Below are 57,671 nucleotides of genomic sequence, written 5' to 3'. Positions count from 1 at the left end.
GCGGGCCTGCCGCGTCGGCCAGAAGCCGACCTCCAGGGAAGTCTTGCCGATCAGATCGTCGCGCGACCAGCCGAAATTGCGTTCGTAGCTGGCATTGATTTCCAGGAAGCGGCCGTCGTCGGCCGCCGAGATTGAGGCGGCCAGCGGGCAGGAGTCGAAGGCCTTGGCGAATTTTTCCTCCGAACGCTCGAGCTCGACGCCGGCCAGCTTGCGCTGCGTGATGTCGGTATAAACCCAGATCGACGGCGCATCGAGCACCGCCCCAGGATTGAGCGGACAGCCCGACTGAATGACCCAGATACGCGAACCGTCGCGCCGGAACATCTCGGTCTCGAAACTGGTGAAACCCTTGCTGGCCAGCTGGGCATAGGCTTCCCTGCCAACGTCGGCGAAGTGCGCCTGCGAACCGTAGAAATTCTCCGTCGTCTGCCCTTCCAGTTCGTCCGGGCTGGCATAGCCGAACATGTCGGCAATGTGCTGGTTGCACTTGAGGATGCGCCGGTTGCACAACATCAGGATGCCGACCCGGGCGTGATCGAAGATCAGGCGCTGTTCCTGCAACAGTTCGTGCAGCCGGCGCTCCTTGTAGCGCCGCGTCGACAGGTCGCTCCAGACGCAGAGGATAACCGTGCGCCCCTGGAAATTGACGCAGGACAGCGTCACCTCGGCCAGGAAATCGCTGCCGTCGGCCCGCCGGTGCAGCCACTCGAAACAATGGAAACCGCGCTCCTGGACGAGGGTCAGGATGTGCTCGGCCTTGGCGAAGGAGTCTTGACCATCGGGCTGGTCGGGTGGCGACAGCGCCGACGGATGCAGGTTGAGCAGTACCTCGCGGCTCGGGTAGCCGAGGGTTTCCACCGCCGCCCCATTGCAGTCGACAAAGCAATTGGCCTCGATCATCAAGGCCGGATCGGGGGAAGATTCGAAAATCTTCCGGAACCAGTTCATTTCGTCGGAGACTGAAGTCATTCGGGCAGCGGGCTGTCCATCGATAGGAGCTTTCGTAGTCGCAATAATAACCACACCAAAATTGTGCTTATATCACTGGATAGCCGCGGACAGCTATATCGAAAGTCAAATTTAGTGCTCGGATGGCGAAAGAAATGCATACGCCGTGGCAATTTCGGGGAAATCGGCGAAAATCCGGACGATGATCCCGGCCACCGATTTCGACCTCCGCCCCTGCAATACCCTCGCCCTGCCCGGCAGGGCAGCCCGCTACCTCAAGATCTCTGCAGCGGACGAGCTGGCCGCCCCCGACCTGGCGCGGGACAGGCGCTTCATTCTTGGCGGCGGCAGCAACCTCGTGCTGACCGGCGACTTCGACGGCCTCGTCCTGCACATGGCCATTTTCGGAAAACACCTGCTCAAGGAGGACGCCGAGGCCTTCTACATCGAGGCCGGGGCTGGCGAGAACTGGCACGAATTCGTCCAATGGACCTTGCGCCAAGGCTGGCCAGGGCTGGAAAACCTGTCCCTGATTCCCGGCACGGTGGGCGCCGCGCCGATCCAGAATATCGGTGCCTACGGCCTTGAGGTCGGCGAGTGTTTCCAGGCGCTGACGGCCTGGGATTTCGAAAAACAGGCGTTTTTTCAGATTGACCGTAGCGCTTGCCGTTTCGCCTACCGCGACAGCCTGTTCAAGCAGGAGGGCTGGCATCTGAGCGGGCGCATGGCGATCACGTCGGTCGTTTTCCGGCTGCCCAAGAAGTGGATGCCCAACCTGCGCTACGCCGACGTTTCGCAGGAACTCGCTGCGCAGCACATTGCCACACCGACGCCGCAGAACATTGCCGACGCCATCGTCGCCGTGCGCCAGCGCAAGCTGCCGGATCCGGCGCGCATTCCCAATGCCGGCAGTTTTTTCCACAACCCGGTGGTGACCAAGGTGCAGGCCGAGGCGCTCAAGGCCGCTCACCCGACCCTGCCCAGCTACCCGCAACCCGATGGCCGGGTCAAGCTGGCCGCCGGCTGGCTCATCGAGCAGGCTGGCTGGAGAGGGAAGAATCTCGGGCCGGTCGGCATGTACGAAAAACAGGCGCTGGTCCTGGTCAATCGCGGCGGGGCGACCGGAGCCGACGTGCGGCGCACGATGGCTGCGGTGCAGGCCGACGTGGCGGCGCGTTTCGCCGTTGCCCTTACTCCCGAGCCGATTTTTCTGTAACGAACAGGCAGGCGGCGATGCCGGTGGCGACGGCGTCGGCCATGCGCGCCTGGCGTTCGGGATCGAGCAGTTCCAGTTCCTCGTCGCGATGCTTGATCACCCCTGCTTCGAACAGCACGGCGGGCAGCGTGGTGCGGTACAGAACAACCAGATTATCGTAATACCAGACGCCGTTTTGGGCATCGGCCGCCACATGCTTGCGCGCGTGCCAGGTCGACGGCTCGAAACCAGCCCGCCGCAGCATGGCGCCGATGGCCGACGCGCAGCGCAAGCTGGTCGGCGGATCTGGATTGTGCGCCGAGACGAAAATACCGTAGCCGCGTTTGACCTCGGTATAGCGTTGCGGCTTGCCGTCCCACTCCCAGTCGAGCAGCCACTGTTCGCTGATCGAATCGTGATGGATGGAAATGAAGAAATCGCTGCCCCGGGCGGCCTTGGGACGGGCGGCGAGGCTGCCGATCTGGCCGTCGAAATTGACCTCCTTGACGTCCAGATCACGCTCGCGCAGCGCCGTCACCACCCGGCCGGCGAAATCCCGGTTGAAGGCGAATTCGGGCCGGCCGCGGGCGCTGATCGCCCCGCTGTCGAGTCCGCCGTGGCCGACATCGACGGCCACCACGGCCGGCGCCGCCCCGGCGATACCGGCGGCAAAATAAAACCCGAGCAGTGAGACATATTTCATGAGCGAATTATCGCGGCAAATTAACATGGCGACCTTACCCTCCCCCATGGCGGCTAACAGCTAATAACTAGCAACTAACTAATATCGACCAAACACCATGCCCGAACTGACCGTCTTCTCCGCCACTACCCCGCCCCCGGTCCACGACCATCCCCGCCCGGACCGGCTGGTCAAGGGCAATCCGCTGCGCACCACCTGGGAGCATTTCCTGAGTGCCAACGGCGACCTGTCGGCCGGCATCTGGGCGTGCGAACCCGGGGCGTGGGATATCGCCTTCGCCCCCGGCAAGGATGAATTCTTCTGCGTCATCGAGGGCCGCATACGCATCATCAGCGCTTCCGGCCAGGCCGCCGAATTCGGTCCCGGCGATGCCTGCATCATTCCGGCCGGCTTCACCGGCAGCTTCGAAGTGCTCGAGGCGGTGCGCAAACACTACGTGCTCGTGGAACGCGGCTGATGAATTGCGCTATAGTTTCCCGGCCAAACAGGGGAAGGGAATGACCGTAGAGACAAGCCATCCGCGAGGCACCAGCGCTCACATGCCGGATCTGAACTGGAGCCAGGTGCGGGAAACGGTACTGATGCTCGAACTGTCCGCCGTACAGATCGAAGCCGCGATGAAGGACAGCGACAGCTCGGTCGACGTGCTGACCGATTCCTTCACGACCATGGCCAACTACATGCGGATGATTTCCGACACCATCGGCACCCTGCCCGACCACGGTGAAGTCGGCGTCGCCAAGCAGAACCTGAGCGGCGTTTCCGAACACGTTTCGCGCATGATGCACCAGGCCATCATCGCCTTCCAGTTCTACGACAAGCTGGTCCAGCGCCTCGGCCACGTCGGCCTCAGCCTGGGCGAGCTGAGCGAGCTGGTTGGCGATCCGCAGCGCCTGTTCAGCCCCGGCGAATGGGTCAACCTTCAGCATCGGATCAAGTCCAAGTATTCGACCCGCGAGGAAATCGCCATGTTCAATGCCGTCATGCAGGGCGTGCCGGTGCAGCATGCGGTCGACAAGTTCATGGCCGAGATGGATGGGAAAAGTGATGATATCGAATTCTTCTAGGCTTCGCCGCCCGCCTTCCGCCAACGCCTGGCCGCAGCCCCTACCGACCTCAAGCTGGAGATAGCCCCATGACCGACGCCACGGAACTACCGAATCTGCCGGGCATCGATACGGCCGACGGCATGAGACGCATGATGAACAAGGCCGGCCTGTACGAAAAGGTCCTGCGCGACTTCCACGCCCGCTTCATCGACGAACCGCAAGCCATCCGCGCCGCCATCACCGGCGGCGATCTGGTCGCTGCCGAACGTCACGCCCACAGCGCCAAGGGCTTGGCCGGTACCATCGGCGCCCCCGGCCTGCAGGACGCTGCCCGGGCGCTGGAAATGGCCTTGCACGACGGCGATGCCGCGCCTGAACAATTCCTGCTTCACTTCGAACGCGAACTGCAGCAGGTTCTCGACAGCATCGCCAACGGCTTCGGCATCGGCCGGGCCGGCTGATCCGGCGCCGAGACGGCGCACCATCCGCTTCAGAAATCGGCCGCCGCCTCCCACACGATATTGGCCTTGGCGCCGCCCTTGGCCGTCCGTTCCAGCATGTCGATCAGCGGCCAGGCGCGCTGGCCCAGCGCAACGACCGGCTCCTTCTTCTTGCCGTCGGCATCGGGTTCGTCGTCCACCGGTGGAGCCTCGGCCCGGCTTGCCGCATCGCGCAAGGTCCGGGCGGCAGCCAACATCTCGTCGGGCAGGAAAGCCCCCTTGGCCGTCGTGTCCTTGCCCAGGACCTGGAGCAGACTCCGGGCGGCATCGGCGAACATCATAATTTCCCCGGTTTCACTGGAGATAAAGCGAACGAGCATCGTTTTTCCTTTCGCATCTTTTTCCCGTTGTCACACAGACCGGCCTTCATGCAAAATGAACCGACGGGAGACAACATCATGACAACACATCTTACCGCCAATCCCTGGGACACCGGGACTGACGAACTGGAGCGCTACGCCCTCGAGGAATGCGTCAAGCGGCAGCGTGTGGACCATCGCGTCTCCGTCCTCATCATTTCCGACAAGCACTGCGAGATGGCACCCAAACTCGCCAACCTCGGCGCCCAGGTGCTGATCGTCGACCACCCGGCCTACCAGCAGGAAATCGAAGGCCGCATCCTGGCTTCCGGTCGACGCGACGAAATTTCCTTTGTCGCCTGGGAGCTGGACGCATTGCCTGAGGTATTTCCCGGTCAGCCCTACGATATGATCGTGATGCGCCGGGGTCTGTGCGGCAAGCCCTACGAACAGGCCCGCCAGATCGTCCGCCGGCTTCTGCTGCAGTTGCGCATCGGCGGCAAGCTGTATGTCTCGGTGCTCGGCCTGCACTCCGAACTCGGCGAGAATTATGCCGGCGGCAATGTCCTGATCGAACAGCGTTTCGCACCGCTCGCCGCGCCGTTGGCCGAGAAATATGGAATCCGGCAGCCGGTCTGCCTGTACACCGAACGTAACCTGTTCATGCTGCTGCTCGACGCCGGCGCCAGCGTGCTGCGCACCCTGACCACCACCTACGGCAACGTCAAGGGTATTGCCGTCCGCGTCTGATGCGTCTGGGCATCGACCTCGGCGGCACCAAGATCGAAATCGCCGCGCTGGCCGACGACGGCCGGGAACTGCTGCGCCGGCGCATCGCCACGCCGCAGGGCGACTACCTGGCAACGGTGATGGCCGTCGCCGGCCTGGTCGAAGCGGCCGAGGACGAACTCGGACAGCGCGGCAGCGTCGGCATCGGCATCCCCGGGGCCGAAGCGCGCCACAGTGGCCTGATCAAGAACGCCAACTCGACCTGCCTGATCGGCCAGCCCTTGCGCCGCGACCTGCAGGCCCTGCTCCAGCGTGAAGTCCGCCTGGCCAATGACGCCAACTGCTTCGCGCTGTCCGAAGCCATCGACGGCAGCGGCCGCGATGCCGAGGTCCTCTTCGGCGTCATTCTCGGCACCGGCGTCGGCGGCGGCATCGTCGTCCGGCAAAACGTGCTGGTCGGGGCCAATGCCATTGCCGGCGAATGGGGGCATAACCCCCTGCCCGGCCTGCGTGCCGACGACCAGCCGATGCCCGCCTGCTATTGCGGCCGCCACGGCTGCGTCGAAACCTACCTGTCCGGCCCGGGCCTCGCCGCCGACCATGCCCGCCATACCGGCGAGGCGCTGCACGCCGCCAGCATCGAAGCGCGCGCAGCACAAGGCGACAGTGCCTGCGAAGCCACGCTGCAGCGTTACGAGGATCGCCTCGGACGGGCGCTGGCCGGGGTAATCAACATCCTCGACCCGGACGTCATCGTGCTCGGTGGCGGCCTGTCCAACATGCAGCGCCTGTACCGCAACCTGCCCGAACGCTGCGCCCCCTACGTTTTTTCCGATACCGTCGCCACCCGCTTCCTGCCGCCAATGCACGGCGACTCGTCGGGCGTGCGCGGCGCGGCCTGGCTGTGGGATTGAGCCGGCCGATCGACAACATTGCAGGCTACGGGTATTCCAGCGCTTACTTTTGACGCCCGTGATGGCAAAATCGGCATGACCATGGCAACTATTTCCCTTTTTATCGGCGGCATTCGGCCGCTGCCCGAATCCGGTCGCCCGACCGGCATGTATAAACAACCGGCCAGTGGCCCGTTGCAGCTCGGTCACGAAGGCTTCGTCGGCGACCAGCAAGCCGACCGCCGGGTGCATGGCGGCCCCGACAAGGCGGTCCATCTCTTTCCCGCCGCGCACTACGCCAAGCTCGCCGCCCGCTTTCAGGACGCAGCGCCACAGCTGGTGGTCGGCAGCATAGGCGAGAACATTTCGACCCCCGACTTGGATGAAAGCGTCGTCCGGCTCGGCGACATCTGGCGTCTCGGCACCGCCCGCCTGCAGCTCTGCCAACCGCGCAATCCGTGCTGGAAGATAGACGAACGCTACGGCTGCGACGGCATAGCGCAATTCATCGCCGAACAGCGGCTGACCGGCTGGTACTGGCGTGTGCTGACCCCCGGCACGGTCAATCTGGACGACGAACTGCTGCTCGAACAGAGCGACCCTACCGCCTATACGCTGGCCGAGGCCATGCTGTGCTGGCAGGAACACCGCCCGCCGCTGGCCGACCTGGAAAAGCTGGCCGCCTCGCCCGGGATAGCCGACAACTGGCGGGAGAAAATCGTCAAGCGGCTGGATTGGCTGCGCCAGCATGCCAACGAGGCACCACCCGCGGTCAAGACCTTCCACACCAAACCGGAGCAGCCGTGAGTTATGCCCCGCCCCCGGCCGGCTGGCTCAGGCTGTTCCTGCCTTTTGCGGCCGGCTACTTCCTGTCCTACCTGTTCCGCACCGTCAATGCCGTCATCGGGCCGGTGCTGGCGCGCGAACTGGACCTCCCTGACAATGCCCTCGGCCTGCTGACCAGCACCTATTTCCTCGCCTTCGCCGCCGCCCAGCTGCCGCTCGGCATGCTGCTCGACCGCTACGGCCCGCGCCGGGTCGAGTCCGCGCTGCTGCTGGTGGCCGGTAGCGGCGTCGCCATCTTTGCGCTGTCCGATACGCTGGGCGGCCTGGCCATCGGCCGCGCCCTGATCGGCCTCGGCGTTTCGGCCTGCCTGATGGCCTCGTTCAAGGCCTTTGCGCTGTGGTTCCCGCCCGAACGGCAGGCATCGCTGACCGGCTGGATGATGGCGTCCGGCGGCCTCGGCGCCCTCGCCGCGTCCAAGCCGCTGGAATTCGCCATCGGCTTCACCAGTTGGCGCGTCATCGCCCTCGGCCTGGCCGTTGCCACCGTGCTGGTCGCCGCCCTCATCTGGTGGCGCGTACCCGATGCGCATGGCGACCACAAGCGCGCCGGTTTCGCCGAGCAGCTGGCCGGCGTCCGCGAGGTATTCTCGAGCCGCCATTTCTGGCGCTACGCGCCGATGGGCCTGCTGATGACCGGCGGTTTCATGGCCGTGCAGGGCCTGTGGGCGTCGCGCTGGATGATGGTGCAGGAAGACATGGAGCGCTCCGCCGTCGCGCTCCGCCTGACCTGGATCAGCGGCGCCATGCTGGCCGGCTTCCTGGTCATGGGATTCTTCGCCACCCGGCTGGTGCACCGCGGCGTCAAGCTGGAACACGTCTATCGCGGCGCGATGTCCGCCGCCCTCGGCAGTTTCGCCCTGATCGGCCTGTTCCCCGGCGTCGCCGGCGACCTGCTGTGGCCGCTGCTCGGCATCTGCTTCTCGCTGTCCAACATTTCCTATTCGCTGGTCGCCCAGGCCTTCCCGACGGCGCTGTCGGGACGCGCCAACACGGCGCTGAACCTGATGGTCTTCGTCGGCGCCTTCGGCCTGCAGTGGGGCATCGGCGGCTTCGTCGACGGCCTGCAGGCGCAAGGCTGGACGACCGCGGCGGCTTACCGGGCCGCCTTTCTCTCACTGCTAGGCGCTCAGGCGCTGGCCCTCGTCTGGTTCTGGCTTCCCGCCCGTCGGTCCTGACACAGCGAGGTCGACCTGCTGCAGATGGCCGACCTCACCCGCTTCCGTCAGGTAGATGCCGGCAGCACGTATCTCGCCGAGCAAGGTGTTGTCGTCGGTCTTGAGCGAGAACGGGGCCTCGACCGCACCGGTGTACAGGGCGCCGACGCCGCGCTGGGCCAATGACTGGAAGCCATCGCCCGACCACACGGCGAGGCGCTTGAAGGCGGCGTCGTTTTCGTCTATCCAGCCATTGTGGTTGTCATCGAGTTTGGCCAGGTCGGCAAAACCGTTGCCACTGGCGACGCCGAACAGTTCGCGGCCATCATCGGCCTTGCCGTTGCCATTGCGGTCGAAGACCAGGAAGCCGCTGCCCTGACCGAAGCCCGGGATTTCCTCGGCCTTGCCGTCAGCGTCGAGATCGAAATTGATACGGCTGGCCGACAACTCAGCCGACTTGCCGTCGAAACTGATCATCAGCGGATCTTTCAGGGCGATGGTAGCGCTGTCGTCGAAGCTGGACTTGCTCTGGTAATCGCGCTTCAGGTTCAGCGAGTAATCGAACTGAATCTGCCGCCCGTCCTCGGTCTGCACGCAGCCCTTCCCGCAGACGTTGGTGCGTTCCGATTCGCTAACCGTCTGCACGACATGGCTGCTCCACGTCATTTCCCGCTCGCGGCTGACCGGTGTCTGCTGCTCCGGCAGAGCGTCGACAGCGGCAAAGTTTTCCTTGCATTTCTTGCCGTCGAGGGCGGCGAGAATGGCATCGACCAGCGACTGCAGCAACTTTTCCACCCGCTTGCGGGCCTCGCCGGCATCATCGTTGGTGGGCTGCGCCAGGCTGTTGAAAACCTGCCGAAAGCTGCTCGTACTGGTCGCTTCGGTCAAGCGCTCATAGCGCTCGTCGTGGCTGGCCGACAGTTGGACGCTCGAATCCTGGATTTTCATGATGCGCTCCTTGCGATGGGTGGGTAAGCCTCATTGCAAGGGGCGTGCCGGTCAGAACTCCAGCGGGTCGACCTCGATATGCCAGCGCAGGCGCGATGGGGCCTTGAGGCTTTCGATAGCTTCCCGCCAGCGTGGCAGGAAGGCCTGCAGGGCGGGCCGGGAATGCGATTCGGCGAGCAACTGGCCGCGCTCCAGATTGGCCAGGCGGGCCATTTTCATCGGCACCGGGTCGTAGATCAGGACGCTGTCGTGCTCACCAATGACCGGCAGGGCAGCCGCCGCCTTCAGGAAGACGATGGCATCGGCCATTTCCGGCGCTTCGGCGCGCAGCATGGCCTGGAAGGCATAGGGCGGGAAACCGGCCTGCTCGCGTTCCTGGAGCTGCCCAGCAGCGAAGCCGGGATAGTCGTGAGCGACCAGCGACGCGAACAGCGGGTGATCCGGGTATTGCGTCTGGATCAGCACCTCGCCCTTCAGCTCGGCCCGCCCGGCGCGGCCGGCGACCTGCATCAGCTGCGCGAACAGCCGTTCCGGTGCCCGCCAGTCGGCGGCAAACAGGGCCGAATCGGCGCCCAGCACGCCGACCAGGGTCAGCTTGGGGAAATCGTGCCCCTTGGCCAGCATCTGCGTGCCGACCAGGATATCGGCCTCGCCGCCATGGATGCGTTCGAGCACCGCCTCCCACTGCTTGCGGCTCTTCACCGAGTCGCGGTCGACGCGCAGGATGCGCGCCTCCGGAAACTGCTCGTGCAGCCAGGTCTCCAGCCGCTGCGTGCCGCGTCCGAAGGGATGGATGTCCTGATTGCCGCAGGTCGGGCAGGCTTTCGGGATATGGTGCTCGAAGCCGCAGTGGTGGCAGCGCAGGCGGCGATCGGCCAGATGCAGCACCAGGTTGGCGGCGCAGCGCTTGCAGCGCGACACCCAGCCGCAGGCCGGACACGCCAGCACCGGCGCATAGCCGCGGCGATTGAGAAAGACCAGGCTTTGTTCGCCGCGCTCCAGCCGGGCCTGGATGGCGGCGACCAGCGGCGCGCTGACGCCTTCGGTAAGCACCATGCGCCGGGTATCGAGCAGCTTGACGGTCGGCAGGGTGGCCTCGGGATTGGCCCGTTCGCGCAGGGTCAGCATCCGGTAGCGTTTCGTCTGCGCATTGGCCCACGACTCCAGCGACGGCGTCGCCGAGCCGAGCACCACCGGGATCTTCAGCTGGTTGGCGCGGAATACCGCGACGTCGCGCGCCGAGTAGCGCATGCCGTCCTGCTGCTTGAACGAGGCGTCGTGCTCCTCATCGACGACGATCAGGCCGAGCCGCGGCAGGGGCGTGAAAATGGCCAGCCGGGTGCCGAGCACAATGCTCGCTTCACCGGAAAAAGCCGCCCGCCAGTTGCGCTCACGCGCCGCCTCGGCCAGTTCGCTGTGCAGCGACACCACGCCGCAGTCCGGGAAACGGGCGCGAACCCGGCCTTCGAGCTGCGGCGTCAGGTTGATTTCCGGCACCAGCAACAGGACCTGCCGGCCGGCGGCCAGCGTCTTGGCGATCAGGCGCAGATAGACCTCGGTCTTGCCGCTGCCGGTCACCCCGTGCAGCAGGTGGGCTGCAAAGCCGGCGGCCGGATCGACCGCCGCAACGGCCACTGCCTGTTCGCCGGTCAGCTCCGGAGGAGGAAGCGCGGCGGGCAGCTTGGCGGCCCGGCCATTGCGCCGGTCCGGCGGATCGAGGCGCTTGAGGCCGGCCGGCAGCGCCTGCATGACCACCTCGCCGAAAGCGGCCTGGTAGTAAGTGCTGGCGAACTCGCACAGGCCGAAGAAATCGCGCGGAAGGGGCGGCAGATCGTCGAGGATCTCACCGGCGGCCTTGAGCTGGTCGACCGGCCAGTCGCTGGCATCGGCCACGTCGACGATCACCCCGAGCTTTTCGCCGCGCCCGAACGGCACCCGGACGCGGCGGCCGACATCCGCCGGCGTGGCCGACTCGGCGACATAGTCGAAGAGTCGATGCAGCGGCAAATCGAGGGCAACGCGCAATACGGGCATCGTTTCAGCGGCCGAAGCCGTCATTTCTCCGAAAAAACAGGCTTGATCGCGACCAAATCGACGGCTTTTGGAGTTGTCCACAAAAGCTGTGGATAACTTTGTGAATTACTTCCGGCGCTTGGCGCCAGGTAACGGTCCGGTAAGGATTACGTCACTCTGCCGAAATATTGGGCAGACGGCAAAACGCTTTAAATTCAAACTCTTGAACAAACACACACCTGTCAAGGGTTTTTGCGGACATTTTTTTCACAGGCGGCAAAACTCTGTGCATAAGTCAAGCCTTGCCGCCTTCTTATGGCATTACTTACGTAATAGCCGGCTATGGGCATGCACCGTTTCAACGAGGGCCGTCACGCTCTCCGGCGGCGTGAACTGGGAGATGCCGTGGCCCAGGTTGAAGACATGGCCGGTATTGCCCGATCCGTAGCTGTCGAGCACCTTCTTCGCTTCTGCAGCAACGATTTCCGGCTGGGCGAACAGGACGTTGGGATCGAGGTTGCCTTGCAGGGCAACCTTGTCGCCGACGCGGCGGCGCGCTTCACCGATGTCGATGGTCCAGTCAAGACCGACCGCGTCACAGCCGATGGCAGCGATCTTCTCCAGCCACAGGCCGCCGTTCTTGGTGAACACGATGCTCGGAATGCGCTGGCCATCCTTGTCCTTCTTCAGGCCAGCGACGATACGCTGCATGTACTGCAGCGAAAATTCCTCATAGGCCGCGTTGGACAATGAACCGCCCCAGGTGTCGAAAATCATCACGGCCTGGGCGCCGGAATCGATCTGGGCGTTCAGGTAGGAAATCACCGAATCGGCGGTCACCGACAGGATGCGGTGCAGCAGGTCCGGGCGGTTGTAGAGCATGCCCTTGATGTGGCGGAAGTCGCTGGAGCCCTGCCCTTCGACCATGTAGCAGGCCAGGGTGTAGGGGCTGCCGGAGAAGCCGATCAGCGGCACCGAGTTGTCCAGGGCGCGGCGGATCTCCGACACGGCGTCCATCACGTAGCCGAGGTGTTCGTAGGGGTCCGGCGCGGTCAGGTTGTTGATCGCCCATTCCTCGCGCAGCGGGCGCTCGAACTTCGGACCCTCGCCTTCGGCGAAGTAGAGGCCGAGGCCCATGGCGTCCGGCACGGTCAGGATGTCGGAGAACAGGATGGCGGCGTCAAGGTCGTAGCGGGCCAGCGGCTGCAGCGTGACTTCGCAGGCCAGCGACGGCGTCTTGCACAGGTTCAGGAAGTTGCCGGCCCGTTTGCGGGTTTCGCAGTACTCGGGCAGGTAGCGGCCCGCCTGGCGCATCAGCCACAGCGGGGTGTATTCGGTCGGCTCCTTGAGAAGGGCGCGCAGGAAGGTATCGTTCTTGGGTCGGCTCACGTCGGACTCCGCCAGAAAATCGGAAAAGCGGCATTATCCGCCTTTCCCCGCTCGCGGTCACTTGCGCTGAATCAGGAAAAATCGGCGGGCCGCCGGATTCCCGCCTGGAAAGACGGCTTCCCGGCCCTTTCGTTCCTGTCCGGCCGGCCGTTTACTCCTCGCCGCGCTTGCCGAGCTTGACGTCCAGCTGCTTGAGCTTGCGGTAGAGGTGGGTGCGCTCCAGCCCCGAGCGTTCGGCCAGCTTGGTCATGTTGCCGCCCTCGAGGCGCAGATGATGCTCGAAATACAGCTTCTCGAACGCATCGCGGGCCTCGCGCAGCGGCTGATCGAACAGCGGCAGCAGGGACTGCATTTCCGGCTTGTCGCCGCCCTCCTGCGGCATGACCCGCAGCACGTCCTCAGCGCTGATTTCCTCATCCAGCGCGGTCAGCGCCAGATTGCGCACCAGGGCATAGAGGTCGCTCCAGCTCGATTCCGGCTGCCGCTTCCAGGGCAGGGTGCGCAGCGTATTGAGCGCCGCCGTGGAAAAACGGCGCAGCGGCACTTCGCTGCGTTCGACGAAATTGGTCAGCAACAGGCCGGCGATTTCCGGCAGCTCGTCGCCATGGCCGGCCAGCGAGGGCATGGCCACCCACACTTCGCTGATCCGGGCCAGCAGCTTGCTGTCCCAGCCGGCTTCGGCCAGCGTCGGCAGCGGCGTGACGGTGGCGGCGACCAGTTGCAGATTCAGCTTTTCCAGCCGGTCGACGGCGAAGGCCAGGTTCATCTGCTGCATCTTGCCGAGCACCGCCAGATCGGGCACGAACAGGATGCCGCCGGTGATCTTTTCCAGCATTTCCTGGGTCAGCGCGCTGCTCACTTCCGACAGGTCGAGCCACGGCGCCCGCGGCGGCTGCAGCGTGCGGGCGCAGATTTCCGCCATCCCGCCATGGGCACCCTTGACGAGCAGGACCGGTGCCTTGGCCGCGGCCTGTTCGAGGCGCCGCTTGAATTCCTTGACGAAGGCCGAGCGGGTGAAGGATTCCAGCGTCAGGGCCGGACGAGCCAGCGGCTTGTCGTGCTTGAGCGCCTTCTGCACGGTGGACAGCAGCTTCTGCAGGGCAATCGGCTTTTCCAGAAAATCGAAGGCACCGAAGCGGGTGGCTTCGACCGCCGTGTCGATGGTGCCGTGCCCCGACATCATGACCACCGGCATGTTGAGATGCCCGGCGGCGTGCCATTCCTTGAGCAGCGAAATGCCGTCCGTGTCCGGCATCCAGATATCGAGGAGGACCAGATCGGGGCGCAATTCGTTGCGAATCTGCCGGGCCGCGGTCGCGTTTTCCGCCAGCCGGACGTCGTAACCCTCGTCGATCAGGATTTCGGACAGCAGTTCGCGGATACCCACTTCGTCGTCAACGACCAGAATAATGGCCATTTTTGCCTTCCTCCTCTTTCACCAGGGGCAGGCGGATATCGATCCGCGCACCGCCCTCCGGTGCATTGCTGATTTCGATGCTGCCCTGGTGTTCGTCGACGATCTTCCTGACGATGGGCAGGCCCAGGCCGGTTCCCCGCGCCTTGGTGGTGACATAGGGTTCGAAGATGCGCGGCAACAGCTCGACCGGGAAACCCGGGCCGTTGTCGGCAATCGACAGGCGGGCATGACGGCTGCCGCGTTCGGTGCGGATGACGATGCGCGCGCCTTCACGACCTTCCAGCGCATCCTCGGAATTGCGCAGCAGGTTGTGGATGATCTGCCGCAACTGCGTGGCGTCGCCGAGGATGGCGCCGAGATCGTCGGCCAGCTCGGTTTCGATGGTCGCCGACGAACTCTCGTACAGGCCGAGCACTTCGCGGATCAGTTCGTTGAGGTCGAGCGGCGCCACTTCCGGCGCCGGCATCCGGGCATAGTCGCGGAAATCGTCGACCATGCGCTTCATGGCCTGCACCTGGTTGATGATGGTCTGCGTGCCGCGGGCCAGCATGTCGGCGTCGCCGTTGGTCAGCTTGTCGGCGAGCTTGAACTGCAGGCGTTCGGCGGACAGCTGGATCGGCGTCAGCGGATTCTTGATTTCATGCGCCAGACGGCGCGCCACTTCGCCCCAGGCCGCGCTGCGCTGGGCGGCGATCAGCCGGGTCACGTCGTCAAACACCACCACGTCGCCGCCGCCGCTCGCCTCGGGCAGGCGGGAACCACGCAGCAGCAGCACCTGCGGCATGCCGTTCGGGCGCTCCAGCTCGAGCTGTGCTTGCCATTCGACTTCCTCGGTCGCCGCAAATTGTTCGCGGATGAAGGCACCGAGCGCCTGTTGGCGCGGCCACTCGTCGACGGCAACGCTGATCACGCCGTCAAACTCGTCGTTGAGAATGGTCAGCGCCCCCTCGTTCACCGTGCGCAACACGAAGCGGCGGTCGAAAACGAGCACGCCGGTGGACAGGTTGGCGAGGATCGATTCGAGATAGCCGCGCGCCGATTCCAGTTCGGCCCGATGGCGCTCGGTGTCGCGGCGCGCATCATCGAGCTGGCGGGTCATGCGGTTGAAGGACTGGGTCAACACGCCGAGTTCGTCGCCGCTGTAGATCGCCTGGCGCGGCGAGAAGTCGCCCTGCGCCACGGCCTGTGTCCCTTCGGCCAGGATGTAGAGCGGCGCCGCCAGCCGGCGGGCCATCAGGTAGGCCAGCGCGAAGGCGCCGAACAGCGCGACGAGCACGGTCAGGGTCAGGGTCAGCGCGTAGATGCGGGTTAGGCCATCGCGCGCCAGCTGCAATTCCTGGTAGTCGCGATAGACGCCCTGCACCGCGTCGGCGTCATGGGCCAGCGCCGGCGGTACCGGATGCGTCAGTTGCAGGATGCGCGGCTCCTCGAACATGTCGCGCGCTGGCACCGGGACCAGCACGCGTAGGTAGAGCTTGCCGCCGTCGCCTTCCACCGCACCGATCGAGCGGGTATTGCGTGCCTGCTTGAGCTGCGCCTGACTGGGCAGATCGGGCATCAGAACGGCCAGTTCGCTGGTCGCGCTCGACAGCAGCTGGCCGCCCACCGAGAACAGGGCTGCCGTCTGTACGCCCTTTTCCTCGCGCAGGCGCAACAGGGCAGAACGGCGCGACGCTTCCTGGATGTCGGACAGCTCGGCGGCCATGCTGCGCCCCTTGTCCACCATGTCGGCGAGCAGCGAATCGAGCGCGGAGCGGCCGAGATGCAGGCCGGATTCCAGCGCCTTCTCGACGCGCACGTCGAACCAGCTTTCGATCGAGCGGGTGACGAACTGCACCGACACGCCGTAGACCAGCGCCCCCGGCAGCACGGCGATGACGCCGAACATCAGCATCAGGCGCAGCTTGAGCCGGGCGCCGAACACCTGCGCCTGGTAGTCGCGCCACAGGGTGCGCAACTGCCAGCCGACCAGGCCGAGCATGCCGAGCGCCAGCACGATGTTGAGGCCGATGAGCAGCGGGTAGTTGCGAGAAAAGATGACCGTATCGGCGGCCGTGGACATCAGCAGCAGGAACCACAGGATGCCGCCGACTGCCGCTGCGAAGGCGCCGCCTGCCGCCAGGAAACGCTTCACTTGGCGGCCTCCAGCACCGGCAAGGGCGGCAGATTGACCTGCCAGGCCTTCCAGTCGGAAGCCAGGCTCCAATCCTTGTTGCCCAGCGCCGTGATCTGGAAGGGCCGGGGCAGCTGCGTCACATCGAGCCGCAGGCGCAGCACCGCATCGTAGAGCTCGCCCGAACGGATGCCCTTCTCGCCGCGCTCGACGACCACCCAGTTGCGCAAGCGGGACAGCACCTGCACCGCTTCCGACAAGGTGGCGAACGACTGGTGCAGGCCGCCGGTCGACAGGCGGTACTGGCGGGTCAGCGCGTGGTAGGACAGGCGGTAGGTCTGGCTGCGCGTGGCCAGCTTTTCGTCCAGCCAGTACCAGCGTGCCCGGGTCAATTCGAAATCGGCGACGAAGTGCAGCACGACCCCCTTGGTGACCGCTTCTTCGAGGCGCGGATTCAGTTCAAACTTGAAATCGGCTGACAGCACGTAGCCGTCGTCAGCCGGCTGCAGTTGCGGATTGACCACCTCGATCTCGGCGGCCAGGGCGATGGCCGGCAGCATGACCAAGGCCAGCAGCCAGCGGCGCAGCAGCACGAGCACGCCAGCCACCCGGTCGGCCGGTCTCGCCCGGCATTCAGGCATGCTTTTCAAGCAGACAGTAGAAAAAGCCATCGTGATCGGCAGTCGGTAATAGCTGTTCTTCGTGACAACGACGGACCTGCGGGTGGCGTTCCAGGAAGCGCCCAATCTGGGCTCCGTTTTCGGCCGGAAATACCGAGCAGGTTGCGTAAAGCAGTTTACCCCCCGGCCGCACGACCTGCCACAAAGCTTCGAGAATCCGGGCCTGCGCCTTTGCAAAGCTGGCGATATCCTCGGCACGGCGCAACCATTTGGTATCCGGATTGCGGCGCACCACGCCGCTCGCCGTGCACGGCACGTCGGCCAGCACCGCATCGAACGGGCGACCGTCCCACCATTGGTTCAACTTGACGCAATCGGCCACCTTGACCGCGGCCTGCAGCTGGAGGCGGGCCAGGTTTTCTTCGATACGGCGGCAACGCGAAGCCTTCAAATCGAGCGCCAGCAGATCGAGATCGGCCCGCTCGAGCAGATGCGCCGTCTTGCCGCCCGGCGCTGCGCAGGCATCGAGCACGCGGCTGCCCGGTACCGGGTCGAGCAGGCTGGCCGCCCGCTGGGCGCCCGGGTCCTGTACCGACACCACGCCCTGCGCGAAGTCCGGCAGCGCCTCGACGGCCACCGGCCGGGCCAGCGCCACGCCGCATTCATCTATCGGCTGGCCGGCTATCCCGGCCGCCCGCAGGCGGGCCAGATAAGCGTCGCGGCTCGTCTGCCGCTGATTGACCCGCAAGCCCATCGGCGGCGGCGTATTGCCGGCCGCCACGATACCTTGCCAGGCGTCCGGATAGGCGGCCTGCAATTCGGCCAGCCACCAGGCCGGGTGCTGGGCCGAGGCGACTGGGTCATTTTCAGCCGCCGCCGTCAGTGCCTCCTGCTGGCGCAAGAAATTGCGCAATACGCCATTGACCAGGCCGCGAAAATTGCCGCCCGCCACCTCGGCGGCGGCAAAGACCGCCTGGTCGACCACGGTATGCACGGCATCCGGCCGCGTTTCAACCCGGTAGATGGCAACCAGCAGCAAGGCACGGACTTCGTCGGCCGCCAGCGGCCGGTCGAGCAGGCGGGACAGGAAGAAATCGCCCCGGCCATAAGCCCGCAGGCTGCCATAGGCGATATCCTGAACGGCTGGCCGGGCGACCGGATCGACCCGACCGAGCAGACCGTCGGCCAGGCTCTGTCCACCGATAACGGCGGTATGGATGCGGGCGGCCTGGAGCAGGGCGTAGGCGAGGGAATCGGGCGGCAATCTGGACATAGGCCGCGATTATCGCACGCGGCATAATGGGGCAATGCGCCGTTTCCTCACTGCCTTGATTTTCTTTGTTGCCGCCCTGCCCGCCCATGCCTGGAATGCCGCCGGCCACCGCCTGGTCGCCGTCATCGCCTGGCAGCAACTGTCGCCACCGGCCCGTACCGCCATCAGCGCCGCCCTCGCCCGCCACCCCGACCATACCCGCTGGCAGGCCAGTGCCCGTTCGAGCGATGCCGGCGAACTATTTGCCGAGGCCGCCACCTGGCCGGACGACATCCGCAACGACCCGCGCTTTTTCGACGAGGATCGCGATCCGCCGACGCCCGCTTTGCCCGGCTTTCCCGATACGGCGCGCCACAAGCGCTGGCATTACGTCGACCTGGATGCGGCCGGCAAGGTGCAGAGCGGCGAGTTGGATCGCCAGATCGAGCGCCTGAGCAAGCTGCTGAAAACCAGCCGCAACGCCGAGCAAATCACCTATGCCCTGCCCTGGCTGCTGCATCTGGTCGGCGACATCCACCAGCCGCTGCATGTCGGGCGGCATGGCGACGAAGGTGGCAACCAGGTCGAAATCGAAAATCCGTTCAACAAGCGCCTGCCCTTCAGCAGCCTGCATCTATATTGGGACGACCTGCCCGGCCCACCGTGGCTACGGGGCCAGCGGCTCGACGACATTGCCAGCCGCCTGCTGGCGCGTTACCCGGCGCCCGAGCAAGGCAACGCCAGCCTGTGGCGCCAGGAAAGCCACGATCTCCTGGCGACCGCCTATCCGGGCGAACAGGGCAGCCTGCTTCCGATCATCGATGAGGACTTCCAGCGCGCCAGCCGCAACACGGCCAACCGGCGCCTGGTCGCCGCCGGCTACCGCCTCGGCCGCCTGCTCGACGGCATTTTCGACGTCCCGGTTTCAGGCGCCAGGCAATAGAATGTCGTCATGAACGGACTGCACCTGATCGCCGACCTGCACGATTGCCGCTGCGCCCCGGTCCTGCTGCTCGACGCAGCGGAACTGGAACGCTATTGCGTCGATGCCTGCCGGCGCCATGGGCTGACCGTCGTCGGCCGCCTGTTCCATGCCTTTCGCGATACCCACGGTGAGCCAGCAGGAGTCACCGGCACCGTCGTCCTCGCCGAATCGCATCTCGCGCTGCACACCTGGCCGGAAATCCGCGCCGTGACGCTCGATATCTACGTCTGCAATTTCAGCGGCGACAACAGCGCCCGGGCGCGTGCCCTGTTCGACGAAGCCGTCGCCCGCTTCACCCCCGGCCAGCTGGAAAAAAAAGAGGTGGCCCGCGGCCACCTCGGGGAATCAGTCGGGGCCTAGCCCCAACCGCCCATCGCACGCAAGCGGGCAATGCGTTCGCCGGTATCCGGGTGCGTCGAGAACAGGCCGCGCAGGCCGCCGCCGGACAGTGGATTCATGATCATCATCTGTGCCGTTTCCGGGTGCGCTTCGGCCGGCCCCAGCGGAATGCGGCCTTCGGCGTACATCTGGATCTTGCCCAGGGCGTCGGCCAAGGCATTCGGGTCGCCGCTGATTGCGGCGCCGCCGGCATCAGCCTCGAATTCGCGGGCCCGGGAAATGGCCATCTGGATCAGACTGGCGGCCAGCGGCGCGAGAATCGCGACCAGGATGCCGACCAGCGGATTGACCGAACGCCCCTCCTCGTCGCGACCGCCGAAGAACATGGCGAAATTGGCCAAGGCCGAAATGGCGCCGGCCATGGTCGCCGAGATGGTCGAGATCAGGATGTCGCGATGCTGGACGTGGGCCAGTTCATGCGCCATCACGCCGCGCACTTCGCGCGCCGACAGCAGCTGGATGATGCCGGTCGTCGCCGCCACCGCGGCATGCGCCGGATTGCGCCCGGTGGCGAAGGCGTTCGGCTGCGCTTCGTTGATGATGTACACCTTGGGCATGGGCAGTCCGGCCTTGCCGGCCAGTTCTCGGATCATGGCGTAGAACTGCGGGGCGCTGGTTTCGTCGACCGGCTGGGCATTGTACATCTTCAGCACCATGCTGTCGGAGAACCAGTAGGAGAACAGGTTCATCGCGCCGCCGAAAAGCAGCGCCAGTAGCATGCCCGACTTGCCACCGATCATGCCGCCGACGATGCCGAACAGCGCCATAATGGCGGCCATCAGGATGGCGGTCTTGACCCAGTTGAACATGGCTCTACCTCCGTGAGGTCGTTAATCCAGCAAGTTAACTAGGGCCGGCGGGCCGAAAATCAAGCCGGCATGTCGAAGCGATCGCCGACCTTGAGCGGATGGCCGGCCAGGAATTGCTGCACCGGCAAGCGCTTGCCACCGGCCTTCTGCAATTCGCTGACGGCCAGCGCGCCATCGCCGCAGGCGATGACGATCTGCTGACGGTCGACCGCCAGAACGGCACCGCACTCGCCCTTGCCCGCCACCGGTGCCGCCTGCCATAGCTTGACGGTTTGCCCGCCGAACTGCGCCTGCGCCCCTGGAAAGGGATTGAAAGCCCGGATATGGCGATCCAGCTCGGTGGCGCTCCTGGTCCAATCGATGGCCGCCTCGGCCTTCTCGATCTTGTGCGCATAGGTGACGCCTTCAGTTGGCTGCGGAGCGGCCGGCAAAGGCAACTTGCCGAGTGCTTCAACGACCAATTGGGCGCCAAGGGCGGCGAGCCGGTCATGCAACGTTGCCGTGGTGTCGCTGGCGGCAATCGGAAACTCCCCGCGCAACAATACCGGACCGGTATCCAACCCGGCTTCCATCTGCATGATGCAGACGCCGGTTGCCGCGTCGCCGGCCAGCAAGGCGCGCTGGATGGGCGCCGCACCGCGCCAGCGCGGCAGCAGCGAAGCGTGGATGTTGATGCAGCCGAAACGCGGCAGGTCGAGCACAGCCTGCGGCAGGATCAGGCCATAGGCGGCGACGACCATGACCTCGGCACCGACGGCGGCGATCTTGGCCTGCGCCTCTTCATTCTTGAGCGTCAGCGGCTGGAAGACTTCGATGCCGTGTTCCAGCGCTACTTTCTTGACCGCCGACGGTTGCAACGTCATGCCGCGCCCGGCCGGGCGGTCCGGCTGGGTCAGCACCAGGGCGACCTCGTGGCCGGCAGCGACGATGGCCGACAGGGCCTGGGCGGCAAATTCCGGCGTTCCGGCGAAGATCAGCTTCATGCCGTGACGCGCGCCTGCTTGGCCAGCTTGCTCTTGATACGTCCCTGTTTCAGTTGCGACAGGTGGTCGACAAAGACGATGCCGTTCAGGTGGTCGATTTCATGCTGGATGCACACCGCCAGCAGGCCATCGGCGTCCATCGTCCGCTGCTTGCCGTCGAGGTCGAGGTAATGGATCGTCACCCGCTCGGCGCGCTCGACCTTGTCGTAGATCCCGGGCACCGACAGGCAGCCCTCCTCCCCAATCTGTTCGCCCTCGCAGCGCGACAGGCTCGGATTAACGAACACGAGCAACTGGTTCTTCTCTTCCGAAATATCGATCACCACCACCCGCAGATGCACATCCACCTGCGTCGCGGCCAAGCCGATACCCGGCGCTTCGTACATGGTTTCCGCCATGTCCGCCGCCAGTTTTCGAATGCCGTCGTCGATCTCGACAACGGGTCGGGCAAGCTTTTTCAAACGGGGATCGGGAAAACGCAAAATGGGTAGAAGAGCCATATCAGGAATGGAATAAAAGCTTGCTCGCTTAGGTTATTACGTGCAGAATCTAAAGCAATTCCGAGGTATATAAACGCAAATCGCTTGACGCTACTGAGACCGTATCGGCGGTATTGCGTTCCACCGGCACAAGAGGTTACGACTATGGTTCGCATTATATCCGCGCTCATCCTGGCCGTGACGGCCGTCTGCGCATCCGCCGCCGACCCGCTGCAGTTGGTCGATAATCCGCCGGATCGCCATGTCGTGGTCAAGGGAGATACCCTGTGGGGCATCTCCGGAAAATTCCTGAAACAGCCGTGGCGCTGGCCGGAAATCTGGCAGATGAACAAGGAACAGATCAAGGACCCGCACTGGATCTACCCGGGCGATGTCGTCATGCTCGACATGTCCAGCGGCTCGCCGCGCCTGAGGCTGGGCAAGAAAGTGCGCGGTACAAGCACCGGGACAGGCAAGCTGCAGCCTACCGTATATAGCACCCCGATCGAGCAGGTCATCCCCAGCATCCCGCCGGGTGCCATCGAACCCTTCATCTCGCAGCCGCTGATCATCGAAGGTAGCGAACTGAATACCGGGGTCAAGATCGTCGCCATGCAGGAAGACCGCATGCTGGTCGGCACCGGCGACAGCTTCTACGCCTCCGGCATTCCCGATGCTTCCGTCGAGAAATGGAATATTTTCCGCAAAGGCAAGCCGCTCACCGACCCTGACACCGGCAAGACCATTGCCTACGAAGCCTTCTTCCTCGGTAATGCTCGTCTACTCAAACCAGGTGAACCGGCACTGCTGCGCATCAGCCTGGCCAAGGAAGAGATTGCCCGCGGCGACCGCCTGATTGCCGCACCGGAGCCGCAAATCATTTCTTATGTGCCGCATCGGCCGGAACAGCCGGTTGCCGCCAAGGTGCTCGGCATTTATGGTGGCCTCAGGGAAGGCGGCGCCAACTCGGTCGTCGCCCTCAATGCCGGCAAGAACAACGGCATGGAAATCGGCCATGTCGTCGCTCTCTACCGCAAGCGTGTTTCTGTGGATGTGGAGCAAAGCGGTCGCCGTATCGAAACGCCGGTTCCCGAAGAGCGCTATGGTCTGGCCTTCGTCTTCCGCGTTTTCAACGGCATCTGTTACGCCCTGGTCGTCGAATCGTCCAAATCCGTCATCGTCGGGGATTCGGCCCGGAATCCGTGAGCGATACCGATAGCCTGGCCGCCTGGTTGCGGCTGACGCTTATCCCGGGCATCGGCGGCGAGACGCAACGCAAGCTTCTCGCCGCTTTCGGTTTACCCGAAGGCATCTTCGCCGCCGGCCGCCTGGAAGTACGTCGCATCATCGGTGACCGGGCCGATCTGCTGTTCGACAGCGACCCGGCCGCAGCCATCGAACACGGCCTAAAATGGGCCGGCCAACCCGGCCAAACCATCACCACCCTGGCCGACACTGGCTATCCCAAGGCCCTGCTGGAAATCGCCGATCCGCCCTGCGTCCTCTACGTGCGCGGCAACCCGGCCCTGCTCCAGCAACGCGGGATCGCCATGGTCGGCAGCCGCAACGCCACGCCGCAAGGTATCCACACCGCCGAGAGCTTCGCCCGGCATCTCGCCGCCGGCGGACAGTGCATCATCAGCGGTCTCGCCCTCGGCATCGATGCCGCCGCCCACCGCGGCGCACTGGCAGTCCACGGGCAGACCGTGGCCGTCATCGGTACCGGGGCCGATCGCATCTACCCGGCTCGCAACAAGGAGCTGGCCCTTTCCATTGCCGAACGCGGGGTCATCGTTTCCGAATTTCCGCTCGGTACACCGGCGGTCGCCCATAACTTCCCGCGTCGCAACCGCATCATTTCGGGCCTGGCGCGCGGCGTCCTGGTCGTCGAAGCCGCTCCGGAAAGCGGCTCGCTGATCACCGCCGGCCTGGCCGCCGAGCAGGGCCGGGAAGTCTTCGCCATCCCCGGCTCCATCCATTCGCCAGTCGCCCGCGGCTGCCACAAGCTGATCAAGCAAGGGGCCAAGCTGGTCGAAACGGCCAGCGACATTCTCGAGGAACTGGGCAATTACGACTTGGTCACAACCGAGCCGGCAGCAGCCACTCCGGCGGCGGACGAACCGCCCCTGCTGGCTGCCCTCGGCCACGGTCCCTGTGCCCTCGACGATCTGGTCGAACGCACCGGCCAGAGCGCCGATCTGCTGCTTCCCGAATTGCTGACCCTCGAACTCGGCGGCATCGTGGCGACACTTCCGGGCAACCGCTACCAGCGCCTCGCCTAGCCTCTCTCTATATAGTGACGGCTTGCCAAGCCGCGCGCCGGGCACTTATCATGCCCCGGCACTCCAACAGGTCGAACCATGTCCAAAAAGCTGATCATTGCCGAAAAACCTTCCGTCGCCGCCGATATCGCGCGGGCACTGGGCGGTTTTACCAAACACGACGACTACTTCGAAAGCGAAGACTTCGTGCTCTCCTCGGCCGTCGGTCACCTGCTCGAACTGGCCTGTCCGGAAGAATTCGAGGTCAAGCGCGGCAAATGGTCCTTCGCCCACCTGCCGGTCATTCCGCCGCACTTCGCGCTGAAGCCGATCGAAAAGACCGAATCGCGCCTCAAGGTGCTCAACAAGCTGATCAAGCGCAAGGACGTCGAAGGCCTGGTGAACGCCTGTGACGCGGGACGCGAAGGCGAATTGATCTTCAATTACATCGCCCAGAACGCCAAGTCCGGCAAGCCGGTGCAGCGCCTGTGGCTGCAGTCGATGACCCAGGGCGCCATCCGCGACGGCTTTGCCCGCCTGCGCCCAGGGCGCGAAATGGAAGGCCTCGGCGATGCCGCCGTCTGCCGTTCCGAGTCCGACTGGCTGGTCGGCATCAACGGCACACGGGCGATGACCGCCTTCAACTCGAAGACCGGCGGTTTCCACCTGACCACCGTCGGCCGCGTGCAGACACCGACACTGGCCATCGTCGTCGAACGCGAAAAGAAGATCCGCGAGTTCAAGCCGCGCGATTACTGGGAAGTCGAAGCCGAATTCAGCGCCAAGGCTGGTAGCTACAAGGGCAAGTGGTTCGACGAGGCCTTCAAGGGGAAGAACGAGGACGAGCACGCCCGCGCCGACCGTCTGTGGGAAGTTGCTCGCGCCGAAGCCATCCGCGCTGCCACCCTCGGCAAGCCCGGCGAGGTGACCGAGGAATCCAAGCCGGAAACCCGCCTGTCTCCCGGCCTGTTCGACCTGACCACCCTGCAGCGCGAAGCCAACGCCCGCTTTGGCTTCTCGGCCAAGACCACGCTGTCGCTGGCCCAGGCGCTGTACGAAAAGCACAAGGTGCTAACCTACCCGCGGACCGATTCGCGCTGCCTGCCGGAAGACTACCTGCCGACGGTCAAGGAAACGCTGGCCGTCCTGACTGGCCAGGGCGCCGGCAAGGGCCACGACGAGGTGCTGCTGTCACGCTACTCGCCCTTCGCCCATCAGATTCTGGCCCGCAACTGGGTGCTGCCCAACAAGCGCATTTTCAACAACGCCAAGATCAGCGACCACTTCGCCATCATTCCTACGCCGCAGGCCCCGAAGAGCCTGAACGAGATGGAACAGAAGCTGTACGACTTCGTCGTCCGCCGCTTCCTGTCCGTTTTCTTCCCGGCTGCCGAGTTCCTGGTCACTACCCGCATCACCCGCGTCGAGGGCCATCCCTTCAAGACCGAGGGCAAGGTGCTGGTCAATCCGGGCTGGCTGGCCGTGCATGGCAAGGAAGGTCAGGAAGGCGACGAAGGCAACCTGGTCGCCGTCGAGCCCAAGGAAAAGGTCAAGACCGACGAGGTCACCGTCAAGGCCAATGCCACCAAGCCACCACCACGCTACTCGGAAGCCACTCTGCTTTCCGCCATGGAAGGCGCCGGCAAGATGGTGGACGACGAGGAACTGAAGGCGGCCATGGCCGGCCGCGGCCTCGGCACGCCGGCCACGCGCGCCCAGATCATCGAAAACCTGCTTGGCGAACAATACATGCTCCGCGAAGGCCGCGAGTTGATCCCGACCGCCAAGGCCTTCTCGCTGATGACCCTGCTGAACGGCCTCGGCATCAACGAGCTGACCCAGCCGGAACTGACCGGCGACTGGGAGTGGAAGCTCGGCCGCATCGAGAAGGGCGAATTTACGCGCGACGAATTCATGCGCGAAATCGCCGAAATGACCCGCCACATGGTCGAACGCGCCAAGCAGTACGAGGCCGACACCATCCCCGGTGATTTCGGGGTGCTCGAAGCCCCCTGCCCCAAGTGCGGCGGCCAGATCCGCGAGACCTACAAGAAATTCCAGTGCGGCAGTTGCGACTACGCCCTATGGAAAATTGTCGCCGGCCGCCAGTACGAACCGGCCGAGATCGAAACCCTGCTTACTGAAAAACAGGTCGGCCCGCTCACCGGTTTCCGCAACAAGATGGGCCGCAGCTTTGCCGCCGCCATCAAGCTGAACGACGACCTGCAGCCGGAATTCGATTTCGGCCAGGACAAGGCTGGCGAAGATGGCGATGCCGAGGAAGTCGATTTCTCCGGACAAGAAAGCCTGGGTAAATGCCCGAAGTGCGCGGCCAACGTATTCGAGCACGGCACGTCGTATGTCTGCGAAAAATCGGTCGGCCCGAGCAAGACCTGCGATTTCCGCTCGGGCAAGATCATCCTGCAGCAGCCCATCGATGCCCTGCAGATGAAAAAACTGCTGACTGACGGCAAGACCGATTTACTCAAGGAATTCGTCTCCAACCGCACCCGCCGCAAGTTCTCGGCCTATCTGGTAGCCCAGGGCGGCAAGGTCGGTTTCGAATTCGAAAAGAAGGTCGCCAAAACCAAGGCTCCGGCCAAGAAAAAAACCGAAACTTGAGCATTTGAACGATACGGCCCGCAAGGGCCGTATCGCATTAGGCCGCTGGCATTGTGCGCAGGCTGAATGCCTGTAGAATCGGTGCATCCTACGCTTGGAAGTTCCCACCCTCCGAGGCACACCCATCGCCAGCGCGCCGCCCATGAACTCCATCGATATCTTCCCCTGGGACGACAACTTCAATACCGGGTTGCCCAAAATCGATGAGCAGCACCGCAAGCTGGTGCAACTGCTCAATATTCTGGCCGGCCACGTTGCCTTTCAGAGCAGCAGCCCGCAACTCGGCGCGGTATTCGACCAGCTGGCCGATTACGCGGCCTATCATTTCGAGACCGAAGAAGCGATCTGGCAACAATTCCTGGCCGGCGCCCCGATCGAAACCGCTCATCATCAGGCGACGCACCACTCCTTCGTGCAGCAGGTGGCGGAGATGCGGGCCAAGCTTGGGTCCCGGCCGCTGGCCGAACTGGCCGACGAGACCCTGGGCTTTCTGACGCGCTGGCTGGCCTCGCACATCCTCGAAACCGACCGCCACATGGCCCGCACGGTGCTCGCCGTGCAGGATGGCTTGCCGCTGCCGGCGGCCAAGCTGCGCGCCAAGGATGAAACGGGCGGGGCAACCCGGGCGCTGATCGACATCATCCTGTCGATCTATTCCTCCCTGTCGGCCAACACGCTGCGCCTGATGCGCAAACTGGCTGAGCAGCGGCAAGCCCGGGAAGCGCTGATCAACGCCGACAAGAAGCTGCGCGACCTGGTGGCCTTCAACGATTCGCTGATCCTGACGATGATCGACGCCATCGCCGTCTATCAGTACATCGACCAGCCGCCCTACACCCGCTTCTCGCTGTGGAATCCGGCCATGATCGCGCTGACCGGCTACAGCCTCGACGAAATCAACGAGCTCGGCTGGTCGCAAACGCTCTACGCCGATCCCGGCGTCCAGGAAAAATCCAGAAACTGCATGGAAAAAATCCGTCAGGGCGGCAAGCTGGAGCATGACGAGTGGATCATCACCCGCAAGGATGGCGAACAGCGTACGGTCGATATCTCGACCATGACCTTCGAACACCAGAGCGGCGAGCAATACATCCTGGCCGTGATGCGCGACATCACCGAGGCCCGGCTCAGCCAGTCGGCACTTGAGGAATCGCGCAACCTGCTGCAGACCATCATCGACGCCTCGCCGTTGCGCGTTTTCTGGAAGGATCGCGACCTGCGCTATCTGGGCTGCAATCCGGCCTTCGCCCGGGATGCCGGCAAGAGCCGCCCGGAAGAGATGCTCGGCCATGACGACTACGAAATGACCTGGGCCAACGAGGCCGAGCTGTATCGCGCCGACGACCGGCGGGTAATCGACGGCGGCGAAACCAAACTGGCCTACGAGGAGCCGCAGACCACCCCGGATGGCGGAACGATCTGGGTGCGAACCTCAAAGGTGCCCTTGCGCCGGCGCGATGGGAAAATCATCGGCGTACTGGGCATCTACGACGACATCACCGAGCGCAAATTGGCGGTCGAAGCGCTCCAGGAAAGCGAGGAACGCCTCCGCCTGGCGCTCGGTGCCGCCAACCAGGCCTGGTTCGACCTCGATCTGCGCACCGGCAAGATCGGGGTCAGCGAGCACTACGCGCGGATGATCGGCTACGACCCGACAGACTTCTCCAGCGATCTCGATACCTGGTTCGCTCACGTCCATCCAGACGACGTCGGCGAACTGCGCCGGCGTTTCGACCTGTGCATGGCGACCGGTGAAACGCAGTCTATCGAATACCGGCGCCAGACCCGCGATGGCGGCTGGATTTGGCTGGAATCGACCGGCAAGATCGTCAGTCGCGATGACCACGGCCGGCCGCTGCGCATCATCGGCATCCATACCGACATTTCGGCCCGCAAAAAGGCCGACCAGGAGCAGCATCGCCTGAACCGCGCCCTGCGCCTGCTCAGCGAATGCAATCTGGCTCTCGTGCGCAACGACGACGAGGCCAAGCTGCTCGACGATATCTGCCGGTTGATCGTCGATTCCGGAGGCTACCTGATGGCCTGGGTCGGCTTCGCCGAGCACGATGCCGAAAAATCGGTCCGCCCGGTGGCGCAATCCGGATGCACCGCCGGTTACCTGGAAAACATCCGCGTCTCGTGGGATGGCGCCGCAGAACTCGGCCAGGGCCCTATCGGCATGGCCATCCGCAGCGGCAAACCGTCGATCAACGCCGATCTGCTGACCAATCCGCAGATGGAGCCGTGGCGCGACGCCGCCATGCAGCGCGGCTACCGCTCATCCATCGCCCTGCCCTTGCGCGGCGACGACGAAATGCTGGGCGCCCTCAGCGTCTATGCCGCCGAAGCCGATTCCTTCGGCCGCGACGAGGTCGGCCTGCTCGAGGAACTGGCCGCCAACCTGAGCTTCGGCATCCTCGCCCTGCGCACCCGCCACCAACGCGAAATGGCGGTGGCCGCCAACCAGGCCAAGACCTCGTTCATCGCCAACATGTCGCACGAAATACGGACGCCGCTCAACGCCATCAACGGCATGGTGCACTTGCTGCGCCGTTCGGGCGTCGGCAATCGGCAGGGAGAATGGCTGGACAAGATCGATGCGGCCGGCCAGCACCTGCTCGAAATCATCAATGACGTGCTCGACCTGTCGAAAATCGAGGCCGGCAAACTGGTGCTGGAAAACCAGGATATCGACCTCGACCGCATCATGCAGACGGCGGCGGCGATGGTCCAGGAAAAAGCCTCCGTTAAGCATATCGACCTGCAGGTCGAGCCGATGCGTCGGGCCATCGCGCTGCATGGCGACCCGACCCGGCTGCAGCAGGCCTTGCTCAACTACCTGTCGAACGCCGTTAAATTCACTGAAGCCGGCAGCATCCGGCTGTCGGGCACGGTCGCGGAAAGCGGCGAGCGCGACGTGGTAGTCCGCTTCGCGGTCAGCGACACCGGCATCGGCATCGCTCCCGAGGTGATGCCCCGCTTGTTCACCGCCTTCGAGCAGGCCGACAATTCGACCACCCGGAAATACGGCGGCACCGGCCTCGGACTGGCCATTACCCGGAAAATCGCCCAGCTCATGGAGGGCGACGCCGGCGCCGAAAGCACTTTGGGCCGCGGCAGCTGCTTCTGGTTCACCGCCCGCCTGCAGCGCAGCACACCCAACTTCCAGGCGCCACAGGACAAGCCAGTGAGCAATATCGACGACATATTGCGCCGGCAGTTCGCCGGGCGCCGCATCCTGCTCGTCGAGGACGAGCCGATCAATCAGGAAGTCGCCCTCATGCTGCTCCAGGAAATCGACCAGCGGGTCGATGTCGCCGCCGATGGCGTCGAGGCCGTCGCGCTAGCCGCAGCCCATGCCTACGACCTGATCCTGATGGACATGCAGATGCCGCGCATGGACGGCCTCGAAGCAACGCGCCAGATTCGCCGGCTGGCCCGTCATGCGCGGACGCCGATCATGGCCATGACCGCCAACGCCTTTGCTGACGACCGGCTGCGCTGCCTGGCCGCCGGCATGAGCGATTTCGTCGCCAAGCCGGTCGAACCGCACATGCTGTTTGCCGCCGTGTTGCGCTGTCTGCAGGGCAGCGACGAGCTTCCCTCCGGCTCCCACTGACCCTGCGCCGGCAGGCAGTTTCGGGCTGCTTTAACCGATCAATTCCAGCCCCGGTTCCACGTGGAACCTCAGCGCGTCGCCATCGTTCCCGGCAACTGGCAGGAGAGCAGCGCAGCACGCACGGCGTCGACGGCCTGCGGCCGCGGGAAGGTGACCCGCCAGACCAGCCCGACCGTGCGCTTCGGCTGCACGCCGGCAAACGGCAGCACCTTGACCAGCGGTTCCTTGGCGACCAGCGGATCGGCCGCCGTACTTGGCATGACCGCCACGCCGGCACCGCTCGCCACCATGTAGCGTATGGTTTCCAGCGAACTGCCTTCCATCGAGTGTTCCAGCGCATCCGGCGCATTGAGGCGGGGGCAGGATTCGAGCACCTGGTCGCGGAAACAATTGCCCTGGCCGAGCAGCAACAGGTTCTGGCCGTCCAGTTCGTCGCCATGCACGTCCTGGCGGTTGGCCCAGGCATGGCCGGCCGGCACGACGATGCGGAAAGGCTCGTCATAGACTGGCTGCGCGACCAGCCCGGGTTCGGCGAAGGGCAGCGCGATGACGATGACGTCAAGTTCGCCGGCCTTCAGCGCGGGAATCAGGTTGCCGGTGAAATCTTCCTTGAGGAACAGCGGCATTTTCGGCGCCTCGCGATTGAGGGCCGGGATCAACTGCGGCAGCAGGTAGGGCGCGATGGTGTAGATGATGCCGACGCGCAACTGGCCGGTCAGCGGATCGCCGGTCGCCTCGGCGATCTCTTCCAGCTTGACCGCCTCGTCGAGCACCCGCCGCGCCTGGTCGACCAGGCGTTCGCCAAGCGGCGTGATCCGGATTTCGTTGGTGCCCCGCTCGAACAGGGGCGCGCCGATCTGCCCTTCCACTTTCTTCAGCGCCACCGACAAGGTCGGCTGGCTGACGTGGCAGGCCTCGGCCGCCTTGCCGAAATGCCGCTCGCGGGCCAGGGCCACGATGTAGCGCATTTCGGTCAGGGTCATTTGGTATAGCCCAGCTTTTGCAGGTCGGCGGCCGACAGCCAGCGCCATTCACCGGGTTTCAGATCGGCCGGCAGGACCAGTTCGCCGACCGCCTCGCGATGCAGGGCCTCGACCCGGTTGCCGGCGGCCGCCACCATGCGCTTCACCTGATGGTACTTGCCTTCGGTGACGGTTAGGCGCAACAGGTTTTCGCCGACGATTTCGGCCCCGGCTGCGGCAATCGGCTCCGGCTCGTCGTTGAGCAGCACGCCGGCGAGCAACTGATCGATCTGCGCCTGGTCGAGCAGGTGCTTGGTGGTCGCCAGATAGACCTTGGGCACCTTGCGCTTGGCCGATGACAACTGGTGGTTCAACTGCCCGTCGTCGGTGATCAGCAGCAGGCCGGTGGTGTCCTCGTCGAGGCGGCCGATCGGCTGCACCTCGCGTTCGCGCAGCTGGACAGGGAGTAGTTCGAGCACCGAGGGATGGTGTTGCGGCTTGCGCGAGCACTCGTAGCCGGCTGGCTTGTACAGCATCAGGCTGGCGAACTCGGCATAGGGCCAGTCGACCCCATCAACCGTGAAAACCAGGTTGTCGGTCGGGATGTCGGCAAATGGGTCGTCGCACAGCTCGCCGTTGACGGCGACCCGTTCGTTGCGGATCAGCCCCCGGCAGCCCTTGCGCGTGCCGAAGCCGTGTTTCTGGAGGAGTCGTTCAAGTTGCATGGGCGGGATGCTAACATCGGGCCATGAATTTCGAACATCTCATCCAGATCAACGATCTGCAGAACCCGCTCATCGTCGTGCTCAGCCGCGACCAGCTGTGGCAGGGCCTGCTCCACCGCGTCGAAGATGCCACCCCTTTCCTGCCCGGCCTGGAAAGCTGCACCATCGTCGAGCGCCATGCCGACCATCTGTTGCGAAAGCTCGACTTCGGCCCCGCGGTCATCGAGGACCGCGTCACCCTGAGTGAGATGCAATGGGTCCGCTTCGACATCATGCCCAACGAGCAGCATGCCGGCGGCAGCCTGACCATCTCCATCGAGGAGCCGGAGCCGGACGCCCTCTTCCTGCGCTTCGCCTACACCACCAGTTTCGCCAGCAACCCGAATTCTGAAGACCGGGCCTACATCGATTACATCAAGTCGGCCTATCACCAGTCCGATATCGATTGCGTGCGCATCATCCGGACGCTGGCCGCCGGCGGTTCGCCGCAATAAGGCCGGGGCCTGCCATGGACAAGCTGAGCGGCGAACTGCAGCGCCTGCATTTCCTGCCCGGACAACATTCCGATAGCGGCCAGCAGGCCTTGGGCATCGCCTTCCGGCGAGCTGCCGACTGGGAAGCGGCCGCCCTGCTCTGGCATGCCGTCCAGGACGAACTCGACCTGCCGGCACCGGCCGTGTCCGTCGATGGGCAAGGCTACCGCCTGTGGTTTTCGCTGGCCGAGCCGGTCGCTGCACAACAAGTCCGGCGCTTTCTCGACGGACTGCGCAGCCGCTACCTGGCCGACATGCCGGCCTCGCGCCTGGAATTCGGCATCGCTGGCGACCTACCGCCCTGTCAGTTGGCCGACGCCGAACGCTGGGGCGCCTTCATCGACCCCGGCATGGGCAGCATGTTCACCGCCGAACCCTGGCTGGAGATGGCGCCCAACCGCAACCAGCAGGCCGACCTGCTGGCTGCTTTCGCCAGCATCAAAGCCGTCGAATTCGAGCGTACCCTTGCTCAACTTGACACAGCTGTCGCGGAAAGCGGTGATAAATCTTTAGGAAGCACGTCCTCCGCATCAGACACGCTCGCTCTTGCCGGACCATATGCTGATCCGAAAAGCTTCCTGCTTGCCGTCATGAACGCCCCCAAAGCCAGCCCACAACAACGAATCGAGGCAGCGAAGGCATTGCTTCCATATTTCGAGCAAGTGCGTTCGCCGTAACGAAGTAGCAACTCCGGTCGGACACCCAATACCCCCGCTGCAAAATTGCCCTCACCTGTCGCGGAAATGCAAACATGCTAAATTGCGCCCAAGATAAGATACCGGCAAGAAATATTTCAGCCTGGAGACATCCATGGGCACCATAGTGAAAGACGTGTTCGAAGCAGCAAGAGAAAGCGGCCGTAGCCCGGGCGCGATTTTTCTGGAAATGCTCGAACTACGATTCGGGATCGGGCAGCTTGGTTTTTCGGAGTACTTCGACTACGAACTCTACAAGTCCGATCTATCCAAAGCCGAAAAGCGTGCATTTGGTGGATGGCGCGGTCAAAGCATCCTGGAAAAGATGCTTGTCGATGTCTATTCGGAATTCATGACCATAGACAAAGTCACCATGTACGCCATTTTCGCTGGCTACGGCTTTCCATTTCCCAAAATACTGGCTACCTACGGCAACCAGCGACCAATACACGGGGCGCCGCGCCTCAACAATCCGGAAGAACTGATTCAATATCTTCTGGAGCCGGGGAGATTGCCCGTCTATATCAAACCTTCCTCCAGCTCGTTTGGTCGAGGCAATGTGCTCGTCGACCGCTGGGAGGACGGCAAATTCGTTCTGGGTAACAAAAACTGCCTTGATACCAATGCGATGGTGGCTCACCTCGACGACCGGCGAGGACTCGGCTGGGTTCTACAGCAACCGCTGAAAGCCCACCATGCCGTCGCCGAACTTTGCGGAACCGACAAGATTTCCGGTCTCCGAATACATAGCTTTCTCGGCAGCAAGGGCCCGACGCTGACTCGTGCGGTCTGGCGAGTCAACGGCGGTAACAACGACGATGACCATTTCAAGTTCGGTACCAGCGGTAACCTGATCGCGGAGCTCGACATCGAGTCCGGAAGCGTCAAGAGAGTCGTCACGGGTTTCCGGAAGACTCGAACACAGGTTGCCAACCACCCCGTCACCGAACTACCGCTAACAGGGTTCGTCATCCCATACTGGCGGGAGATTCGGAACTTGGTGTGTGATGCCCATCTGGCCTTCCCAGGATATTTGTGCCCCGGCTGGGACATCGCCATCTGCGAGGACGGGCCTTCGATTCTCGAAGTCAATTCATTCGGCGATATCGATACGTCGCAGCATGCCGGCCGTGTCGGCTTCATCGATGATCGGTTTCTCTCGCTGCTTCGCGACCGGAACTTGACTCACGGTCTGCGCCGAGAAAATTTCATTCGTTGGACACTGGGTCGATCTCCCCGGCAAATCGATTTCCCGAGAGCATGGTCCTGGTAATACACCTGGAGCGACTTCACTACTGAGAGGCAATACTCATTGCCTGAACAGAAACAAAAAAGCCGAAGGAAAAACCTTCGGCTTTTTGCTGGAGCCGGGACGCCGGCCGATAAAGTGCCTTATTCGACGCCTTGCGACGCGAGGTAGTCTTCGTAGCCGCCGAGGTAATCGACGATCTTGCCGTCGCCCTTGACCTCCAACACGCGGGTCGCCAGCGAGGAAACGAATTCGCGGTCGTGCGAGACGAAGACCAGGGTGCCGGGGAATTTTTCCAGCCCGGAGTTCAGGGCTTCGATCGATTCCATGTCGAGGTGGTTGGTCGGTTCGTCCATCAGCAGAACGTTGTGCTTGGACAGCATCAGCTTGCCGAACAGCATGCGCCCCTGCTCGCCGCCGGAAATGACGTTGACCGGCTTCTTGACCTCGTCGCCGGAGAACAGCAGGCGACCGAGCGTGCCGCGGATCAGGGTTTCCAGGTCGCCGCCGTCCTCGATGGTGGCGCGGGCATAGCCGGCGATCCACTCGGTCAGGCTCTGCTCACCGGCGAATTCGGCGCTGTGGTCCTGCGCGTAATAGCCGGGGAAGGCTTTTTCTGCCCACTTGATGGTGCCGAATTGCGGTGCCAGTTCGCCCATCAGCAGCTTCAGGAAGGTCGTTTTACCAACGCCGTTTTCACCGATTACGGCGATCTTTTCACCGGCGTTGATGGTCAGCGTCAGGTTGTTGAAGATCTTGCGGTCGGTGCCTTCGTAGGCGAAGGACAGGTTTTCGATCTCGACCGCCTGGCGGTGCAGCTTGGCCTTTTCGTCGTAATCAAAGCGGATCCACGGGTACTGGCGCGACGACGGCTTGACGTCTTCCGGCTTCAGCTTGTCAATCAGCTTCATCCGACTGGTTGCCTGCTTGGCCTTGGAGGCGTTGGCCGAGAAGCGGCGGACGAAGGTCTGCAGTTCGGCGATGCGTTCCTTGGCTTTGGCGTTGGCGTTCTGCTGACGCTCGCGGGCGGCCTGGGCGGCTTCCATGAAGTCGTCGTAGTTGCCGGCGTAGGTGGTGATCTTGCCGTAGTCCAGGTCGGCCATGTGGGTACAGACCTGGTTCAGGAAGTGGCGGTCATGCGAGATGATGATCATCGTCGAGTCACGATTGTTCAGCACGTCTTCCAGCCAGCGGATGGTGTTGATGTCGAGGTTGTTGGTCGGTTCGTCGAGGAGCAGGATGTCCGGATTGGCGAACAGCGCCTGGCAGAGCAGCACGCGCAGCTTCCAGCCCGGGGCGACCTGGCTCATCGGGCCGTCGTGCTGTTCGGTCGGGATGCCGACGCCGAGCAGCAGTTCGCCGGCCCGCGATTCGGCGGTGTAGCCGTCGTATTCGCCGACCTTGCCTTCGAGTTCGGCGGCGCGCATGTAATCGTCCTCCGAGGCCTCCGGATTGGCGTAGATGGCGTCGCGTTCCTGGATGGCGGCCCACAGCTCCTCGTGACCCATCATCACCACGTCGAGGACGCGCATGTCCTCGTAGGCGAACTGGTCCTGGCGCAGGTAGGCCATGCGTTCATGCACGTCCTTCGACACGTTGCCGGCGGAAGGATCGAGCGCGCCGCACAGGATTTTCATGAAGGTCGATTTGCCCGCCCCGTTGGCGCCGATCAAGCCATAGCGATAGCCCTCGCCGAACTTGACGTTGACGTTCTCGAACAGGGGTTTGGCCCCGAACTGCATGGTTATATTGGCGGCGACGAGCACTGGAATTCCGATCTGCGAATTGGCGTAAAACGAAGGGGCGAATTTTACCTGTTTTCAACGGGTTGACCGTGGGATACGGCCCCCTATTTGTGCACTGCGGTGTAAGATTTGCGGCCACAATAAAAATTCCCCGGGAAAGAGACAGCACATGGTTCCCCACCTCACCACGGCCCTCACCGGGCCGCTCCTCGAACTGGAGCGCCGCTTCCTGGCCGCCAGTCCGCAAATCGAACACTGGCTGCGCGGCCAGTGGCTGGAACACACGCCGCCTTTCTATTCGTCGGTAGACCTGCGCAATTCTGGCTTCAAGCTGGCGCCGGTCGATACCAACCTCTTCCCCGGCGGCTTCAACAACCTGAATCCGGCCTTCCTGCCGCTGTGCGTGCAGGCGGCGATGAGCGCCATCGAGAAATTCTGCCCCGATGCGCGTAGCCTGCTGCTGATCCCGGAAAACCACACGCGCAACCAGTTCTACCTGCAGAACGTGGCGCAGATTGCCGCCATCCTCAAGCAGACCGGTCTGAACGTGCGTATCGGCACGCTGCTGCCGGAAATCGACAAGCCGACGACCATCGACCTGGCCAACGGCCAGCAGCTGCTACTCGAACCGCTGATCCGCACCCCGTACCGGCTCGGGCTGGACGGCTTCGATCCGTGCGCCATCCTGCTCAACAACGACCTGTCGGCCGGCATCCCGCCCATCCTGCAAGGCCTCAACGAGCAGGTCGTGCTGCCACCGGTGCATGCCGGCTGGGCGGTGCGTCGCAAGTCCAACCATTTCGCCGCCTACGACCAGGTCGCCAACGATTTCGCCAAGGCCATCGGCATCGACCCGTGGCGCATCAACCCGGCCTTCTCGGTGTGCCGCAGCATCAATTTCCACGAGCGCCAAGGCGAGGAATGCCTGGCCGCCAACGTCGCCGCCGTGCTCGACCTGGTCAAGGAAAAATACCGCGAGTACGACATCGACGAGACGCCCTACGTGGTGGTCAAGGCCGACGCCGGCACCTACGGCATGGGCGTCATGACGGTGCGCGACGCCGACGAGGTCATCGCGCTGAACCGCAAGCAGCGCAACAAGATGAGCGTGGTCAAGGAAGGCCTGGAAGTCTCCGAGGTGCTGATCCAGGAAGGCGTGCATTCCTTCGAGACGGTCAAGGATGCGGTCGCCGAGCCGGTGATCTACATGATCGACCGCTATGTCGTCGGCGGCTTCTATCGCGTCCATACCGGGCGCGGCAAGGACGAGAACCTCAACGCGCCGGGCATGCACTTCGAGCCGCTGGCCTTCGAAACCGGCTGCAACCTGCCCGACTACCGCTGCGGCAATCCCGATTCGGCGCCCAACCGCTTCTACGCCTACGGCGTGGTCGGCCGCCTGGCCTGCCTGGCCGCCGCCATCGAACTCGAACGCACGGCCCCCGAAACCGACGAGGATTGATGGCCCAGCAGCTGCATTTCGAGAAGCACCTGCTCGGCGGCAGCAGCCGGTCGCTGAAACTGGCCTTCGTCGTCGATCCGCTGCCCGAACTGAAGGCGTGGAAGGATTCGTCGGTGGCCATGATGCGCGCCGCCGAAAAGCACGGCCACGAGGTGTACGCCATCGATGCCCGGACGCTGGGCTGGCGCAAGGCCGACGCGGCCCACGCCGGCGGCGTGTCGGGCGAGGCCATGCACCTGCATCTGCGCCCGGACGACCACGACTGGTACCGCGAAACCGGCCGCGAATGGATGCCGCTCACCGCTTTCGATGCGGTAGTCATGCGCAAGGACCCGCCCTTCGATTTCGAGTACCTGACCGCCACCTGGTTGCTCGAACGGGCCGAAGCCGACGGCGTGCGCGTCCTCAACCGACCGCGCGCCCTGCGCGACCATTCGGAAAAGCTGGCGATTATGGAATTCCCGGACTTCGCGCCGCCGACCCTGGTCAGCCGGGACATGGCCCAGCTCCAGCATTTCATCGACGAGGAACGCGACGTCATCCTCAAGCCGCTCGACGGCATGGGCGGCAGCCAGATTTTCCGCGTGCACCGCAACGACGCCAACCGCAACGTCATTCTCGAAACGCTGACCCACGAAGGCGCCCGGACCATCATGGCGCAGCGCTACCTGCCCGAGATCGCCCACGGCGACAAACGCATCCTGCTCATCGCCGGCCAGCCGGTCCCCTGGTGTCTGGCGCGCATCCCCAAGGCCGGCGAGACGCGCGGCAACCTGGCGGCCGGCGGCACCGGCATCGCGCAGGAACTGTCCGCTCGCGACCGGCAGATCGCCGAAGCGCTCGGCCCCGTGCTGTTCAAGCGCGGCCTGCTGCTGGTCGGCCTCGACGTGATCGGCAACCACCTCACCGAAATCAACGTCACCAGCCCGACCTGCATGGTCGAAATCCGCCAACAATCGGGTTTCGACGCGGCCGGCGCCTTCATCACTGCCCTCGAACACGCATGCGGCCTGGCCTGAAACTCGTCCTGCTCGGCGTCTTCGCCCTGCTCCTGGCCGCCTGCGGCCGCACGCCGCTGCAGGAGCAGCAGGCCTACGTCTTCGGCACCCGCGTCGAAGTCATCGTCGTCGGCGACGATCCCGCCCAGGGCCGCCAGGCCATCGCCGCCGTACTGCGCGAATTCGATCGCCTGCACCGCGCCTATCACGCCTGGCAACCGTCGGAACTGAGCGCCCTCAACGACGCCATCGCCGCCGGCCAGCCGCACACCGTCAGCCCCGAGCTGGCCGGCTTCGTCCGCGAAGCCCAGGCGCTGTCCAAGCAGGGCGATTACCTGTTCGATCCCGGCATCGGCCGCCTGATCAAGCTGTGGGGATTCCAGTCCGACGAATTCAGGACGGAACTGCCGCCCGCCGCCGACATCAAGGCCTGGCTGGCCAGCAAACCGTCGATTGCCGATATCGCCGTCGATGGCGACACGGTAAAGAGCCGCAACCGCCAGGTCGCCCTCGATTTCGGCGGCTACCTGAAGGGGGTCGCCCTCGACCGCGCTGCCGCCATCCTGCGCCAACTGGGCATCCACAATGCGCTAATCAACATCGGCGGCAACGTCATGGCGCTGGGCAGCAAGCAAGGCAAGAAATGGCGGGTCGGTATCCAGCACCCGCGCCAGCCCGGCCCGCTCGCCACCGTGAGTCTCGACGACGGCGAAGCCATTGGCACCTCGGGCGACTACCAGCGCTACTTCGAAGTCGACGGCCAGCGCTACCCGCACCTGCTCGACCCGCGCAGCGGTCGCCCGGCCAGCCACACGCAAGCGGTCACCGTGCTGATTCCGGCCGGCCCCAAGGCCGGGACGCTGTCCGACGCCAGTTCAAAACCCATTTTCATCGCCGGGCCGGACGCCTGGCGCGACATGGCGCGCAAGATGGACGTCGGCCTCGTCCTACGCGTGGACCGCGACAACCGCATCTTCGTCACCGCGGCGCTGAACAAGCGCCTCGAATACCTCGGCCAGACGCCGGATATCTCGGTCGTCGAATAGGCTAGCAACCTATCTGTCGGCACGGCCGATATAGCGCCCCCCGGTCGCAAAAAAGCCTCCCGGCTCCGTCCTGACTGAACCGGGAGGCTGGACCGCAGGCCGGCCCTCAGTCGTTGCCGTCGGCTACGGACTCCAGGCAGAAGCCCACGCTGGCCGAGCCATTCCACCCCTGACTCTGGCTGGCGACGATGGTCCGGTCGCGCACCACCAGTTCGACCACATAGCCGCAATTGACCATGCCGGTGGTGTCTAGCGACCAGGCATCGCCGGTGACGGCGGTGTTCGAGTAACCCGCACTCGGCACCGTGACCGCTTCCCCAGGATCGTTGAGTCCGGGCGGCTTGACGCCGATCGAATAGCTGAGCAGGTGCAGGTCGCGGGCGACAAAATTGCCGCCGATCAGCGAACCGGTCGGGAATTTGCCGCAATTGCCGGTACCGGTCGTGATGTCGATGCTGGTGCTCGGCCCGGTGTTGTCGAGCTGGATCAGCTGCGTGTCGGTGCCGAGGTAGTTGCCGCCCGGGTCGTAGCTGCTCAGCGCCACGGTCCAGCGTGCGTCGCCGGCCGTATCCCAATGCCCGAGCAAGGCATTGACGTTGTCGGTAAACGCCTGGTACGGGAAGCGCTGGGTCAGCGGATTGGCATTGAGCTTGTAGGTCGTTCCGTCCTGGCGGGTCAGCGTCAGTTCGGTCAGCACCGGCGTCGGGACGCCACTCCCCTCAGGCGTGACCTCGATCGTGTAGGTATAGCCGACCGGCAAAGGCGCCCCCTGCACGGTCACCGCCGCGCCGAACGGGCAACCGCCGCCGACCGCTGCATTGTTCAGCGCAAACACCGCATCGGGCGTGGTCATGCCGCTGGCGTCGTCGATCATGCTGACCGGGATGCCGCCGAGGATGGCGATCTTGCCGGCCGGCGCATGCACTGCCCCGAGCGGCGCGATGTGGATCAGCGTTTCTTCGCGATTGCCCCAGGCCGGCACCTGATTCGGGGCATTGCCCGGCACCGGGACGTTCCACGACAGGATGGCGCGCACGCGCACGACCACCGGCCCCTCCTGGCAGCGCTTGCGCTGGGCAGACAAATCGACCGGCAGGCGTACCGCGTAATGCACGCCATCGGCCGGTGTGCTGGCCAGGTCGTAAACCGTCACCTGCGCCGTGCCGAGGAAGCTTTCGAAACTGCCGTTGCCGTCGAAATCGGCCCACCACGAGACGTACTCGGGGCTGCCCGCCGTGCACGGCCCGCCGGAATAGCCCTGGCTGCGTTTGATCTTGACGACGCCGACCAGGGTATCGGGGCTGTTCGGATCGAGACCGATGCAGGTGAGCTCTTCATAGCTGGTGTCGCCGTCGGTTTTCGGAAAGAGCAGATCGCCGATATTGGGCGAAATCTCGATGCCGGGCAGCAACTGGGCGGCCAGTTCGCCGCTGAAGGCCTGCGGGCCGGCGGTCAGCGCGTGCATTTCCTTGAACGCGAAGCGGTGGGCCGGAATGCCCGCCGCCTTGTAGTGCACGGCCAGCTCGGGGGCTGCGAGGCCGGGCGTTTTGGACGGTAGCGGCAGATCGAGATCGAGCACCTCTTTGAGCACCGGCGGCAATTTGATCTTAGCGGCGGTGAAGATCTCCTTGCCGGTAAAGAAGCGGCGCGGCTCGACCTGTATCGTCGCGTCGCGATGATTGCCCCAGGGCGGGTTCCAGTTGGGCTGGTTGGGCGGCGGCGGCGCGCTCCACGACAGGATGGCGCGCACCCGGATCAGGTGCGCCCCCAGGAAGCAGAAGTGGCGGCTCGGCGAGACCGGCAGTTGCACGGCGTACTCCAGCCGCTTGCTGCCGTCGGTGCCCTGCGGGACATTCCAGGCCTGGAAGCTGGTCAGGCCCTGATCGACCCAGGTCGCGCCCTGATCGAACGACAGGTAGAAGCGCACGTACTCGGTGCTGCCGGCGCCGCACAGGCCGCTGCCGTAGCCCGACGGCTGGTAGATGTGCACGACGCCTTCCAGCCGTTGCTGCTGCGGCTGGTAGCCGACGCAGACCAGTTCTTCGTAATAGGTATTGCCGGCCAGCGGCAGCACCGGTTTGAACGGGCTCTTTTGCAGCGAGCCGAAGTAATTGGGATTGCTCAACAGGAGCGCCTTGTACTTCTCGCGCTCGTTGGCGTAGGGGCCGACCATCACGGCTTTCGACTTGGTAACCGCCTTCTTCAATTCGTCATTCATGGCTAAACCTCCAGGAGTTGAATACCGGGTTTGCTACACAAAATTGGGCTAACCAGAAACTCAAGGGGTAGCAGCTTCGGCCACCGGGCAGCAGCGATATTCCTGCGACTTTTCGAGCAGCTCGATCTGCTTTTTGAGCAGCTCGTTTTGCAGCTGCTTGTGTTCCAGCTCCAGCTCGATCGCCTTTTCCAGCGCCGGTTCGCAGGTGTCGCACTCGTCGAGGCAGCCCTTGACCAGCAGGCCCGGGGTCGGCAGGGAACTGACCCGCTCGAACGACAGCTCGCTGACCACTTCATCGACCACCTTGCCGTTCTTGTCGATCAGGCGCTCCTTGATCAGCGATTGATCGACCTCCTGCAGGGCGCGCGCCTTGAGGGCCGGGGAGATCGGCTGCACATTGGTATCCAGGGCCGACAGGCGGGCCAGGTTGACGTTCGCCGCCTCCCGGCTGGCGCCGGCGGCAAAGTCGGCGCCCTGTTGGGCGAGCACGCTGTCACGGCCGATTTTTTCAACTTTCAGACGGTTGGCATCGGTCGCCAGCACGGCGCTCGGGATGGCCGATACGCCGCCGTCGGCGGCAAAGGGATTGTTCGACACGCGCGTATCGGCGGCCGGATCGATGACCCGTCGCTGGATGGCGACAATCCGGAATTTGACGGTCTGGGTCTTGTTGATCTGGTAGAAGAAATAGGTGACGGCGTGGCAGCGATTGGGGTTCGAAAACTCGCGCGACGACGATTCCTGGTGGTCCTCCGACTCGCCCTGGGTATGCGAACGGCTGGACACCTCGCCGACCGAGACCGAACTGGCGGCCCGCGTCGCCGACTCGGAGCGACGATCGGAGGCACTGGCGTGCTGGCTCAATTCGCGGAGGAAGGACGAGGTCGACGAGGCGTCGTAGGAACCGCTGACATCGACCGACGGCCCGGAAAAAAGTGCGCCGAGGGCGCTGCTCGTTTCGCCGTGGCCGCGCGCCGAACCCTTGTTGCTCGAACTCGCACTGCCCGAATCGCGCACCGATACATCGGACATGAAGTCGTGCATGCTCGACAGGTAGTAGCGCTCCTCCGAGGTTTGCTCGTGGCGATAGCTGACCTTGCTTTCGCTATCGATGCTGAATCGCGTCCGGCGGTCGGAGGTGAACAGCCTGACCTTCTCGCCAGGTAGCAGGGTCGTGCTGTACACCAGGTCGCCCAGGGTCATCGGCCCCGGGCAGCGCTCCAGGCGGGCGTGGATCAGCACCTCGACCTGGATGCGGCGCCCGCCGGCCGCCACGTTGGTGGTGTGGCGCGTCCGGTAGTGGAAATCCAGCACATCGCAAACGGTATCCTTGGTCAGCGCCGGACAACACGGCACTTCCATCGGTTCTTCATTGGCATTCATTTCAGTCTCCTGAGTAGGTAGCAAAAACGAGTGATGCCAATGAAATAGCGCAGCAAATATGCCAATTATTTATTTATTCATAATCAACGGCTTAATCGTTAAGCGATAAATTACCCGGTGCGGCGCTGTCGTAAAGGGACGACAGAAAAATCCGGCTTTCTGCCAAGCTTATGATTAATAGATAATTTGTTTGTCTTTAAAAAGAGACATGCCATACAGATAGATCGCCGACAGGAAAAACACCAGCCATGGAATCCGGCGAAGCTCGCGCTGCCCCCCGCAAAAACAGCGGATATGTCGCTACAATGCAGACAAAGAACAAAGGCCCGAGCCCGTGATGGCGGATAGCACTCGACAACGTGAATGAGGGAGGAGGAATGCTGAAGAGCGTTTCCTTCAAGCAGCCTGGGTTTGCCAAAAGTCTGATCCCGCGGATCGGCCTGCTGATCCTGCTGGCGCTCGCCGCATTCACCTTCGGCCTGTATCACCTGATCGGCCGGCCGACCGTGGACCGTCTGGCCAAAACGCAGATGGAGCGGGCCGCCGAGCAACTCGACGCGCGTTTCGGCCTGCTCATCAAAACCGTCGAGGTGACCCTGCGCAGCAGCCAGGGCTGGGGCAAGAACGGCGAGCTCGACCTGAGCCAGGTGCTGCGTTTCAACGAATTTTTCTTCCCCATCATCGCCAACCACGGCGAAATCACATCGGTCATCTTCGCCCACGAGTCGGGACGCGAAATCCTGCTGCTGATGACCGACGACGGCCGCTGGCTCAACCGCATATCGAATCCGGCCGAATGGGGCAACCAGACCTACTGGATCACCTGGAATGCCCAGCGGGAAATCGAAAAGGTCGAGCTGCGCGAACGTAATTACGATGCCCGGGAACGCCCGTGGTTCAAGGGCGCCATGGCGCTGGCCGACGAGCGGAGCGTGTTCTGGAGCGAGCCCTACATCTTCTTCACCACCAAGGAGCCCGGCATCACGGCCAGCATGCGCTGGCAGGCCACGGACGGCAGCCAGTACGTCATCGCCCACGACGTGCGCCTGATCGACATTGCCGAATTCACCTCGCGCCTGGCCTTCAGCCCGCAGGGCAAGGCCGCCCTGTTCCTCAAGGAAGGCCGGCTGATCGCCCCGCCACGCGATCCTCGCTTCACCAGCCGGCAGGCGATCAACGACGCCCTGCTGAAAACGGCCGACGAACTGGCCCTGCCGGAACTCGCCGCCGGGTTCCAGAAATGGCAGGCCGAGCCGCACCCCGTACCCGGCCTGCATCGCCATGCCCGGCCCGACGGCGCTTGGCTCAGCCTGTTCAAGCCGATCAACGGCAATACCAGCGGCGTGTGGCTGGGCGTAACCGCCCCGGAAAGCGATTTCGTGCCGGTCACCGGCAGCGATCTGCTGCTGCTCGGCCTGATCACGCTGTCCGCGCTGGCGCTCGGCATGGCAGTCGCCGTCCGTATCGCCAACCGCTTCGGCGAGCCGCTGATCGCCTTGGCCGAGGACAGTTCGCGTATCGGCAGCCTGGAACTGGACAAGCCGGTAACCACCGACGCCCCGTGGCGCGAGGTGGCTCAATTGGCGGCTGCACTTGAAAGCATGCGCCGGCATCTGGCAAGCGCCACCCAGGCGGCGCAAGACACCAATGCCGAACTGGAACGCAAGGTGGCCAGCCGCACCCACGCCTTGCGCCAGAACCAGGAAATCCTGCAGAAACGGGAAGCCTTCTTCCGTGCCATTTTTGACAACGCAGCTGTCGGCATCATCAGCCTGGACCCCGAGCGCCGGCCCATCCTGATCAATCCCGCCTTCGCCCGCTTCCTCAACCTGCCGATCGGCGACCTGCTCGCCGACCCGGAAAAGATCGCCCTGCCGGCCGACGTGCTGGCCCGCCTCGACGACCTCGTCGCCCACCCCGACCACAGCGGGCCGCAAAGCCTGCGCAACGAATTCGAATTCATCGACCCGGCCGGCCAGTCGCGCTGGGGCGACGTGCAGATCAGCACCATCCGCAATGCCGACGGCGAACTGGATTCGCTGCTGATTACGCTCCTCGACGTCTCCGACCGCCACGAAATCCAGTTCGAGCTGATCCGCCAGTTCGCCTTCCTGCAGGCACTGCTCGACACCATTCCCAATCCCATTTTCTACAAGGGCGCAGATACCCGTTTCCGCGGCTGCAACCAGGCCTACGAGGCCTTTTTCGGCGTGCATCGGCGCAATTTCATCGGCAAGCGGGTGCTCGATCTCGACTACCTGCCCGCGGAGGCCCGCCAGGCCTACCAAGCCGAGGACGAACAGGTCATCGCCAACGGCGGCCGGATCAGCCGCGAGGTGCAACTGGCCGATGCCGACGGAACCTTGCACGACACCTTGTATTCGGTGAGCGGCTTCAGCACGCCGGACGGCCGGCCGGACGGGCTGATCGGCGTCATCGTCGACATCTCCGCCCTCAAGCAGGCCGAGCGCGAAGCCGACCGGGCGCGGGCCGTCGCCGAATCGGCCGCCGCCGCCAAGGCCGATTTCCTGGCCAACATGAGCCACGAAATCCGCACCCCGATGAACGCCATCATCGGCATGACCCACCTGGCGCTGCAAACCGAACTGACGGCGCGCCAGAAAAACTACCTGAGCAAGGTGGACAACGCCGCCAAGGGCCTGCTCGGCATCATCAACGACATTCTCGACCTGTCGAAGATCGAGGCCGGCATGATGCACTTCGAACACGCGCCGTTCAGCCTCGACGACACCCTGCGCCACCTCAGCGACATGTGCGCCCTGAAGGCCCGCGAACGCGGCCTGGAACTGCTCTACGACATCGCACCGGACGTCCCCGACCGCCTGATCGGCGATCCCCTGCGCCTCGGCCAGATACTGCTCAACCTGGTCAGCAATGCCATCAAATTCACCGAAGTCGGCGAAATCAAGGTCACGCTCAACGCGCTGAGCAGCCGCGACGACGGTATCGAACTCGCCTGCGAAGTCATCGACACCGGCATCGGCATGAGCGCCGAGCAGCAGGAGAGACTTTTCTCCGCCTTCGCCCAGGCCGACACCTCGACCACCCGCAAATACGGCGGCACCGGGCTCGGGCTGTCGATTTGCAAGCGCCTGGTCGAGCTGCAGGGTGGCAGCATCGGCGTCGCCAGCCAGCCCGGCGTCGGCAGCCGCTTCACCTTCCGCCTGCCCTTCGGCGTCGCGACCATGCAGGACCCGACACCGCAACGCATCGGCCTGCCCAACGATCTGCGTGCCCTGGTCGTCGACGACAGCCCCGGGGCCTGCGAAGTCTTCCTGCACATGCTGAAGATGCTCGATATCGCCGGCCAGGCGGTGACCAGCGGCCCGGCCGCGCTGGCCGAACTGGCCAAGGACGGGAGCTACGGCCTGCTCATCATCGACTGGAAAATGCCCGGCATGGACGGCGTCGAGCTGGTCGAACGCATACGCCAGAACAATCTGGAAAACACCGCGGCCATCGTGATGGCCACCGCCTACGATCACGAGGAACTGCAGGCCGCCCTCGGCAAGCATGCGGTCGGTGCCATCCTGAACAAGCCGGCCACCCCGTCGTCGCTATTCGACAGCATCATGCTCGCCCTGCATCGCGACCCCGGCAATCGGCCGGCCCCCGGACTGCCGGCCGCCGCGCACTCCGGGCTGTTCGCCGGGCAGCGCGTGCTGCTCGTCGAGGATAACGAGGTCAATCGCGAACTGGCCGAGGAAATGCTGGGCAACATCGGCCTGCGCGTCGACACGGCGGAAAACGGTCGGCTGGCGGTGGAGAAGGTCGAGCGGGAAGCCTACGATCTGGTGCTAATGGACTGCCACATGCCGGTCATGGACGGCTACACGGCCAGCGAAGCCATCCGTCGCCTGCCCGGCCGGGCGTCACTGCCCATTGTGGCGATGACCGCCAACGCCCTGGCCAGCGACCGCGAGCGCTGCCTGGCGGCCGGCATGAACGACCACATTCCCAAACCGATCGACGTCGCTGTCCTGCACGCCACCCTGGCGCGCTGGCTGGCCGGCGGCGACAGCCTCCCGGTCGCTACGCCCGCCGCCAGCCAGGAACCGCCGCCGCTCGGCATCGACACCGCCGCCGCCCTGTCCCGCCTCGGCGGCAACCGCGCCATGTACCAGCGCCTGCTGCTTCGTTTCTGCGACAACCAGGCCGATGCCGCCGAGCAGTTGCAGGCCAACCAGGCCAGCCGCGACACCGACGCCATGGTGTTGCGGGCCCACACGCTGCGTGGCCTGGCCGGCAATATCGGGGCCGGCAACCTGGCCCGGCTGGCCGGCGAACTGGAAGACAGCCTGAAGCAGGGCCTGGCCGCCAACGATCCGGCCATCGACGCCCAACTGGCCCGCCTGCAGAGCTGCCTGCCGGCCATCGTCGCCCAGGCCGGCAAGCTCGCTGCCGAAGCACCGGCCGCTGCTACGCGCCCGGTGGACGAACTGTCGCGCCACGCGCTGGCCGATCTGCAGAGCCTGCTGGCCAATGACGACGCGTCTGCAGTACGCTGTTTCGAAGAAATATCCGACCGGTTACGACAGATCTTCGACCCGCAGCTGGTCGACCAACTGGCTCGCCAGATCAATCAGTACGATTTTGACGAAGCCAGGGAGACACTCGAGCAACTGCCCCTCCAACGCCACGCCATCTGATCCGCACAGAAAGTTGAATGCCATGCCCACCCTTCTGCCCAAGCAATGCATCCTGGTCGTCGACGACAGCCCGGAAAACATCGATCTGCTCAGTGAAGTGCTGCGTGACGACTACCGGGTCCGGGTCGCCACCTCCGGCGAAAAGGCGTTGAAGATTGTCTATTCGGATGAACCGCCGGACCTCATCCTGCTCGACATCATGATGCCCGGGTTGAGCGGCCTCGAAATCTGCCGGCGCCTGAAGGCCAATCCCGACCGACGGCGCATACCGATCATTTTCGTCACCGCCATGAGCAGCACCGAGGACGAACAGCGCGGCCTGGAAACCGGCGCCGTCGACTACATCACCAAGCCGATCAGCCCGCCCATCGTCCGAGCCCGCGTCCGCACCCACCTCGCCCTCTACGACCAGTCGCGCGAGCTCGAGCACATGGTCCGCCAGCGCACCTTTGAACTGCTCAACACTCGCCAGCAGATCATCCGCCGCCTGGGTCGCGCCGCCGAATTCAAGGACAACGAAACCGGCAACCATGTGCTGCGCATGAGCCACTACGCCCGGCTCATCGCCCTCGCCCATGGCCTGGGTGAAGAAGCCGCCGACATCATTTTCAATACCGCACCGATGCACGACATCGGCAAGATCGGCATTCCCGACGCCATCCTGCTCAAGCCCGGCAAGCTCGACGCGGCGGAATGGGACGTCATGCACCGGCACCCGATCATGGGCGCCGAGATCATCGGCAAGCATGACAACGAACTGCTCGAAACCGCCCGCATCATCGCCCTCACTCATCACGAAAAATGGGATGGCAGCGGCTATCCGAAGGGGCTTAAGGGCGAGGCGATCCCGCTCGAAGGCCGCATCGTCGCCATCGCCGACGTTTTCGACGCGCTGGTTTCGGTGCGCCCCTACAAGGCCGCCGTGCCGGTCGACACCGCTCTGCAGTATTTCGACGAGCAGGCCGGCCGCCATTTCGACCCCAGCCTGATCGTCGCGCTGAAGAAGGCGCTACCGGAAATCCTGCGCATCAAGGAAATCTACGCCGACGAAAACGGCGCGCTGACCGACCTCGAATTCCAAATAAAGGAAATCTACGACCACAAGGACGACCCGACCGGTTATCCGGCCAATATTTCCAGCACCGAGACCAGCGAATGAGCAAGGCGAGCTGACCGGACGTCACGGCGGGCATTCGGCCATGCGCGACGACGCCGGGCTGCGCACGGCCGCTGACTGGCTGCGTGCCGCCGATGGCCTGCTGATCACGGCCGGGGCCGGCATGGGCATCGATTCCGGCCTGCCCGATTTTCGCGGACCGGGCGGCTTCTGGTCCGCCTACCCGGCGCTTGGCCGGGCGCACATCGCTTTCGAGTCCATCGCCAACCCCGCTGCCTTCGAGCGTGCCCCCCGCCTGGCCTGGGGTTTCTACGGCCATCGCCTCGCTCTCTACCGGCAGACCACACCGCATGCCGGCTTCCGGACGCTGCTCGACATCGCCGCCGACATGGCACTGGCCGCCTGGGTATTCACCAGCAACGTCGACGGCCAATTCCAGAAAGCCGGCTTCGCTCCTGATCGCATCTGTGAAATCCACGGCTCCATCCACCATCTGCAATGCACAGCGGATTGCCGTCAGGCCCTGTGGCCGGCAACCGATTTCCAGCCCGAAATCGACAGCCAAAACTGCCGGCTGCTCGGCGAATTGCCGCGCTGCCCGCATTGCGGCGCCCTGGCCCGGCCCAATATCCTGATGTTCGGAGATTGGGGATGGCAGGACCGGCGCACGGCACTGCAATTCCAGCGCCTACAGCACTGGCTGGCCGGACTCAAACGCCCGGTTTGCATCGAAATCGGCGCCGGCAGCCACATCGCGACCGTCCGCCATTTTTCGGAAACGCATGGCGGACGGCTGATCCGCATCAACCCCGACGAAGCGGAAATTCCCGATCCGGCCCGCGGCATAGCCCTGCCCCTGGGCGGGCTGGCCGGCCTCGAATCCCTGCGGCAGGCGCTCGCTACCGGCTGAAACGCCTACTCTGGTTCGCGCGAATCAATGCTCAGGGTCACCGGCCCGTCGTTGACCAGCTGGACCTGCATATCAGCGCCGAACACGCCGGTCGGAACCGGCTTGCCCAATTCGGCCGCCAGTTTTGCGACAAAGCGCTCGAACAGCGGCCGGGAGACCTCACCGCGCGCTGCCCGGCTCCACGACGGGCGGTTGCCCTTTTTGACCGAGGCATAGAGCGTGAATTGGGAAACGGCCAGAATGTCGCCGCCCGCCTCCAGCACGCTGCGATTCATCGTGCCGTTATCGTCGGCGAAAATCCGCGTGCGGACGATCTTGCCGGCCGTCCAGTCGAGATCACTGTCGCCGTCGGCTTCTTCGAAACCAGCCAGGACAAGCAGACCGGCCCCAATTTCGCCGCAAATTTTGCCGTCGACCGCCACCGACGCCGCACGCACGCGTTGCACCACCACTCTCATCGCAATCCCTTCGCCACCTTGTCTGCCGCAAACCGGAAGCGCGCAGCGTAGCGGCTGGGGCGCCGGGCGTCCAGCCCGGCCGCGCCCTTCAGTCCTTGGCCGCGTCCGGCGCGCCGTGGTGCCCTCCAGCCTTGCCCAGCTTGCGGTACAGCGTGTTGCGGCTGATGCCCAACAGGCGCGCGGCGGCCGAAACGTTGCCGCCGGCCGCTTCAAGTGTGCGCCGGGTCACTTCACGGCCGATTTCGTCGAGGCTGTAGACGCATTCCGGCGCCGCCGGCGCCCAAGGACCCTCGTTCTCCCCGCCTGACGGCGTTTCGAACAGTTCTTCGGGCAAATGGGCTTCGGTGATCAGCGTTTCGCCGTCGTCGAGCAGCGCGACGGCCAGCCGGATCACGTTGATGAGCTGGCGGAAATTGCCCGGCCATGCATAGCGTTCGATGGCCAGCAGCGCCCGTGCCGAGAAATCGACCGGCGCCCGGCCGGCGCTCTCGACCGCCGCCAGCTTGGCGACGATCTGGCGGATGTCGCTGCGCTCACGCAACGGCGGCAGCGTCACGGTCAGGCCGTTCAACCGGTAATAGAGATCCTCGCGGAAGGCGCCGCGCGCCACTTCGTCGCGCAGCTTGCGGTGCGTGGCGCAGACCAGCGAGATATCGACCTGGATGGAACGCGTGCTGCCCAGCGGCGTCACGCAACGCTCCTGCAGCACGCGCAGCAGCCGCGTCTGCAGATGCAGCGGCATGTCGCCGATTTCGTCGAGGAACAGCGTACCGCCATGCGCCTGCTGAATCTTGCCCGGCGCCCCCTCCTTGCGGGCGCCGGTATAGGCGCCACCTTCGTAGCCGAACAGTTCAGCCTCGATCAGCGTTTCCGGGATCGATGCGCAGTTCAGCGCGACGAACGGCGCCTGGCAGCGCGAACCGGCCTGGTGGAAGGCCTGGGCGAACAATTCCTTGCCGGCACCGGATTCGCCCTGGATCAGGATGGGAATGTCGCGGTCCACTAGGCGGCGGGCGCGGTCGATCGCCGCTTGCAGGCGCAGATCGCCGGTGCTCAGGCTATCAAAGGTGACCGGTACGGGGGAAGCGCGGCGGGGGGCCGGACCAGCGTTTCCGGCCGCCGGGCGCAGCGGCGGCAATTGCCCGCGCAGCCGGACTTCCAGCCGCCGGCCGTTGGCCTCCAATTTCTCGCTGGCCAGCGGATTGGTGCGCAGGCGATCAATGACGGCCGACAGGCTGCTTTCGAAAACCATCGAAAAAGGCCGGCGCACCACATCGACGCGGCGGACACCGAGAATTTCCAGGCCGGCCCGGTTGATCGCCAGGATCTGGCCATCGCCGGACACCGCCGCCAGGCCTTCGTCGAAACATCCCGGTCCATCGCTGCAGCGGCGGAAGCAGACCAGCAGCTCGCGGGCATGGATCGATTCGAACAGGCGCCTTTCGACCATCGCCGCCGACAGGCTGGCCAGGCCCAGCGTATGGCGCTCCATGCCGCGATAGTCGCCGGAAATGCTGAACAGGCCGAGCAGCTTGCCGTCCGGGCCGAAAATCGGGCCGGCGCAGCCGGCCAGGAAGTGGTTGTGCTCGAAGAAATGCTCGGCCCCCAGCACCTGGAGTTCTGACTCTTCGGCCAGCGCAGTGCCGATCGCGTTCGTCCCGCACCGCCCCTCCTCCCACGAAGCCCCCGCCGACAGCGCGATGCGGCCAGCCCGTCCGGCAAAATCGGCGTCGCCCATGGTGTCGAGCAACAGGCCTCCGGCATCGGCGAGGACCACCATGCTGCTGGTGTCGCGCAACTGTGCATAGACGCGGCTCATGATCATCCGGCCATGGTTCAACAACAACTCGTTACGCTCGCGCTCGGCCTGCAGCGCCTTGCGGCCGAGGCAGTCGATGGTCTCGAAAAAGCGTTTCTCGGACAGGCCGAGATGGCGGCAGCGTTGCCAGGAACGCAGGATGGTCGTCGGAACCAAACCTTCAGGTACTTCGCCGCGATCAAAGAACAATTGCCTTGCTTGCTGCAATTGCTGGCCGTGTTGTCCGGCCGTCAATGTATGTTGCACTCTCTGTCTCCTGCTGCCCTGATTTTTCTTGTTATTTTCTTGCTTCAGAACTTGCCTTTTGCCGATACACCAAGCCACCTGCAACGGAAAGTATAGACCTTGGGCGGCAGGATTAGTAAGGCCATCAACAGGTTGCGGGAGTGTATTGTTTTTGTAGAAATTACCGGCCGAACAGGCGAACGCGGCACGCCGCCAATCGACCCCTTTCCGGTTCTATTTCCAGTCTCGTTTCTAGCCTTGTTTCTTGCTGATTGCGCTGGCCAGTTCTTCCTTGCTCATCCGCGAGCGGCCGGAGATGTGCAATGCCCTTGCGCGTTCGAGCAGTTCGCGCTTGCTGTTCCCCTCGACATCGACGCCGCCGAAGGTTTTCCCCTTGCCCGCTCTTTTCTCGGCCGTCGTCAGCTTGGACCGCGGGTCCGACGGCCCCGGCTCATCCTTTGCCTCCCAATGGTCGCCGACCTTTTCGAAGCCGTGCTTGACCGCCGCGATAGCCGTCCGCGCCGCTTTTTCCCCTGCGCCGTACTGCTTCTCGGCATTTTCCTTCACCTTCGCATAGGTTCGCTGCGCCTTCTCCGGCGAGCGACGGAGGGTTTCCGGTATCTGTACCTGCTTCCTGGGCATGATCGTCTCCTCGACTGGCAATGGAACACAACGCCCGTCATACCGCCGGGTGCCGCGTAAAAGGCTGCCCGCCACGCAAGCAAGCCGGATTCCCGGAACACCGTTTGCTGCATTTCTTCGACGTCCCGGCAATTGCTGCCAGGTCAAAGCAACGCTCACCGCTATCCGGAGGAATCCAATGAAACCGAAAATGACCACCCTAGCCGCCACAGCCATCCTAATCGCTGGCCCATTGACCGCAATCGGCGACGAGAATCTGCGCGGCGACACGCCCAAAACCCGGCAGCAAGCCCAGACTTTCGGTGCCGGACTCTGCGTACCGGGTATCCCCACCGCCGACACTCCCCCCGGCAACCCCTGCCCACCTGGCTACATTCCCCGAACCCCGCCCGGCACCGCACCTGTCCCGCCCGGGGCAACCGATTTGGGTGGGGATACCTCGAAAGAGAAACCCGGCGGTTCAGCGGAACCTGCTAGCCCGACAACGCCGAATGGTGCCGGTCAGGGCTCTGGCGAAAAGAGGCCCGGCACTGACGGAAATACTGGGCGGTTTGGCGGAGATACGCCTATCAGGTAGCTGAATTAAAGCCGCACAGGTTGTGCCGATGTATTTTTAAGGCGGTTATTGCCAGAATTAGGCAATTTGCCCACATCGTTCCGGAATGCTGAGCCTCTAAAGCGAGGAATATCGCGTTTATCACCGGGCGTGAAATTGACTTTCAATTCATGGCCACAGAACAAGAGCAGCAACGGTCGACTTATGGTCCAACGAAATGAAAAGGCTCCTTCCGGAGCCTTTTCATTATCAATGTCAGCAGTATTTCACTAACTTGGCACAGTTTTCACATTCTGTGCCATCCGACACGACTGTTAGATGTCGATTCGCGCATTCAGCGCATTCGTTTCAATGAAATCGCGGCGCGGTTCGACATTTTCACCCATCAGCGTGGTGAAGATTTCGTCGGCAGCGATGGCGTCGTCGATCTGTACGCGCAGCAGACGGCGCACCTTCGGGTCCATGGTCGTTTCCCACAGCTGTTCGGGGTTCATTTCGCCCAGACCTTTGTAGCGCTGCTTGGCGATGCCGCGTTCGACTTCGTTGAGCAGCCACTTCATGGCGTCGCCGAAGTTGGTGACAAGCTGTTTCTTTTCTCCACGAGCCATCACGGCGCCTTGGCCGAACAGGTCGGCCAGGGTTTCGGCCATCCGGCGCAGTTGCATGAAATCGCCGGACAGCAGCAGGTCTTCGTCGATCAGACCGACCTTCAGGTTGCCGTGGTGCATGCGTTCGACACGCAGGATCCAGCGTTCCTGGATGTCGTCGAACTTCGGCACGATGCGGGTACCGGCCGGAATCCAGTTACCGAGCAGGTCGGCGCTGGCGCGGGCCTTTTCTTCGGATGACAGGTCGATGGCCAGATTGTGGCGAACGATGGACTGTAGGACTTCCGGGTTGATCAGGTGCGAGATGCGCTCGATGACAGCCTCGGTGGCCAGCCAGGAGCGGGCCAGGTTTTCGAGGGCCGGGCCAGTGATGCCGTCGGCGCCGGCACGCGGCGTCAGGACGGCTTCGTCGAGGGCCATGTTGAGCAGAAACTGGTGGTATTCCTGGTCGTCCTTCAGGTAGCGCTCGGTCTTGCCATGCTTGACCTTGTACAGCGGCGGCTGGGCGATGTAGACGTAGCCACGGTCGATCAGTTCGGGCATCTGGCGATAGAGCAGCGTCAGTAGCAGGGTGCGGATGTGCGCGCCGTCGACGTCCGCGTCGGTCATGATGATGATGCGGTGGTAGCGCAGCTTGTCGACGTTGAAGTCGTCCTTGCCGATGCCGGTGCCGAGCGCGGTGATCAGCGTGACGATCTGCTCGGAGGAAATCAGCTTGTCGAAGCGCGCCTTCTCGACGTTCAGCACCTTGCCGCGCAGCGGCAGGATCGCCTGGAACTTGCGGTCGCGGCCCTGCTTGGCGGAGCCGCCGGCGGAGTCACCCTCAACGATGTAGATTTCGCACAGCGCCGGGTCTTTTTCCTGGCAGTCGGCCAGTTTGCCGGGCAGGCCGATACCGTCGAGGACGCCCTTGCGCCGGGTCATTTCACGGGCACGGCGGGCGGCTTCGCGAGCGCGCGAGGCTTCGACGATCTTGCCGCAGATAGTCTTGGCGTCGATCGGATTTTCCAGCAGGAAATCGGCGAGCTTCTGGGCCACGACCTCTTCGACAGCCGGGCGGGCTTCCGAGGAAACCAGCTTCATCTTGGTCTGCGAGGCGAACTTGGGGTCCGGCATCTTGATCGACAGCACGCAGGCCAGGCCTTCGCGCATGTCGTCGCCGGAAATCTCGACCTTAGCCTTCTTGGCGATCTCGTTTTCGTCGATGTACTTGTTGATGACCCGGGTCATCGCGGCGCGCAGGCCGGTCAGGTGGGTGCCGCCATCCGACTGCGGGATGTTGTTGGTGAAGCAGAGCACCTGTTCCTGGTAGGAGTCGTTCCACTGCATCGCCACTTCGACGCCAATGGTGGCACCGTCGCCGCCAACCTTGGCTTCGCCGGTCGAGTAGAAAATTTTCGGGTGCAGCACGCTCTTGGTGCGGTTGATGTATTCGACGAAGCTCTGCACGCCGCCGGCGAAGGCGAACAGTTCTTCCTTGCCAGTACGCTGGTCAACCAGCTTGATGCTGACGCCGTTGTTCAGGAAGGACAGTTCGCGCAGGCGCTTGGCGAGGATTTCGTAGTGGAATTCGACATGGCCGAAGATTTCCTCATCGGCCAGGAAGTGCACTTCGGTGCCGCGCTTTTCGGTATCGCCGATGATCTTCAGCGGCGAAATCTCGAAGCCGTCGCGGGTTTCGATGGTGCGGTCCACCGGCGCGCCACGGCAGAATTCCATGAAGTGCTTCTTGCCGTCGCGACGGATGGTCAGGCGCAGGAACTTGGACAGCGCATTGACGCAGGACACGCCGACGCCATGCAGACCGCCGGACACCTTGTAGGAGTTCTGGTTGAACTTGCCGCCGGCGTGCAGCTCGGTCAGCGCGATCTCAGCAGCCGAGCGCTTCGGCTCGTGCTTGTCGTCCATCTTGACGCCGGTCGGGATGCCGCGGCCGTTGTCGATGACGGAAATCGAGTTGTCGGTGTGAATGGTGACGATGATGTCGTCGCAATGCCCGGCCAGTGCTTCGTCGATGGAATTGTCGACGACTTCGAAAACCAGGTGGTGCAGGCCGGTACCGTCGGACGTATCGCCGATGTACATGCCGGGACGCTTGCGCACGGCCTCCAGACCTTCGAGGATCTGAATGCTGGATTCGCCGTAGGCTGGCGCTGCGCTTTGCGGGACGTTTTCTTCACTCATTGTTTTTGGTTCCACGTGAAACTGCAAAAGGTCTGCCCGGCTGGACAGACCTTCTTGAGGGTGCTGCTGGAAAATCAGATGCGCATCGGCATCACGACGTACTTGAAGCGGTCGTTACCGGGCAAGGTAATCAGCGCACTCGAATTGGCGTCGTTGAAACTCCACTGGACTTCATCGGCATGGACGTTGTTCAGCACGTCGAGCAGGTAGCCAACGTTGAAACCGACGTCGATGGCGTCGCCGTTGTAATCGACTTCGATTTCTTCCTGCGCTTCTTCCTGCTCGGCGTTGGCGGCAATCAGCTTCAGGCTGTTGTCGCCGAGCACGACGCGGACACCGCGGAATTTCTCGTTGGTCAGGATGGCGGCGCGCTGCATGGCCTGCATCAGCGTCTGGCGGCCAACCTTCATGTGGTTCTTCAGGGTGGCCGGCACGACGCGCTCGTAGTCCGGGAACTTGCCGTCGATCAGCTTGGAGACCAGGACGATGGCGCCGAAGGCGAAGCGCACCTGGTTCGGGGTCAGGGTGATGTTCAGCGCATCGTCGGTATCGACCAGCAGGCGGTTCAGTTCAAGCACGGTCTTGCGCGGCAAGATCATTTCCTGACGCGGCAGTTCGGTTTCGATCCCGACGCTGGCAAAGGCCAGACGGTGACCGTCGGTGGCGACGGCGCGCAGTTCCGTGCCTTCGACCAGCAGCAGCAGACCGTTCAGGTAGTAGCGAACGTCCTGCGCAGCCATCGAATACTGGGTCTTGCCGATCAACTGGCGGAAAGCCTTCTGCGAAATCGAGAACTGCTTGGTATCGCCCTCGTTGACCGTCATGCGCGGGAAGTCGTCGGCCGGCAGGGTCTGCAGGCTGAAACGGCTCTTGCCGCCGCGCACTTGCAGGCGCTTGTCTTCAAGGACCAGGCTGACTTCGGTGGTATCCGGCAGCGAGCGCAGGATTTCCTGCAGTTTGCGAGCGCCGACCGTCACCGCGCCGTCGCCGTCACCGCCGGCGCCTTCGGTAGCGGTGGTGATCTGGATTTCGATATCGGTGGCCAGCAGCGTCAGGCGATCGCCCTTCTTTTCCAACAGGACGTTGGACAGGATGGGCAGCGTATGACGGCGTTCGACAATTCCCGACACAGACTGCAGCGGGGCAAGAAGCGTGTCTCTTTGGGTTTTAATAAGAACCATAAATTAAATTCCTTTATAGACTATATCGGGAACAATTCTGTGGATAACTGAAAATTTATA

The 57,671-nt window shown here is 63.9% G+C and carries 46 protein-coding genes (1 of these 46 cut by a window edge); 23 read left to right on the top strand and 23 right to left on the bottom strand.

All coding sequences use genetic code 11. The features are described from left to right. A protein-coding gene (locus tag LZ012_RS02465) for a bifunctional diguanylate cyclase/phosphodiesterase (RefSeq protein WP_275707208.1) crosses the window boundary here: on the bottom strand, window positions 1-969 show its beginning. 1,881 nt of this gene lie to the left of the window's left edge; the window shows 969 of its 2,850 coding nt (coding positions 1-969); it begins with the start codon at window positions 967-969; its stop codon lies beyond the left edge, outside the window. A 181-nt stretch (window positions 970-1,150) separates the two neighbouring features. Between LZ012_RS02465 and murB the strand changes: the two genes are divergently transcribed. Next, window positions 1,151-2,164 carry a UDP-N-acetylmuramate dehydrogenase gene (gene murB / locus LZ012_RS02460; RefSeq protein ID WP_275707206.1) on the top strand — a complete coding sequence of 338 codons (1,014 nt, stop codon included), beginning with the start codon at window positions 1,151-1,153 and terminating at the stop codon, window positions 2,162-2,164. Here murB and LZ012_RS02455 read toward each other — a convergent pair. Beyond that, window positions 2,139-2,846 carry an N-acetylmuramoyl-L-alanine amidase family protein gene (locus LZ012_RS02455; RefSeq protein ID WP_275707204.1) on the bottom strand — a complete coding sequence of 236 codons (708 nt, stop codon included), beginning with the start codon at window positions 2,844-2,846 and terminating at the stop codon, window positions 2,139-2,141. The genes murB and LZ012_RS02455 overlap by 26 nt on opposite strands. A 97-nt stretch (window positions 2,847-2,943) precedes the next feature. Between LZ012_RS02455 and LZ012_RS02450 the strand changes: the two genes are divergently transcribed. From LZ012_RS02450 to LZ012_RS02440, 3 genes are all read left to right on the top strand, one after another. Then, window positions 2,944-3,303 (top strand): cupin domain-containing protein, encoded by a 360-nt coding sequence (locus LZ012_RS02450; RefSeq protein ID WP_275707202.1) that lies wholly within the window; start codon window positions 2,944-2,946, stop codon window positions 3,301-3,303. Between the two features lie 82 nt (window positions 3,304-3,385). Continuing rightward, window positions 3,386-3,913: a hypothetical protein gene (locus tag LZ012_RS02445; protein WP_275707200.1), complete on the top strand. Its 528-nt coding sequence runs from the start codon at window positions 3,386-3,388 to the stop codon at window positions 3,911-3,913. Window positions 3,914-3,981: 68 nt separating this feature from the next. Further along, window positions 3,982-4,356 carry an Hpt domain-containing protein gene (locus LZ012_RS02440; RefSeq protein ID WP_275707197.1) on the top strand — a complete coding sequence of 125 codons (375 nt, stop codon included), beginning with the start codon at window positions 3,982-3,984 and terminating at the stop codon, window positions 4,354-4,356. 29 nt (window positions 4,357-4,385) lie between these two features. Here LZ012_RS02440 and LZ012_RS02435 read toward each other — a convergent pair whose 3' ends face one another. Beyond that, on the bottom strand, window positions 4,386-4,715 hold the full coding sequence (locus LZ012_RS02435) for a DUF1840 domain-containing protein (RefSeq protein ID WP_275707195.1): 330 nt from the start codon (window positions 4,713-4,715) through the stop codon (window positions 4,386-4,388). A 78-nt stretch (window positions 4,716-4,793) separates the two neighbouring features. Here LZ012_RS02435 and LZ012_RS02430 point away from each other — a divergent pair, with 78 nt between their 5' ends. The 4 genes from LZ012_RS02430 to LZ012_RS02415 all read left to right on the top strand — a co-directional run bounded on the left by LZ012_RS02430 (window position 4,794) and on the right by LZ012_RS02415 (window position 8,337). Continuing rightward, window positions 4,794-5,444, top strand: a complete 651-nt coding sequence (locus LZ012_RS02430) for a hypothetical protein (RefSeq protein ID WP_275707193.1) — start codon at window positions 4,794-4,796, stop codon at window positions 5,442-5,444. Continuing rightward, window positions 5,444-6,337, top strand: coding sequence for an ROK family protein (locus tag LZ012_RS02425; protein WP_275707191.1), 894 nt, complete (start codon window positions 5,444-5,446; stop codon window positions 6,335-6,337). Before LZ012_RS02430 ends, LZ012_RS02425 begins: the two co-directional genes overlap by 1 nt. Window positions 6,338-6,418: 81 nt before the next feature. Beyond that, window positions 6,419-7,123, top strand: coding sequence for an MOSC domain-containing protein (locus LZ012_RS02420; protein ID WP_275707189.1), 705 nt, complete (start codon window positions 6,419-6,421; stop codon window positions 7,121-7,123). Next, window positions 7,120-8,337 carry an MFS transporter gene (locus LZ012_RS02415; protein WP_275707187.1) on the top strand — a complete coding sequence of 406 codons (1,218 nt, stop codon included), beginning with the start codon at window positions 7,120-7,122 and terminating at the stop codon, window positions 8,335-8,337. Before LZ012_RS02420 ends, LZ012_RS02415 begins: the two co-directional genes overlap by 4 nt. Here LZ012_RS02415 and LZ012_RS02410 read toward each other — a convergent pair. From LZ012_RS02410 to rsmB, 7 genes are all read right to left on the bottom strand, one after another. After that, window positions 8,281-9,264, bottom strand: coding sequence for a hypothetical protein (locus tag LZ012_RS02410; protein WP_275707185.1), 984 nt, complete (start codon window positions 9,262-9,264; stop codon window positions 8,281-8,283). The two genes, LZ012_RS02415 and LZ012_RS02410, sit on opposite strands and share 57 nt — an antisense overlap. A gap of 51 nt (window positions 9,265-9,315) precedes the next feature. Further along, complete coding sequence (locus tag LZ012_RS02405) at window positions 9,316-11,298, bottom strand: primosomal protein N' (RefSeq protein ID WP_275707183.1); 1,983 nt, start codon at window positions 11,296-11,298, stop codon at window positions 9,316-9,318. A 300-nt stretch (window positions 11,299-11,598) separates the two neighbouring features. Beyond that, the gene (hemE, locus tag LZ012_RS02400; RefSeq protein ID WP_275707181.1) at window positions 11,599-12,666 is read right to left on the bottom strand and encodes a uroporphyrinogen decarboxylase; all 1,068 of its coding nucleotides are present in this window, start codon (window positions 12,664-12,666) and stop codon (window positions 11,599-11,601) included. A gap of 151 nt (window positions 12,667-12,817) precedes the next feature. Then, window positions 12,818-14,083 carry a sigma-54-dependent transcriptional regulator gene (locus LZ012_RS02395; protein WP_275707179.1) on the bottom strand — a complete coding sequence of 422 codons (1,266 nt, stop codon included), beginning with the start codon at window positions 14,081-14,083 and terminating at the stop codon, window positions 12,818-12,820. Continuing rightward, entirely contained in the window at window positions 14,061-16,217 is a 2,157-nt protein-coding gene (locus LZ012_RS02390) for a sensor histidine kinase (RefSeq protein ID WP_275707177.1), read from the bottom strand. Before LZ012_RS02390 ends, LZ012_RS02395 begins: the two co-directional genes overlap by 23 nt. Continuing rightward, complete coding sequence (locus tag LZ012_RS02385; protein WP_275707175.1) at window positions 16,214-16,837, bottom strand: DUF4390 domain-containing protein; 624 nt, start codon at window positions 16,835-16,837, stop codon at window positions 16,214-16,216. Before LZ012_RS02385 ends, LZ012_RS02390 begins: the two co-directional genes overlap by 4 nt. After that, the gene (rsmB, locus tag LZ012_RS02380) at window positions 16,830-18,089 is read right to left on the bottom strand and encodes a 16S rRNA (cytosine(967)-C(5))-methyltransferase RsmB (RefSeq protein WP_275707173.1); all 1,260 of its coding nucleotides are present in this window, start codon (window positions 18,087-18,089) and stop codon (window positions 16,830-16,832) included. Before rsmB ends, LZ012_RS02385 begins: the two co-directional genes overlap by 8 nt. Before the next feature lie 34 nt (window positions 18,090-18,123). Between rsmB and LZ012_RS02375 the strand changes: the two genes are divergently transcribed. Further along, a complete protein-coding gene (locus LZ012_RS02375) occupies window positions 18,124-19,011 on the top strand; it encodes a S1/P1 nuclease (protein WP_275707171.1) in 888 nt (295 codons plus the stop codon). A gap of 9 nt (window positions 19,012-19,020) precedes the next feature. Then, window positions 19,021-19,413: an S-adenosylmethionine decarboxylase family protein gene (locus LZ012_RS02370; RefSeq protein WP_275707169.1), complete on the top strand. Its 393-nt coding sequence runs from the start codon at window positions 19,021-19,023 to the stop codon at window positions 19,411-19,413. Here the strand turns inward: LZ012_RS02370 and htpX are convergent. Genes htpX through def form a run of 3 tightly spaced genes read right to left on the bottom strand, consistent with a single transcriptional unit; the run spans window position 19,410 to window position 21,744 of the window. Next, window positions 19,410-20,261 (bottom strand): zinc metalloprotease HtpX, encoded by an 852-nt coding sequence (gene htpX, locus LZ012_RS02365; protein WP_275707167.1) that lies wholly within the window; start codon window positions 20,259-20,261, stop codon window positions 19,410-19,412. The two genes, LZ012_RS02370 and htpX, sit on opposite strands and share 4 nt — an antisense overlap. A 59-nt stretch (window positions 20,262-20,320) precedes the next feature. Further along, window positions 20,321-21,244, bottom strand: coding sequence for a methionyl-tRNA formyltransferase (fmt, locus tag LZ012_RS02360; RefSeq protein WP_275707165.1), 924 nt, complete (start codon window positions 21,242-21,244; stop codon window positions 20,321-20,323). Beyond that, a complete protein-coding gene (gene def / locus LZ012_RS02355; protein ID WP_275707163.1) occupies window positions 21,241-21,744 on the bottom strand; it encodes a peptide deformylase in 504 nt (167 codons plus the stop codon). The genes fmt and def overlap by 4 nt, the downstream gene beginning before the upstream one ends. A gap of 144 nt (window positions 21,745-21,888) precedes the next feature. Here def and LZ012_RS02350 point away from each other — a divergent pair, with 144 nt between their 5' ends. The 4 genes from LZ012_RS02350 to LZ012_RS02335 all read left to right on the top strand — a co-directional run bounded on the left by LZ012_RS02350 (window position 21,889) and on the right by LZ012_RS02335 (window position 30,225). Beyond that, window positions 21,889-22,929 carry a LysM peptidoglycan-binding domain-containing protein gene (locus tag LZ012_RS02350; RefSeq protein WP_275707161.1) on the top strand — a complete coding sequence of 347 codons (1,041 nt, stop codon included), beginning with the start codon at window positions 21,889-21,891 and terminating at the stop codon, window positions 22,927-22,929. Further along, complete coding sequence (dprA, locus tag LZ012_RS02345) at window positions 22,926-24,005, top strand: DNA-processing protein DprA (protein WP_275707159.1); 1,080 nt, start codon at window positions 22,926-22,928, stop codon at window positions 24,003-24,005. Before LZ012_RS02350 ends, dprA begins: the two co-directional genes overlap by 4 nt. Window positions 24,006-24,083: 78 nt before the next feature. Continuing rightward, window positions 24,084-26,606, top strand: coding sequence for a DNA topoisomerase III (locus LZ012_RS02340; RefSeq protein ID WP_275707157.1), 2,523 nt, complete (start codon window positions 24,084-24,086; stop codon window positions 26,604-26,606). 142 nt (window positions 26,607-26,748) lie between these two features. Continuing rightward, complete coding sequence (locus tag LZ012_RS02335; protein ID WP_275707155.1) at window positions 26,749-30,225, top strand: bacteriohemerythrin; 3,477 nt, start codon at window positions 26,749-26,751, stop codon at window positions 30,223-30,225. Between the two features lie 68 nt (window positions 30,226-30,293). Here LZ012_RS02335 and LZ012_RS02330 read toward each other — a convergent pair whose 3' ends face one another. Together LZ012_RS02330 and LZ012_RS02325 are read right to left on the bottom strand one after the other, a co-directional pair. Then, window positions 30,294-31,208 (bottom strand): hydrogen peroxide-inducible genes activator, encoded by a 915-nt coding sequence (locus tag LZ012_RS02330; RefSeq protein WP_275707153.1) that lies wholly within the window; start codon window positions 31,206-31,208, stop codon window positions 30,294-30,296. Next, window positions 31,205-31,912 (bottom strand): pseudouridine synthase, encoded by a 708-nt coding sequence (locus LZ012_RS02325; protein WP_275707151.1) that lies wholly within the window; start codon window positions 31,910-31,912, stop codon window positions 31,205-31,207. Before LZ012_RS02325 ends, LZ012_RS02330 begins: the two co-directional genes overlap by 4 nt. Before the next feature lie 23 nt (window positions 31,913-31,935). Here LZ012_RS02325 and LZ012_RS02320 point away from each other — a divergent pair, with 23 nt between their 5' ends. The 3 genes from LZ012_RS02320 to LZ012_RS02310 all read left to right on the top strand — a co-directional run bounded on the left by LZ012_RS02320 (window position 31,936) and on the right by LZ012_RS02310 (window position 34,413). Continuing rightward, complete coding sequence (locus tag LZ012_RS02320) at window positions 31,936-32,406, top strand: SRPBCC family protein (protein ID WP_275707149.1); 471 nt, start codon at window positions 31,936-31,938, stop codon at window positions 32,404-32,406. Window positions 32,407-32,420: 14 nt separating this feature from the next. Continuing rightward, window positions 32,421-33,122 carry a hypothetical protein gene (locus tag LZ012_RS02315; protein ID WP_275707147.1) on the top strand — a complete coding sequence of 234 codons (702 nt, stop codon included), beginning with the start codon at window positions 32,421-32,423 and terminating at the stop codon, window positions 33,120-33,122. A gap of 133 nt (window positions 33,123-33,255) precedes the next feature. After that, a complete protein-coding gene (locus tag LZ012_RS02310; RefSeq protein WP_275707145.1) occupies window positions 33,256-34,413 on the top strand; it encodes a sugar-transfer associated ATP-grasp domain-containing protein in 1,158 nt (385 codons plus the stop codon). Between the two features lie 119 nt (window positions 34,414-34,532). Here LZ012_RS02310 and LZ012_RS02305 read toward each other — a convergent pair whose 3' ends face one another. Further along, window positions 34,533-36,155 carry an ABC-F family ATPase gene (locus tag LZ012_RS02305; RefSeq protein ID WP_275707143.1) on the bottom strand — a complete coding sequence of 541 codons (1,623 nt, stop codon included), beginning with the start codon at window positions 36,153-36,155 and terminating at the stop codon, window positions 34,533-34,535. A 148-nt stretch (window positions 36,156-36,303) separates the two neighbouring features. Here LZ012_RS02305 and gshA point away from each other — a divergent pair, with 148 nt between their 5' ends. Genes gshA through LZ012_RS02290 form a run of 3 tightly spaced genes read left to right on the top strand, consistent with a single transcriptional unit; the run spans window position 36,304 to window position 39,640 of the window. Continuing rightward, on the top strand, window positions 36,304-37,596 hold the full coding sequence (gene gshA / locus LZ012_RS02300; RefSeq protein ID WP_275707141.1) for a glutamate--cysteine ligase: 1,293 nt from the start codon (window positions 36,304-36,306) through the stop codon (window positions 37,594-37,596). Continuing rightward, entirely contained in the window at window positions 37,596-38,615 is a 1,020-nt protein-coding gene (gene gshB / locus LZ012_RS02295) for a glutathione synthase (RefSeq protein ID WP_275707138.1), read from the top strand. Before gshA ends, gshB begins: the two co-directional genes overlap by 1 nt. Beyond that, window positions 38,600-39,640, top strand: a complete 1,041-nt coding sequence (locus LZ012_RS02290; protein ID WP_275707136.1) for an FAD:protein FMN transferase — start codon at window positions 38,600-38,602, stop codon at window positions 39,638-39,640. The genes gshB and LZ012_RS02290 overlap by 16 nt, the downstream gene beginning before the upstream one ends. A 106-nt stretch (window positions 39,641-39,746) precedes the next feature. On the opposite strand, the gene LZ012_RS02285 is transcribed toward LZ012_RS02290, so the two are convergent. Together LZ012_RS02285 and LZ012_RS02280 are read right to left on the bottom strand one after the other, a co-directional pair. Continuing rightward, window positions 39,747-41,858: a hypothetical protein gene (locus tag LZ012_RS02285; RefSeq protein ID WP_275707134.1), complete on the bottom strand. Its 2,112-nt coding sequence runs from the start codon at window positions 41,856-41,858 to the stop codon at window positions 39,747-39,749. A gap of 60 nt (window positions 41,859-41,918) precedes the next feature. Further along, on the bottom strand, window positions 41,919-43,241 hold the full coding sequence (locus LZ012_RS02280) for a hypothetical protein (RefSeq protein ID WP_275707132.1): 1,323 nt from the start codon (window positions 43,239-43,241) through the stop codon (window positions 41,919-41,921). A gap of 377 nt (window positions 43,242-43,618) precedes the next feature. Between LZ012_RS02280 and LZ012_RS02275 the strand changes: the two genes are divergently transcribed. From LZ012_RS02275 to LZ012_RS02265, 3 genes are read left to right on the top strand one after another with little or no spacing between them, the layout of a single operon-like run. Further along, window positions 43,619-47,911, top strand: a complete 4,293-nt coding sequence (locus LZ012_RS02275) for a response regulator (protein WP_275707130.1) — start codon at window positions 43,619-43,621, stop codon at window positions 47,909-47,911. 22 nt (window positions 47,912-47,933) lie between these two features. After that, entirely contained in the window at window positions 47,934-49,070 is a 1,137-nt protein-coding gene (locus LZ012_RS02270) for a response regulator (protein WP_275707128.1), read from the top strand. Between the two features lie 40 nt (window positions 49,071-49,110). Continuing rightward, entirely contained in the window at window positions 49,111-49,938 is an 828-nt protein-coding gene (locus LZ012_RS02265) for an SIR2 family NAD-dependent protein deacylase (RefSeq protein WP_275707125.1), read from the top strand. 5 nt (window positions 49,939-49,943) lie between these two features. On the opposite strand, the gene dtd is transcribed toward LZ012_RS02265, so the two are convergent. The 5 genes from dtd to dnaN form a co-directional block, all read right to left on the bottom strand. Beyond that, window positions 49,944-50,384: a D-aminoacyl-tRNA deacylase gene (dtd, locus tag LZ012_RS02260; RefSeq protein ID WP_338033131.1), complete on the bottom strand. Its 441-nt coding sequence runs from the start codon at window positions 50,382-50,384 to the stop codon at window positions 49,944-49,946. Between the two features lie 100 nt (window positions 50,385-50,484). Then, window positions 50,485-52,461, bottom strand: coding sequence for a sigma-54-dependent Fis family transcriptional regulator (locus LZ012_RS02255; RefSeq protein ID WP_275707120.1), 1,977 nt, complete (start codon window positions 52,459-52,461; stop codon window positions 50,485-50,487). A 231-nt stretch (window positions 52,462-52,692) separates the two neighbouring features. After that, window positions 52,693-53,082: a ChaB family protein gene (locus tag LZ012_RS02250; protein ID WP_275707118.1), complete on the bottom strand. Its 390-nt coding sequence runs from the start codon at window positions 53,080-53,082 to the stop codon at window positions 52,693-52,695. Between the two features lie 870 nt (window positions 53,083-53,952). Beyond that, window positions 53,953-56,430 carry a DNA topoisomerase (ATP-hydrolyzing) subunit B gene (gene gyrB / locus LZ012_RS02245; protein WP_275707116.1) on the bottom strand — a complete coding sequence of 826 codons (2,478 nt, stop codon included), beginning with the start codon at window positions 56,428-56,430 and terminating at the stop codon, window positions 53,953-53,955. A gap of 74 nt (window positions 56,431-56,504) precedes the next feature. Further along, on the bottom strand, window positions 56,505-57,611 hold the full coding sequence (gene dnaN / locus LZ012_RS02240; protein WP_275707114.1) for a DNA polymerase III subunit beta: 1,107 nt from the start codon (window positions 57,609-57,611) through the stop codon (window positions 56,505-56,507). Window positions 57,612-57,671: the final 60 nt, after the last annotated feature.

It is taken from the genome of Dechloromonas hankyongensis, assembly GCF_022012295.1.
Lineage (GTDB): Bacteria > Pseudomonadota > Gammaproteobacteria > Burkholderiales > Rhodocyclaceae > Azonexus > Azonexus hankyongensis.
The sequence above is the reverse complement of the archived record's forward strand: the minus strand, read 5'-3'. Positions and strand labels throughout refer to the sequence as shown.

Coding starts and splice junctions, on each gene's coding strand:
- LZ012_RS02250 (WP_275707118.1), bottom strand. CDS start 53,082: ATGCCCAGGAAGCAGGTACAGATACCGGAAACCCTCCGTCGCTCGCCG.
- LZ012_RS02385 (WP_275707175.1), bottom strand. CDS start 16,837: ATGCCTGAATGCCGGGCGAGACCGGCCGACCGGGTGGCTGGCGTGCTC.
- LZ012_RS02315 (WP_275707147.1), top strand. CDS start 32,421: ATGGACAAGCTGAGCGGCGAACTGCAGCGCCTGCATTTCCTGCCCGGA.
- LZ012_RS02340 (WP_275707157.1), top strand. CDS start 24,084: ATGTCCAAAAAGCTGATCATTGCCGAAAAACCTTCCGTCGCCGCCGAT.
- LZ012_RS02455 (WP_275707204.1), bottom strand. CDS start 2,846: ATGAAATATGTCTCACTGCTCGGGTTTTATTTTGCCGCCGGTATCGCC.
- LZ012_RS02270 (WP_275707128.1), top strand. CDS start 47,934: ATGCCCACCCTTCTGCCCAAGCAATGCATCCTGGTCGTCGACGACAGC.
- LZ012_RS02395 (WP_275707179.1), bottom strand. CDS start 14,083: ATGGCCATTATTCTGGTCGTTGACGACGAAGTGGGTATCCGCGAACTG.
- LZ012_RS02405 (WP_275707183.1), bottom strand. CDS start 11,298: ATGCCCGTATTGCGCGTTGCCCTCGATTTGCCGCTGCATCGACTCTTC.
- fmt (WP_275707165.1), bottom strand. CDS start 21,244: ATGAAGCTGATCTTCGCCGGAACGCCGGAATTTGCCGCCCAGGCCCTG.
- LZ012_RS02445 (WP_275707200.1), top strand. CDS start 3,386: ATGCCGGATCTGAACTGGAGCCAGGTGCGGGAAACGGTACTGATGCTC.
- LZ012_RS02435 (WP_275707195.1), bottom strand. CDS start 4,715: ATGCTCGTTCGCTTTATCTCCAGTGAAACCGGGGAAATTATGATGTTC.
- LZ012_RS02265 (WP_275707125.1), top strand. CDS start 49,111: ATGCGCGACGACGCCGGGCTGCGCACGGCCGCTGACTGGCTGCGTGCC.
- gyrB (WP_275707116.1), bottom strand. CDS start 56,430: ATGAGTGAAGAAAACGTCCCGCAAAGCGCAGCGCCAGCCTACGGCGAA.
- gshA (WP_275707141.1), top strand. CDS start 36,304: ATGGTTCCCCACCTCACCACGGCCCTCACCGGGCCGCTCCTCGAACTG.
- murB (WP_275707206.1), top strand. CDS start 1,151: ATGATCCCGGCCACCGATTTCGACCTCCGCCCCTGCAATACCCTCGCC.
- def (WP_275707163.1), bottom strand. CDS start 21,744: ATGGCTCTTCTACCCATTTTGCGTTTTCCCGATCCCCGTTTGAAAAAG.
- LZ012_RS02430 (WP_275707193.1), top strand. CDS start 4,794: ATGACAACACATCTTACCGCCAATCCCTGGGACACCGGGACTGACGAA.
- LZ012_RS02350 (WP_275707161.1), top strand. CDS start 21,889: ATGGTTCGCATTATATCCGCGCTCATCCTGGCCGTGACGGCCGTCTGC.
- LZ012_RS02440 (WP_275707197.1), top strand. CDS start 3,982: ATGACCGACGCCACGGAACTACCGAATCTGCCGGGCATCGATACGGCC.
- LZ012_RS02425 (WP_275707191.1), top strand. CDS start 5,444: ATGCGTCTGGGCATCGACCTCGGCGGCACCAAGATCGAAATCGCCGCG.
- LZ012_RS02285 (WP_275707134.1), bottom strand. CDS start 41,858: ATGAATGACGAATTGAAGAAGGCGGTTACCAAGTCGAAAGCCGTGATG.
- LZ012_RS02275 (WP_275707130.1), top strand. CDS start 43,619: ATGCTGAAGAGCGTTTCCTTCAAGCAGCCTGGGTTTGCCAAAAGTCTG.
- LZ012_RS02410 (WP_275707185.1), bottom strand. CDS start 9,264: ATGAAAATCCAGGATTCGAGCGTCCAACTGTCGGCCAGCCACGACGAG.
- LZ012_RS02335 (WP_275707155.1), top strand. CDS start 26,749: ATGAACTCCATCGATATCTTCCCCTGGGACGACAACTTCAATACCGGG.
- LZ012_RS02325 (WP_275707151.1), bottom strand. CDS start 31,912: ATGCAACTTGAACGACTCCTCCAGAAACACGGCTTCGGCACGCGCAAG.
- LZ012_RS02370 (WP_275707169.1), top strand. CDS start 19,021: ATGAACGGACTGCACCTGATCGCCGACCTGCACGATTGCCGCTGCGCC.
- LZ012_RS02450 (WP_275707202.1), top strand. CDS start 2,944: ATGCCCGAACTGACCGTCTTCTCCGCCACTACCCCGCCCCCGGTCCAC.
- LZ012_RS02420 (WP_275707189.1), top strand. CDS start 6,419: ATGGCAACTATTTCCCTTTTTATCGGCGGCATTCGGCCGCTGCCCGAA.
- dnaN (WP_275707114.1), bottom strand. CDS start 57,611: ATGGTTCTTATTAAAACCCAAAGAGACACGCTTCTTGCCCCGCTGCAG.
- LZ012_RS02320 (WP_275707149.1), top strand. CDS start 31,936: ATGAATTTCGAACATCTCATCCAGATCAACGATCTGCAGAACCCGCTC.
- LZ012_RS02330 (WP_275707153.1), bottom strand. CDS start 31,208: ATGACCCTGACCGAAATGCGCTACATCGTGGCCCTGGCCCGCGAGCGG.
- gshB (WP_275707138.1), top strand. CDS start 37,596: ATGGCCCAGCAGCTGCATTTCGAGAAGCACCTGCTCGGCGGCAGCAGC.
- LZ012_RS02310 (WP_275707145.1), top strand. CDS start 33,256: ATGGGCACCATAGTGAAAGACGTGTTCGAAGCAGCAAGAGAAAGCGGC.
- htpX (WP_275707167.1), bottom strand. CDS start 20,261: ATGTTCAACTGGGTCAAGACCGCCATCCTGATGGCCGCCATTATGGCG.
- rsmB (WP_275707173.1), bottom strand. CDS start 18,089: ATGTCCAGATTGCCGCCCGATTCCCTCGCCTACGCCCTGCTCCAGGCC.
- LZ012_RS02375 (WP_275707171.1), top strand. CDS start 18,124: ATGCGCCGTTTCCTCACTGCCTTGATTTTCTTTGTTGCCGCCCTGCCC.
- LZ012_RS02280 (WP_275707132.1), bottom strand. CDS start 43,241: ATGAATGCCAATGAAGAACCGATGGAAGTGCCGTGTTGTCCGGCGCTG.
- LZ012_RS02290 (WP_275707136.1), top strand. CDS start 38,600: ATGCGGCCTGGCCTGAAACTCGTCCTGCTCGGCGTCTTCGCCCTGCTC.